The sequence below is a fragment of the Sunxiuqinia sp. A32 genome, from assembly GCF_052690465.1.
On record NZ_JBQYLI010000018.1, the window covers coordinates 57,672 to 115,342 of the forward strand.

Here is a 57,671-nt window from a genome sequence, read left to right on the forward strand (position 1 = left end):
TTCTTTTGGGTAGTAGTTATTGGTTCGAGTACCCAAATTTTTTACAAATCCCAATGAGATATTCTGAAAACTCACCAAATTCCATCCTTTTTTATTTGAGTTGAGGATAATATTTTCCTTACGTAAAAATGAAATCGCTTGCTCTAAGCTTAATTCAACTTTTGGAAATTGTGTGTTTTCAAAATCTACGTTGAATGCTAATTCCTGTGTGGGGATTATTTCCTTATTTTTAATTTGTCCAATAGTGGTACCGACTTTTGCCAGCCTAATTTTTTCTAATAATAGCAGCGTGGTTTTCTCCCAATATTTCGGAATGAATTTCAATTGATCCTGGTGTTGAAAATAGCTTAGCTGAATAGAATTTTGAATCCAGTTTGGAACAGAAATCGAAGGTCTGTTGAGTTTTTGTCTGAAATTTCTCGGAAGACGAATTTGGGATTGTTCTTCGGTTTTTCGAATCAAGCTTATGAAGAATCCTTCACCTTTTACTTTGTGAGGTAAAAATCGATATCCTCGTATTCCGTCAATTTCAATTTCATCAATATTCCATTCGTCGTTGATTGGAATTGGAATGGATTCATAATTGCCTTGACTTTTCAGCCATTTTAGGTTTTCTTCATTTTCGTCCGGATTGAATGTGCAGGTGCTGTAAATTAAGTAGCCTCCCGTTTTTAAAGCCGGCCAGCATTCAGCTATAATCCGACGCTGACGTGTTGCACAAAGCTGGGTATTATCAACAGACCATTCATTGGCGGCTTCCGGTTCTCTGCGAAAAAGCCCTTCACCTGAGCATGGAGCATCTACCACAATTACATCAAACAACCCGCTTAGTTCTCCAAAAGTAGAAGCATCAGAATTACTAACTATAAAATTACTGTGTCCCCATTTTGTCAGATTTTCTACTAAAACCGGCACACGGGATCGAATTACCTCGTTGGCGATTAATAAATCATTTTCATGTATGAGGGAATTAATATGAGTAGATTTTCCACCTGGGGCAGCACACAAATCCAAAACCAATTTTGGGTGATCAATCTCAATCTGCTTAAAGGCCTGCTCTAAAAACATAGAACTGGCTTCTTGTACATAGTATGCTCCTGCATGCCACAGCGGATCAAAAACATAGGAAGGACGTTTATTCAAAAAGAAACCAAAATCAGACCACGGAATTTTTGCTAAATGTTCAGCAAATTTGAATTTTTTATCATTAATTCGGATGCTGTTTTTCGTTTTATTATTCAACGATTGAATAAAAAGCTCCCATTCATCTGGAAATTGACCCTGAATTCGCTCAACAAAATGAGTTGGCCATTGGTTGTTATCTTGGTTCATGATTCAAAAATAAGGATTTTCAATTCAGGTGTAATAGAAAGAGCATTCAATTGAAGTTTTTTTATTTTTGTCATGAATTTGATGATGAATGAATTTTCAGGAGGACAAATAAATGAAAGAATTGGTTTCCAAATTAAATAATGAATTGAAGGAAGCTTCTGCTTTGGAAGTTTTGAAAAAAGTAGCTGATGAGTTTAAAGGTAAGGCCGTTTTTACTACCAGTTTTGGTATTGAAGACCAAGTGATCACCGATATGATTTTTGCCAATGACCTGCCTATTAATGTGGTGACTTTAGATACAGGCCGCTTGTTTGAGGAGACCTACAAAGTTTTTAACCGTACGATTGAAAAGTATGGGAAATCGATTCAAACTTATTTTCCAAAACATGAAGCAGTAGAAAGCATGTTGGAGAAGAAAGGACCTCTCAGTTTTTATTTATCTGTTGAAAATCGGAAAGAATGTTGCAATATTCGTAAAGTTGAGCCACTTGGACGCGCACTGGCTGGAAACGACTGTTGGATCACCGGTTTGAGAGCTTCACAATCGGCAAACCGTGAAGGACTTGAAAAGTTTGTTTGGGATGGAGGTTTTAAATTAATTAAATCCAATCCGCTATTGGATTGGAGTTTGGATGATTGCAGAACGTATGTGAAAGAGAATAATGTTCCGTATAATGTACTGCATGATAAAGGATTTGTCAGCATTGGTTGCGCCCCCTGTACGCGTGCTATTCAGCCAGGCGAAGATTTTCGTGCCGGTCGTTGGTGGTGGGAAAGCAATTCTAAAAAAGAATGCGGACTTCATAAACACTAAAAAAGTAATTGGTCTCAGTATTAAGAAACAGTTTTGGGTGATTTTAAATAATAGCTAAAAGCTTTTTGTTGAGACTGATTGCAAAGACTTCCTAGACGACTCTTCTTCCAAATGGCGTTAAGGCGAGACTCATCAATTTGAAGTGTTGTCTTGCAAGTGGAATACCAATAATGGTTATGGCGAAAAGTAGTCCGAATACCAGGTGTGTTAGTGCTATCCAGATTCCGCCAAAAATTAACCATAGAATATTCATAATGGTTGACAGGCATCCTGGAGCGTAGTCCATGTATTCAATGTTTTTCCCGAAAGGCCAAAGTGCCAATAATGCTAATTTAAAAGTCTGTATTCCGAATGGAATTCCAACGATGGTTAAGCATAAAACCAGTCCACCAATCAGATACTGTAGAAAAACAAGAAAGCCGCCAAATACAATCCAGATAATATTTCCAAGTGTGCTCATGTGTAGATTTTTAATTTTTAGCTAAGTTAAGAAACTGAGCTTGTATAATACGTTGTTTTCGGTGAACATGAGAAAGTTCTGGATTAACATTTTCTATCCGGGGTTTAACGTTTACGAAAAAAAGAAGAACTGCCGGAATTTATCGCAGCAGTCCTCTTTTAAAAATTTATACTTTTCGAAGTTTCCACTTTCCTTTTCTGAAAATGTATATCCCGATTAATGTTAATATCGATTCAGATAACACAATTGAAAAGCAGACTCCAGTTAAGCCAAGATCCCAGGTAATTGATAACAGATAAGCCAAAGGAATCTCGATCATCCAAAAGCAAATCAGGTTAATTTTGGTAGGAGTAAGTGTATCTCCACTGCCATTGAATCCTTGTACTACGACCATCCCAAATGCGTATGATAAAAATCCAACACCCAGCCATTGTAGCGTGACCACTCCACTGCTAACAACGGATGGTTCCTGAATAAACAAGTGAACCAATGCCTCCGGGATCAGTAGAATGATTAATCCCATTGTTCCCATCATAGCTAAGTTGACGTAGCCCGTAATCCATACGGAACGTTCAGCTCTTTCTGGCTGCTTCGCTCCTAAATTTTGACCAACCAAGGTTGCTGCAGCATTGGATAATCCCCACGATGGTAAAAGAGCAAATACGATAATTCGTATGGCGATTGTGTAACCAGCCAACACTTCAGCTCCAAGGTGAGAAATCATGCGCACCATGATAATCCAGCTGGAAGTTGCAATCAGGTATTGAAATATTCCGCCAATGGAAAGTTTCAATATTTTAAACATGACGTGCGGACGTATTCCAAGGTTTTTCCATCCCAAATGAATCCTTCCATTGCCTCTAAATAAAAGGTAGAATTGATAAACTACTGCAATTCCACGTCCGATTGTTGTTGCAATTGCTGCGCCTTTAATTCCGAGTTCAGGGAAGGGGCCCAACCCAAAAATCAGAACAGGATCGAGTATTAAATTAATAATATTGGCAATCCACAGTACTCGCATGGAAATTGCTGCATCACCTGCACTTCGAAAAACGGCATTGATAATGAACAGCAGCATAATTATGGCATTTCCCCCGAACATAATCTGAGGATACCAATAACCTTCATCAGCCATGCTTGCTGTGGCTCCCATAATTTTTAGGAACTCTTTTGAAAAGATAATTCCAGGAATTGCAATTAGTACTGAAAATGACAATCCAACCAAGATTGCTTGAAATGCGACATTCCCCGCTTTTCCTGCCTTTTTTTCCCCAATACGCCTGGCAACTAGGGCCGTAGTCGCAGTACTCAAGCCAATTCCAATTGCATAAACAATAGTCATAACCGATTCTGTAATTCCAACTGTTGCTACGGCATCGGCACCCAACCTGGAAACAAAAAAGATGTCAACGACAGCAAAAACAGATTCCATAACCATTTCCAAAATCATGGGAATTGACAATAGAAAAATAGCTTTTCCAACGCTGGTTGCAGTAAAATCTCGTTCACTTCCGGCTACGGATTCTTTGATATCTGACCAAAGTTCCTTCCAATTAATAGATGAAAGTTTACTTATCGACAAAATTTGTTTTTTGTCTGACATTATATAGAAATTAAAAAATGAATAAAATGATTAATTAAAACAAAATGGTATGCGCAAGAGTTCTGTGACCTTGACAGTTCTTAGCAGGTGGCCTGAGTAAAAGTGACCGGAAGGGAGATTGTATTCATGATTAGTCCTCCATTTGTTTGCGACAAAAGTAGTACATTTATACTTTATGAAGCAAGCTTTTTTTACATTATCTACTTATTAACAACTTAAACTTGCGTTATGCGATCGGTACCATATATTACTACCCAGCAAATGATTGAAGTTGATAAGTTAATGATGGAGTATTACCGGATTGGGTTGCTTCAGATGATGGAAATGGCTGGATTTAATTTGGCCACGCTTGCAAAAAGGCGGTTTAATCTGAAAGATGATGACAACATATTAGTATTGGCTGGTACAGGTGGTAATGGTGGTGGAGTATTGGTTGCGGCCCGACATCTTTCCAACTGGGGCATGGATGTAAGTGTTCAACTTAGCAATTCAATCGATCATTTCAAACAAGTTTCGTTGCACCAATTGGATATTCTGGAGAAGATGAACGTGCCGATTATAGAGAATACAAACGGGCGAAATTTTCATTTAATTATTGATGGATTAATCGGATATAGTTTGCGCGGAAATCCTCGGGAACGAGTTTCCAGAATGATTGTTGAAGCAAACGAGAACCTTGCACCAGTTTTAAGTCTGGATGTTCCTTCAGGAATGGATTCAACTTCTGGTAAAATAAATAATCCCTGCATCGTTGCCGAAGCGACAATGACATTAGCGTTACCAAAATCTGGATTTCTAAATAAAAAATCAAAGCCAAATGTTGGTGAATTATACTTATCCGATATTAGTGTTCCTCCTGAACTTTATCAACGAATGGGGCTGATAGAAGCGGCATTCCCCATTTTTAGTGAAGAAAATATTATCCAACTATTTTAAAATTTCAAAGATTTCGGATAACATGAAATACTTGTTCTTTTAAAAAACTAAACAAGCCTGAAATTATGCAATCAATTAGTGTTAAAGTTGTTTTAATGGCTTCCATACTTTTATTCTTATCGTGTCAAAAAAAGAATAATTCAGTTGAATTCAAGAAGCCAAATGTCCTTTTTATTTTGGCTGATGATCTGGGAGAATATGATTTAAGCTGCATTGGAAGCCAATACTATGAGACACCTAACATTGATCGCATCGCAAATGAGGGAATGGTTTTTACTCAAGGGTATGCTAATTGTCAGGTTTGTAGCCCTTCGCGAGCAAGTATTTTATCAGGTAAAACACCTGCAAGGCATGGTATTACTGACTGGATTGGAGCTGCAACTGGAGAAAATTGGAGAAAAACAGGGAGGCATAATCAATTATTACCCCCAAATTATTTACATCAACTGCCTTCTGAATATATTACGTTGCCTGAAGCAATGAAAGAGGCTGGGTACAAAACTTTTTTTGCAGGGAAGTGGCATTTAGGAGCAAAGGGGTCATGGCCGGAAGATCATGGTTTTGATATAAATATTGGTGGTTGGGACGCTGGTAGTCCTGCTGGTGGTTATTTTTCGCCATGGGAAAATCCAAATTTGGAGAATCAAAAAGATGGCGAGAATTTGTCATTGAGACTTGCTCGTGAAACAGTTGACTTCATTAAATCCCATAAGGATACTTCATTTTTTGCTTACTTGTCGTTTTATGCGGTTCATGGTCCTATACAAACATCAGAAGAAAAATGGGCAAAATATAGAGATAAAGCCGAAGCGATTGGAATTGCTGAAAGCGGCTATGAAATGGGGCATTTCCTTCCTATTCGTCAGGTTCAGGATAATCCTGTTTATGCTGGCTTGGTAGAAACGATGGATGATGCAGTTGGTATTGTTTTGAATGCGTTGAATGAGCTTGGTTTGGCGGAAAATACGATAATTATTTTTACTTCAGACAATGGCGGAGTTGCTGCGGGAGATTCGTTTTCTACTTCAAATAAACCTCTCAGGGCTGGTAAAGGGTACCAATATGAAGGTGGTATCAGGGAGCCTTATTTTATTAAGGTTCCGGGTGTAACAAAAGGAAATCAAACTTGTGAAATTCCTGTGACGGGTGCTGATTTTTATCCGACAATTCTAACCTTAGTTGGTGTCGAATTAAAACCAGAAGAACATTTGGATGGAGTAAGCCTTCTTCCATTGTTAAAAGGAGAAAGTATTGCCGAAAGGGCTTTGTATTGGCACTATCCGCATTATGGAAATCAAGGCGGTGAGCCATCATCAATAATTCGGGATGGTGATTGGAAACTGATTCATTATTATGAAGATGGGCGAGAGGAACTTTATAATTTAAAAGCAGATCTGGAAGAAACCACCGATATTGCATCTGAAAATCCGGATAAAGTGACGGAATTAAATGCGAAGCTTTTTGATTATTTGAATAAAGTTGGAGCAAAGTTTCCTGAGAAAGATCCGCTATATGATGCCCAAAAGGAAAAGAATTACCTGGATAATGTACGACATGAAAAATTGCCAGCTTTGGAAAAACAGCGTTTGCTTTATTTGTCAAAAGATTTTGATCCCGAAAATCATTGGTGGGGAAGTCAGGTTACAGAAGATTAAGTCAATCGGTTAATAACTGAGAGCTAAAGGATTTAAAATTCAATATAGATATAAAATTTGCAAACCATTTTGTGTACATCTATACTTGCAAGTCATTCATTTGAAAAATCTATGGCATGTGGTATGGTTCGTATCTGCTTTAGAATTAAACAGAAATAGGTTGTAAAGAAGGAAAAGAGGTGTAGCTGGACGGTACGGGATGGGAATGTAGTCGGTTTGTTTTTATTTAGCTAATTCCCGTTCTCTTAGATAAAAGTAATCGTGAAACTAACAAACCAACACCGATGAAATATAATTTATTTCCTGGCTTAATCGTGCTCTCATGGCTATTATGCAATGGATGCAATAGTTCCAATGATTTGAATGCCGAATCAGTTATTTCAATTGATGATATGAGAGAAGCTTTTATTTCACCTCCAGATTCGGCACGACCCGGAGTTTACTGGTATTTCATGGATGGCAACATGTCGAAAGAAGCCATGACAAAAGACCTGGAGTCGATGAAAGAAGTTGGTATCGGAAATCTCGTTTTCCTTGAAGTTAATGTAGGTGTACCTCGAGGCCCTGTTGATTTATTGAGCGATGAATGGCAGGACTTGTTCACGCATGCGGTTCGGGAATCTGAGCGGCTGGGTATTGCTATTACACTTGGTGTTGGCCCTGGCTGGTCGGGAAGCGGTGGCCCGTGGGTATCCGGAAATGAATCGATGCAACATTTGGTTTCAAGTAGTGTTCAAGTTTCAGGCAATAATACTACGCCTCTAATTCTTCCAAAACCAGCACCAAAACCTCCTTATTTCGGAGAGGGTAGTTTTACACCCGAACTGAAAAAACGGTGGGAAGACTATTATGAAGATGTTGCAGTGCTGGCATTCCCAACTCCATCTTCTGATTTTAAGATTGATGGCATCGATGAAAAAGCACTCTATTATCGGGAACCATACACTTCAAAACAAGGAGTCAAACAATTTTTTCCATCGTTGCCTATTTACAAAGAACCTGTGTCGGGGACGTCTATCCCACAAAATAAAATTATTGATGTCACCAGATTTCTGAAGCCTGACGGTACTATAGAATGGAATGTGCCTTCAGGAAACTGGACAATCATGCGGTTTGGAAGTAGAAATAATGGAGCAGTTACAAGGCCAGCTCCAATGCCGGGTATTGGTTTTGAAGCTGATAAAATGGATACGACAGCTATTAACGAACATTTGGCAAATTTTACGGGTAAGCTGTTTGAGAAAATAGGTCTTCCTGATAAAAATATTCCTGGTGGATTAAAAACGCTTCATATGGATAGCTGGGAAATGGGTGCACAGAATTGGACGCCTCATTTTCGAGAGGAATTCAAAAAAAGAAGAGCTTATGATCCACTTCCGTATTATCCCGTTTATTCGGGCTTAGTAGTTGAAAGTTTGGAGAAAAGTGAACGTTTTTTATGGGATCTACGGCAGACTTCAATGGAATTGGTAATTGAAAACCATGCCAGACATCTTAAAAAGTACGGACAAAAGTACAATCTTGGGTTTTCAATCGAACCATACGATATGAATCCAACTGCCGACATGGAATTGGGTGCAGTGGCCGATGTTCCGATGTGCGAATTCTGGAGCAAAGGATATGGATTTAATTCAACATTTAGCTGTATTCAGGCCGCTTCTATCGCACACGTTAACGGTCAGTCAGTAGTGGCCGCCGAAGCGTTCACCGCTGATCGTGATGCCTGGAAACAGTATCCCGGGTCGATGAAAAATCAGGGGGATTGGGCGTTTGCTACTGGAATAAACAGGTTTGTGTATCATACTTTTCAGCATCAATGTTTAAATGATAATTTGAAACCCGGAATGACCATGGGACCTTATGGTGTGCATTGGGACCGGAGCCAAACCTGGTGGCCGATGGCTAATGAATATCATCGATATATTACCCGTTGCCAGTATATTTTAAGACAAGGTCGTACTGTAGCTGATATTTTGTATTTAACCCCAGAAGGTGCGCCGCATGTATTTCGGGCTCCTTCTTCTGCAATGACCGAAGACGAAGTGCTTCCTGATCGGAAAGGCTATAATTTTGATGGATGTTCACCATCCCAATTGCTTACTGCTGCTGTTAAAGAAAAGCGGATTGTTTTTCCGGGAGGTGCAACTTATCAGTTACTCGTATTGCCAGCAATGAAAACGATGACTCCTGAATTATTGAATAAAATTGAAGCGCTTGTAAAAGCAGGTGCAGTAATTGTTGGAAATCCTCCTCTGAAATCACCCAGTTTGGTGAATTATCCAGCTTGCGATCAATTGGTTTCTGAACAAGCAAAATCAATGTGGGGCGGTTCTTTCATTCCTAATGAAGTTTCAGAAAATCAATATGGGAAAGGTAGCATATATTGGGGGGGAAGTCTGTCAAATATTACTTTGCCCGAACTTTATCCAAATTATGATACGACTGTTGAATTGATGAAAAAGATGAGTTTGCAACAGGATTTTGAAGCAGATGAATCGATCAGATATACTCATCGTGTTCTGGAAAATGGCGATATTTACTATGTTTCGAATAAGACAGGAGGCAAGGTGCGAACAGAGTGTACATTCCGCGTCAGCGAAGGTGCTCCTGAGTTATGGGATCCAATTACCGGAGAAATCAGATTGCTTCCTGAATTTGCGATTCAGAATGGACGCATTAATATTCCATTGCAATTTGATGCTTATCAAAGCTATTTTATTGTTTTTAATAGGGACAATAAAGTGGATAATAAAAAGGCGAATGGTGCAAAAAACTTTATTGCCGCTCAGGTTTTAATGGAAGTGGAAAGTCCGTGGAATGTTTCATTCGATCCGAAATGGGGAGGCCCTGAAAATATTATTTTCGATCAACTAGAAGATTGGACAAAAAATAAGAAGGATGGAATAAAGTATTATTCGGGAATTGCAAATTACCACAATACGATACAAATTCCGGATAGCATTGTGGCTAACAAGAATATGGAACTGCTTCTTGATCTTGGAGAAGTAAATAATCTCGCACGGGTTAGAATTAATGGGAAAGACGTTGGAGTGGTTTGGACTGCTCCTTATCAATTAAATATATCCGACCTAATTCTTCCAGGTATTAACCAGATTGACATAGAAGTGGCCAATCTTTGGCCGAATAGATTGATTGGTGATGAACAGCTCCCGGATGATGGAATAAAAAACGGGCAGTGGCCCGATTGGCTTGTCAATAATCAACCGAGAACATCAGGTAGGTATACATTTACTACCCACAAATTCTATACTAAGGATTCTCCATTGATAAAATCAGGGTTGATTGGACCAGTGAGGGTAGTTACTAAGCCACGAAACTAATTGATTGGAAATTTTTTTATTGAGAAGAATAGTTGATGGTGTAATGCAACGGATACCGTTACTTCACGGTTGGGTGTTGTAATTTTTAAGCGTTTTAGGAATATGATGTTGAACATAGTAAATTGAAATATATGCAATTGAAAACTTGATAGATTGTTTCTTTTGTTTTTTTTGTAGTTTTAACGGCTGTGGAGTTAATGGTTGATTCAGATAAATTTCCATCACAAATATATTACTTCCATCTAACTGTATTTATATCGTGGAGATTCTGTTATGTGGATTGCATAGTTGATATTGATGAAAGCTTTAAATTCAGCAGATATAGAAGTTTGGAAAAGATTTAAGAATGGCGAAAATGAGGCGCTATCGTTAATCTATTCAGAGAATTCAAGAAAACTATATTCTTTTGGTTTAAAAATTACGTCAAATCGATCCATAATCGAAGATTCAATTCAGGATCTTTTTTGTGACCTGGTAAAAAACCGAAGCAACCTTGGCGATCCAGATAACATTCTCAGTTATTTAATTCAATCATTCAAACGACGTTTATTAAGACAGCTCAATAAGGAGAATCGATATAGCTTGAATAATAATGATGAAGATTACATCTTCGATATTGCCTATTCAATTGAACATGACATTATTCTTGAAGAAAAGTCCAATAGGAAAGTTATATTGTTAGGCAGAGCTGTAACCAAATTAACACCCAGACAAAAAGAAGCAATTTACCTTAAATTTACTGAACGATTAGAGTATGGGCAGATTGCTGAAATTATGGATATGAGTATTGAAGGGTGTCGAAATCTTACTTATAGGGCAATTAAATCACTAAAAGACTCTATTCAATCGAATGGTTCACTCTTGTTTCTCGTATGGAGAAAGTTTAAATCAATCAAAAAATATTGACTTTTTTTGAATTGTTTACTTATTGCATGTTAGTGTTCTATCGTGTGTTTTTATTCTCACTTCTTTTCATCTGTGTCTTTTTTTCAAAAAAAAATAAAATAATTGATGATGTTTTAATTTTTGATGTCTCTATTAAAATATTGAGGAGATAAGACTATATGCAAAGAGATAAATATATTGTATTTAATACAACCGAGGAATTTATTCATGATAATGAATTTGTATTATGGGTGTTGAATCCAGATAGGGAGCTAGACGAATTTTGGAGTTCATTCATTCAAGATTATCCAGAGAAAATAAAATATATTAAAGATGCTGCCCTGATAATTAAATCGATACAACCTATTGAATCTGAAGTGTCAGAAAAGAGATTAAATGAAATATTTCAAAAGGTACTATTATCAGATAAACCAATAAAAAGACGGTATTATTTTGGATTAAAGTATGCTGCAGGAATCATTGTTTTATGTGCGATTGGCAGCTTAATATGGTTGTCTGTTAATTTAACGCATCAGTTCCCTATAGAAGCGGATAATGGATCTGTTCGAAAAGGGAAAATCATACTTGCTAACGGATCTACCAGAGAATTTGATACTGAGCAGACCACCATTCGACAAATATCAACTGGCAAGCTCACTATAAATAATGACACTCTGGAAGAAAAATCAAATAAGCCTTCAGCGGCAATGAATCAAATAATTATCCCATACGGGAAAAGAACAGATGTTGTTCTTGCTGATGGTACGCACATCTGGCTTAATTCTGGAAGTCAATTATCTTACCCCGAAGAATTCAAGCCAGATTCTCGCGAAGTGTATTTGTCGGGGGAAGCATTTTTCGAAGTAAAATCCAATCCGGACAAACCATTTTATGTAGTTACTCGAGATATAAAGATAAAGGTGTTTGGAACGAGTTTTAATGTAACATCTTATGAAGAAGATAAAACTATAGAAACGGTATTAGTTGAAGGTAAAATATCGGCTGGAAGAAATAAGTTGTTTGCAAAATCAATTAATCTGACGCCTGGAGAACGAATGACCTATGATAAAAAGAATGAAAATCTATCTACTGATAAAGTCGATGTCAGAATGTATTCATCTTGGGTAAATGGATACTTGATTTTTCAAAATGTACCACTAGTTGAGATTTTCAAAAAACTTGAACGCTTTTATAATAAGGAGATTCGTGTTGAGACTGATTTGGGTAGAATAACATTTTCAGGAAAACTTGATTTGAAAGATGATATTGAAGATGTACTTGATAATATATCATTTACTTCTGCAGTAAAAGTATTTAGAACAAATGGATTATATATAATAAAAAAGTAGTGCCAATGAGATAAATTACAACAACTGGAGTACTTAAAAATTTTAAAAAAAAACCGGGGAGAGCGTCGAAACAAACCCCGGATTAATGAGAATTAACTGACCTTAATTAGGTCAATTTTCAATCTATTAACGAACAAATCTATGAAAAAAAAATTAAAGGAGGGGGGCATATCTCGATGTCTCCTGAAAAACTTTTTGGTTATGCGTATAACTCTGTTTCTCATTCTTTTGAGTTCAGCTTTTTCGTTCAGCTCTAATAGTTATTCACAGAGCACTAGACTTTCGCTTCATATGAATAACGCAATTGTAAAAGAGGTGTTGATGGCAATTGAAAATAAGAGCGAGTTTATATTCTTCTATCAGGATCAGAATATTGATCTGGAAAGGAGAGTTGATATTCAGGTTGATAGTGAAGAAATTGGAGAAATACTTGATCAGTTATTTTATGGGTCATCAAATGTTTATACCATCAGGGATCGACAAATAATAATTGGGAAATCTACAAGAAGATTGAAACGAAGGAATTATTCTGTCGAAAGGATTTTCGAGGATTTAGAACAATTGCAAACGAGGGAAGTAACTGGTACTGTATATGACAATGATGGCATGCCAATTCCTGGTGCAAGTATTATTATAAAAGGAACAACGAAAGGAACAGTAACGAATAATGATGGTGCATTTAGTTTGGATGTAGAAGAAAATTCTACACTTCTTGTTTCCTTTATCGGATATGAATCAAAGGAGATAGAAATTGGAAGCAGGACAGCAATACACATTAATTTAAAAGAATCTGTTGAAGCGATTGAAGATGTTACCGTCGTTGCATTTGCAAAGCAGAAGAAAGAAAGTGTGATTGCATCGATTACCACAGTGAAACCGTCAGAATTAAAAGTTCCATCAAGCAATTTAACTACCGCTTTGGCAGGCCGCATGTCTGGTTTGATTTCATATCAGCGAAGCGGTGAGCCTGGGAAGGACAATGCGCAGTTTTTTATTCGCGGTGTAACCACGTTTGGCTATAAAAAAGATCCGCTTATTTTGATTGATAACAATGAAGTAACTACTCAAGAGTTGGCGCGTATTCAGACTGATGATATCGCTAGTTTCTCAATTATGAAAGATGCGACAGCAACTGCACTTTACGGATCACGCGGTGCAAATGGAGTTATCTTGGTTACTACAAAAGAGGGTGTTGAAGGAAAAGGGCAGATAAGCGTTCGATTTGAGAATGCCATATCCAAGCCAACGAGTATGGTCGATCTTGCCGATCCAATAACTTATATGTTATTGCATAATGAGGCAGTACGTACAAGGAATCCACTTGGTGTTACACCATACTCTCCCAATAAAATAGCAAATACAATTGCAGGTGGTAATCCATATATATATCCTGCGACTGATTGGTACAAAACCCTGTTTAAAGATCAGACACTTAATCGCCGATTGAACTTTAATGTAAGTGGTGGTGGAAGAATTGCACGTTATTATCTTGCAGGAAGTTTAGTTGATGATAGTGGGATACTTAAAGTTGATGAAAAGAACAACTTCAATAATAACATTAAGCTGAAACGCTATATGTTGCGCTCCAACGTAAACATCAATATAACCAAAACCACAGAAGCAATTGTCCGACTACACGGGGCATTTGATGATTATTCTGGCCCAATAGATGGAGGAGAAGAATTATATAAGAAAGTAATGAGAACAAATCCGGTTCTCTTTCCTGCATATTACGAACCAGATGCGGCCAATGAATTTACTCAGCACATCTTATTTGGTAATTTTGATAAGGGACAGTATAACAATCCGTATGCAGATATGACAAAAGGCTATAAGGATTATACTATATCACAGATGTCGGCTCAATTCGAATTGAAGCAACAACTTGATTTTATTACTGAAGGACTTTCTTTACGAGGTATGTTTAATACAAACCGGTATTCTTATTTTGATGTGTCACGTTATTATAATCCATTTTATTATAGTGTTTCTACTTATGACAAAGAGTCTGAAGTATACACTTTGAATTCACTAAATGAAACTAGTGGGACAGAATACCTGGATTATAGGGAAGGCAACAAGCAAGTAAATTCAACAACTTATTTTGAAACGGCTCTGAGTTGGAATCGCACATTCGAAGATAAGCATGCTTTAAGTGGGCTGATGGTTTATACAATGCGAGAACAATTATATGCCAATGCCGGAGACCTTCAGAGGTCATTGCCCTATAGGAATCTGGGGTTGGCAGGTCGTGCAACGTATGCATATGACTCTCGTTATTTTATTGAAGCTAACTTTGGTTACAATGGATCTGAGCGTTTTTCCAAGAAAGAGCGTTTTGGATTTTTCCCCTCTGCAGGTTTAGGATGGTATATATCCAATGAGGCATTTTGGCCAGAATCATTAGCCAAAACTGTCAACAAGCTTAAGTTAAAAGCAACCTATGGTTTGGTTGGTAATGATGCCATTGGTAATGAAAACGATAGATTTTTCTATCTTTCTAATGTAAACATGAATGATGGGAATTTAGCATCTTCATTCGGTACATATGGAAATGCCGGCGGTCGTACATTGAACGGTATTTCAATCTCTCGATATCCTAATGATAATATCACCTGGGAAACTGCTGAAAAGTTAAATATAGGTGTTGAGCTTGGTTTGTGGAATGAATTGGATATTCAGGCAGATATCTTCGCTGAAGATCGATCTAATATTCTGATGACTCGTTCTTCGATACCAACAACAATGGGATTGCAGTCTGATGTTCGCGCCAATGTAGGTAAAGCATCTAGTAAAGGGGTCGATATTTCATTAAACTACAATCACTCCTTTAATAAAGATTTGTGGATTACAGGAATGGCAAACTTCACTTATGCAAAAAGTGAATTTACGGTTTTTGAAGAGCCTAATTATTCTGACACTCCCTGGAAATCACACGTTGGTTATTCTTTAAATCAAAATTGGGGCTATGTTGCCGAACGTTTATTTGTAGATGAGGAGGAAATTCGTAATTCACCTACTCAGTTTGGCGACTATAAAGCCGGTGATATTAAGTATAAAGATATCAATGGTGATGGTAAAATTACTGAACTTGACCAGGTGCCGCTTGGATATCCGACCAGCCCTGAAATTGTTTACGGTTTCGGTTTTTCCGGAGGATGGAAAGGATTTGACCTGTCTTGTTTCTTTCAAGGACTGGCTCATGAGTCATTCTGGATTGATGCCAATGCAACTTCTCCATTTATTGATGGACAAAATGCCCTGCTGTAAGCTTACGCCAATGACCACTGGTCGGAGGACAATCGTAACATATATGCTTTATGGCCTCGTTTATCAGAAACGTTGATAGGAAACAATCTTCAAACGTCGAGCTGGTTTATGCGAGATGGCTCATTCCTTCGATTGAAATCAGTTGAATTTGGTTACACTTTGCCTTCGAGGATCATTTCAAAAGCAAAAATGACCAACCTGCGTGTTTATTTTAGCGGTACAAACCTGTTGACCATCAGTAAGTTTGATCTTTGGGATCCGGAAATGGGAGGTAACGGTTTAGGGTACCCAATTCAGAAAGTGTATAATTTTGGAATTCAACTTTCCTTTTAAAAATTGAATTGTTTATGAAAAAGATACATAAGATAATAATCGCATTTTCCTTCCTACTTGGTTTAGGTTCATGTAATTACCTTGATATTGTTCCAGACAATGTTGCTACAATAGATTATTCTTTTCGAAACAGGGCAGCTGCCGAAAAGTATTTATATACATGTTATAGTTATCGTCCGGCGATCGGTGCGGTCGATTGGGATCCTGCAATGAACGGTGGCGATGAAACATGGCAGCGTTATACAACTGGTGGATGGCCTACTTTTGCTAACTCAAATATTGCTCGTGGATTTCAATCATTAACAAATCCGATTATTAATTTTTGGGATGGAGAAAATGGAGGACGACCATTGTTTCGTGGTATCAGGGATTGTAATATTTTCCTTGAAAATATTGATAAGGTTCTGGATATTACTGAATACGAAAAAACAAGATGGACTGCGGAAGTTAAATTTCTGAAAGCTTATTACCATTATTCTCTTTTTAAAGCTTATGGCCCTATTCCGATAATTGATGCAAATATGCCTATTTCATCCGGAGTTGATGAGGTTCAGGTATATCGTGAGCCGGTAGATGCAGTGGTGGAATATATTTCTAGTCTGATGGCTGAGGCAGCTTTGGATCTTCCAAATGCGGCTGATGTAATTGAAGGTACTGAAGCAGGTAGGGTTGACAAACTTGCCGCATTGAGTATGCGTGCTGAACTTTTGCTTTTCGCAGCAAGTCCTTTGTTTAATGGAAATACCGATTATGCAAGTTTGATTGATAATAGGGGAGAGGCGTTATTCCCACAAACCTATGACGAAAACAAATGGAAAATTGCAGCTGAAGCTTGTAAACAAGCTATCGATTCGTGTCACATGCAAAACAAAGCGTTGTATGATTTAATCGATCCGATGGTTGCAGGAGCTCCTGAGCCGTTCCAGTTACAGACTACTTATCGTCAGGCTATTTGTGATCGCTGGAATAAAGAGTTGATTTGGGGAAGTACAAATTATGACTGTGGGTACCTGGCGAAAAATGCGACACCAAGACTTGTTCGGTTCACTCCTGAGAGACTAAATGATGCTACAAGTGAATGGGCTCCAACCATGAAGATGGTTGAAAATTATTATTCAACTAACGGAGTTCCAATCGATGAAGATATTGAATGGCAAAATGGCGGATGGTATAGTAATCGATTTAAAGTAAGAGATGAACCGTCAGAAGGAGAAGAAGTGTACTATGTAAAAGAAGGTGAGAAAACAGCTTATTTGCATTATAATCGTGAACCTCGTTTCTATGCAAGTTTAGGATTTGACAAGGGAATTTATTTTGGTAATGGCTATTATGAATTTCCTGCAACAGTCAAATATTGCGATTTCTTAAACTTCGGTTTCTCCGGATGGCAAGGTGGTAGTGGTTATTCTGCTACAGGATATGCTGTTAAAAAGATGCACAATTTTAAAAATGCACAAACTTCATCCTCTACAAGTGTAGAATACTTTCCATTCCCAATTATGCGTTTGGCGAATCTCTATTTAATGTATGCCGAAGCATTGAATGAGGCTAATGGACCAAGTGATGAAATTTTCACCTATCTGGATGCGATCAGGGCTCGTGTTGGACTTGACGGAGTTAAAGAGTCTTGGCAGAATTTTTCAAACAAGCCAAACAAGCCAGATACAAAAGAAGGATTGCGTCAGATTATTCGTCAGGAAAGGACAATTGAATTAGCCTTTGAAGGAAAACGTTTTTGGGATATTCGTCGCTGGAAGGAAATTGAAGTCCTGAACGATCAACCAATGGGATGGAATATCTTGGGTGAGACCAATGAGGACTTTTATAAAGTAATTCCATTAGCTCAAGTTCCTGTGAAATTTACTGTTAAAGATTATTTCTGGCCGATTAAAGAATCAAATTTGACGGTTAATAAAAATCTAATTCAGAATTATGGATGGTAATAATCATCGGTCAATTATTGAAAAATATAAATAGATGTAAAAATGAAGTATAATATTTTCATATATATAGTTCTTGGGTTCTTTGTATTTGCATGTAATGAAGAACCGATTGGTCAACAACCTCTCGATCAAATACCTCCTGGACCTGTATCGGATGTTAAAGTTGAAAATACTCCGGGTGGAGCAATTTTAACCTATACTTTGCCTACAGATGAAGATCTTCTGTATGTAAAGGCTGTCTATTCTTTAAGAGATGGAGTCGAGAGTGAAGTGAGATCTTCCCTGTATAAGGATACATTGAAAATTGCAGGATTCGGAGATATGCAAGAGAGACAGGTGAAACTTATTGCTGTTGATCGAAGTCGAAATGAATCACAAGAAACAGTTGCCACAATTAATCCACTTGAACCAACTGTAATTACGATGGGAAATACATTGAATTTGGTTGAAGATTTTGGAGGTGTGCATGGTTATTGGGAGAATCCAACCCGGGCTGAAGTATCAGTTGTAATTCTTAAGGAAGATAACAATAAAGAGTATGTTCCAATTGAGACTTTTTACAGCACAATGGTCGATGGCGAAGGTACTAGCAGAGGAATGGATACAATCCCTGCAAACTTTGGAATTTATGTTCAGGATCGTTGGGAAAACCAAAGTGAAACAAAATATTTCACGTTGACACCTATTTATGAGACCATGTTTGATCGGTTAAAATTTAAAGTGGTGGATCTTCCTGGTGATGCAGGGCATGTTGGCGGTTGGGAAAAATCAAGAATGTTTGATGGAGAGATGGGTAATAATGGATACAGTTCTCCTGGGGGAACCGGTGTCTGGCCTCATTCTGTAACGATTGACCTTGGTGTTACAGGAAAACTTAGTCGTTTGAAATTGTTCCAACGCTTAGGGCCATACATTTTCTCAGAGGGTAACTTGCGGAAATTTGAAGTTTGGGGATGCCAAACGCTTGATCCTTCAGGTGACTGGGATAGTTGGACCAAGATGATGGACTGTACTTCGATAAAACCATCAGGATTGCCAATATTGGAAAATTCGAATGAAGATATAGATCGGGCTGTTAATGGGGAGGATTTCATAAATTCTCCAATGAATCCAGCTGTTCGATACATTCGTATTTTGGTAAATAGAACCTGGCAAGGTGGAGATAATTTTCAAATATCAGAATTGCAATTCTTTGGTGATAACAGGTGATATTTTAATGGTTTATTTTAAAAAAAGTATATGAAACAATCATATTATAATAAATATCGAAGCTTGCTTGAAAATAAAGCCATGCAAGCCCCATCCGAAAAATTAAGAACATATTATTTACGGATGAAAATAAGCAATCTATATATTTTAGGTATTGTAATGTTGTTGATTTTTACTCAGTCATGTTCTAAAATGAATGATTTACATCAGCCATATTTAGACGAAGGAGAAATAATCTATGCAGCAAAAGTAGATAGTGTAACTCCTGGTACCGGAAAAAACCGGATTCAGCTTGAAATTTCAATTCTAACTCAAAGAATAGATTTCGTTCGTATTTTCTGGAATGATTATTTGGATTCAGTTGACGTTACAATTGGAAATACCCCTGGAGTTTATAAAACAGTCCTTACGGATATGGACGAACGGAGTTATATTTTTCAATTCGTAAGTTATGACGAGTTTGGAAATAAATCATTGCCCTTCGAAGTTACCGGAAAAGTATACGGAGATATTTATGAATCTAAACTTGTATCAAGGTCCGGTAAGATTGTGAGTTCGGTTAATGGTTTAGTAGTAAATTTCTCATCTGCACCTGAGGGTAATGTGGCAACAGAAATGAACTACACGAATACCTCCGAGGAATCAGTTGTGGTTAGCATCCCTGCAGCAGATAACACTTATATTATTACAGATAATAAATTGGATAGTGAATTTACATTTTCCTCAACGTATTCTGCTGAAAATGGGATTGATATGTTTTATAGTTCAAACTATTCTCTGAGTGGACCCTTTAAATTTGATGTTAGTGACTTGTCAATAATTGACTATTCAACTACCCATCCTGGAGGTGACAATAATGTAAGTAATATCATTTCCGGAGACGAAGGAGTTCGCTGGCATTCACTGGCCGGGGGATCATCCTATCCGCATTATGCCACCATCGATATGGGAGGCGAAAGAACGATCAGCAAATTGGGGATTTGGAGATCCATCTTTGACGGTGGTGGCGATAATCGGGCACCCGATCAAATCCAACTATTCGTAAGTATGGATAATGAAAATTGGTCAGATATTGGTTTGGGGTTAACTCCATTTAATCGATTTATTAATGGTGAGCAGTTTTTTGAATTTCCCAATACAGTCCAAGCTCGGTACTTGAAATTTGTAGCAGTATCCGGACCTGAAAATAATATGGTTTTAGGTGGTATCAATATCTATGGTTTTTAGAGTGTTGATATTACTTTTATAAGTACATATTTCTAATCGATATTATTAGGTGGAGTCATATGATTCCACCTAATTTATTCATTAAGATTGCAGGATGCCCAATAACTCGGATTCAGATTGGATTCTGTAATTCAAATTTATTTGTGAGCAATCCCAAATTTTGCTGGTTCTTCAGAAAGGTACGTCTTTGTTCAAGATGTTGATTTAACTAGTGTTAGCTATAGTTTCTGTAATTATATCCTATCAAAATGAAAATTTTAAAAAGATTAAATATACTATTGGGGATCGTCCTGATAATTACTCTTAATGGCGCATTTGCTTTTGCGCTGGAAGTGAAAAATCTGCGTACCGAATACTTAAAGAACCCAATCGGCATTGATGTGGTACAACCTCGGTTTAGCTGGGAAATAGAAGCAAGTGAGCGTGGCACAACTCAATCTGCATATGAAATTACGGTATCGAGGAGTAAAGATGGCTCAAATCCCATTTGGAATTCCGGTAAAATTGAATCAGACAGATCTGTGAATAACAAATATGAAGGAGAAGCATTGGCTCCTTCCACTCGGTACTATTGGCATGTTACTATTTGGGATAACACCAATAGAACATGTACTTCTACCGAAACAGCTCTATTTGAAACGGGATTATTCGGTTCGGGTTGGGGAGATGCCAAATGGATAAAATCGACCACTTTAAAACAAGGCGGCTTGAATGATCAATTGGATCGTACATCAATTGTTGATTATTCAATTTCAATGGACTTTGAAATTAATCAAATCGTAGCAGGGCCCTGTTTTTCAGTGACTGGTTCCGGCGATTTTTTTATGTGGCAGTTCAATCTTGCAACTGATGGTAAATCCGATAATACGGTGTATTTCCGGCCTCATCAGTGGAGAAATGGAGGAGTAAGCGTTATAAAAGAAGTTGAAATATCTGATAAAGTTAAAATTGAAAAGAATGTGATATATCATCTGAGGATTGATATCACTGGAAAAATTGCAACAACATATATCGATGATATTAAGATTGATGCAACTGAAAACCCCACTGGAGAAAGCTTTGTTTGTGCAAATCTTGGATTTCGTCAGGCAAGAAGCGGTGCTGGAATTGATGAACAGGCATACTTTGACAATGTTAAAGTTACTACACTAATTGAGGGATCAGAAACAAATTTGTTTGAAGAGGATTTTTCGAATTCCGATTTTTCGTTTTCCGGAGGCCAGCTTATTGACGGGCGCTTATTTGTGACCTCAAGTGACAATATCGTATTTCAGGGTACAAGTGGAATTCCAATGTTCCGTAAGGAATTTAGTTTTGGTAAGGAAATAGAATCGGCTAAAATATATTCCTCTGCTTTGGGTGTTTATGATCTTTTTATTAACGGGAACAGAGTTGGAACGGCACTGGATGATAACATGGTTATTTACGATGAATTAAAACCGGGTTGGACCGATTATTTTAAAACCGCTCAGTATACAACGTATGATGTAACCCATCTGTTACAACCGGGTGAAAATGCAATTGGCGCGCAGGTTGCATCCGGGTGGTGGAAGGGTGGTGTTTCTCATGGTGAATACGGAAATCCCGATCTGAGTTTTATTGCGAAGCTTGTTATTCAATACGCCGATGGATCAACTGAAAATGTTGTTACAGATAATTCATGGCTGACAACCAACACTGGTCCAATACGCATGGCGGATATTTATAATGGGGAAACTTATGATGCACGAAATGAGATGGATTGTTATAGTGCTGGGTACGATGATGCAGAATGGTTTCAAACGATGATTTATAATGGATTTCAAGGTGAATTAAGAGCTTTCGCCGGAACGCCGGTGCAAGTTCGCTCTGAACTCGAGCTCGATCCAGTCATAACAACTGTTTACAATGGTCGGAAAGCAAATGGTACAACCCACGGAGAAATTAATAAGATTAGCGAAATTGAAGGTGTTGGGATTATTCAACTAAAAAAAGGTGAAACAGCAATTTTCGACCTTGGACAGAACATGGTGGGGTGGGTTAAATTCAACTTAAAAGGTGAACGAGGAACCCAGATGAAACTTCGATTTGGTGAAATGCTTAATGATTCAGGATCAATATCCAGAGGAAACGACGGACCCAAAGGAAGCATATATACTGCTAATCTGCGAAGTGCAAAAGCAACACTAAATTACATCTTAAAAGGAAGTGTTGAAGGCGAGTCATATCATCCTTCATTAACCTTTATGGGTTTTCGATACTGTGAGATAACCGCAACCCAAAATATTGAAATTTTATCGCTGGTTGGAGAAGTTGTTGGTTCAGTAAACGAAGAGGGATCTTCATTTTCGACGAGTAATCCCGACGTGAATAAATTGTATAGCAATGTGATTTGGGGGCAACGAAGTAATTTTTTAAGTATTCCAACAGACTGCCCTCAACGAGATGAACGTTTGGGCTGGACTGGAGATACGCAGATTTTTTCAAGAGCAGCAGCTTACAATGCTGATGTTGCAGCCTTTTTTCATAAATGGATGAGAGATATGAGAGATAGCCAACGGGAAGATGGTGCTTATCCGGATGTTGCGCCACATGCATGGGTTGGATACGGACAGGGTGCGTGGGCTGAAGCTGCCATTATTGTTCCGTGGAATATCTATCTCATGTATGATGATTTGGAGATCATAAAAGAAAATTATGAATCGATGGAGAAATATTTTGGATTTCTTGCCGCACAATCAGGCAATGGATATCAATATAATGGAGCTGGAACAAATTATGGAGATTGGGTATCTTATGAACCGACAGATAGCCGATATATTAGCGTTTGTTATTACGCTTATGCAGCTCAATTGATGTCAAAAATGTCTAAAGCACTAAGTTTTGATGATGGAGATTTTTACAGCAGTAAGGCAGAAGAATATAATTCGTTGTATGAAAATATTAAAACTGAATTTCAACGCAGGTATATTGAACAATCAGGTGTTTTAAAGGAAGTTTCTCAAACTGCTTATTTACTTGCACTGAAACTTGATTTATTTCCAACTGATAAAGCGAAAAAAGATGGATTGGATTATTTGGAAACGAGAATAGCCAATAATGGAAACAAGCTAAGTACAGGATTTGTAGGTACCGGTATTTTGAACCAAACGTTGAGTGAATTTGGAGCAAATAATACGGCCTATAATTTATTACTCCAGCGGAATAATCCATCCTGGTTGTATAGCGTTGATCAGGGTGCAACAACAATTTGGGAGAGGTGGGATTCATACACCATCGAGAAAGGCTTCCAGGACGTAGGTATGAATTCTTTTAATCACTATGCTTACGGTGCAGTATCAGAATGGATGTTTCGGTTTGTAGCGGGCATTGAGCCGGATGAATCCAATCCCGGATTCAAACAGATCATCCTTCAGCCGGTACTGGATACGAGAAAGGAATTGCCGCAAGGTCAGGATCGTATAACTTCAGTGTCGGCAAAATTCCATTCTTACTATGGCGATATTTTGAGTGAATGGAAGATTACGGAGGATAATTCTCTAACTTATATTACAACAGTCCCTGCTAATACAAAAGCAACGCTTTATTTACCGCAATCTTCTGACGGTATAGTTTATGAAGGTTCTGTTCTTGCCGAAAACACTGAAGGTGTAACCTTTGTAAAAAAGGAGAACGGAAAATTGGTTTACAATCTTGAATCTGGAACTTATACTTTTAAGATGAATGTTTTAACAGTAAATGTTAATGAAAAAAAAGAACTTAGAGAAAACTTCAAAATTTATCCAAATCCTGTCCATTCGGCCCTGCACATTGCGAATGAACCGACAAATTACATGATATCAAGTATGATTGGTGCCTTTGTAGATTCCGGAACAAGTGAAATTGTAAATGTGGAATACCTGCCTGATGGACTATATTTTATTCGTGTTGGAGATAAAGATCATAAATTCATAAAACTATAAATCCATCTAACGAATGCATCACTTTTTACCATTTTTATTGATTAATAATATCCAAAGCGTACTAAGTGATATGAGTAATTTGAGTAATTTCTTCATAAAATAGAGCGAGAAATGAATTGTATTGTAATGAGAAGCCATTGATATCACGGGATAGAGCAGGATGGGAATTTCCATATATTGTAATTAATTCGTTTTAGTAATCCATTTAAGGATTAATTGAACGATACAAACCAATAAACCTAAGTTTTCATGAAAAAATCAAGTTTGATATTCTTCTTTTTTGCGGCACTTTTTTTTGTTGCATGTGAATCGGGACAGGTAAAATTATCAGAGGAAACTCTTGAAACAGGATTTATTACTCCACCTGGCTCTATTCAGACTAGTGTTTACTGGTATTGGATTTCCGACAATATTTCCAAAGAAGGGGTGATTAACGATCTTCACGCGATGAAAAAGGCTGGAATTAACCGGGCTTTTATTGGAAATATAGGACTTGCTGATATTCCTTATGGAAAAGTAAAAATGCTCAGTGACGAATGGTGGGATATCCTGCATGCAGCACTGAAAACAGCCACTGAGCTAAATATTGAAATTGGTATTTTCAACTCTCCGGGCTGGAGCCAGTCTGGTGGCCCGTGGGTTGGAGCCGATGCGGCAATGCGCTATCTGACCGCTTCGGAACTACGTGTGAAAGGTCCACAAAAGCTCAGCCAAAAACTGAATAAGCCAATTGATATTTTTCAGGATGTGAAGGTTATAGCCTATCCTGTTCCTAAAGATGATCAGTTAGCTTTGAATAGTCAAAACAGCTTGATTACCTCGGTACCACGTATTCCCGATCTGGCAAAAATTGTGGATGGTGATCATAAAACCGGAATTCGTTTTCCTGAAGGAAATGAATTTGTTGTTGATCTGGAATCACAAACTCCATTTACAACACGAAGCCTTTCGGTTCGTCTTTCCGAAAATCCATTAAATACAGCTGCGCTTCTTCAGGCAAAAGTGGCGGATGGAACCTTTCGTACTATTTCAGCGTTTCAAATCAACAGGTCTAACCCGGCGTTAAATGTAGGATTTGAACCTTTCGCTCCTGTGGTGGTATCGTTTCCTGCAACAACAGCAACCTGTTTTCGGTTAGTTCTAAAAAATACCAATCCAGGTAGCGGCCTTGCAGAAGTTGTTTTGGCTGCAGCTCCCCGTGTTGAGCGTTTTGCCGAGAAGACTTTGGCCAAGATGCATCCAACACCACTACCTTATTGGCACGATTACCAATGGTCGCCACAACCGGAACCCAACGATCAGGCAACGGTCATTGACGCTTCAAAAGTGATTGATATTTCAAAAAACTTATCTGCTGACGGCACACTTACCTGGGAGGTTCCTGAAGGTGAATGGGTCATTTTGCGAACGGGGATGACCCCAACTGGCACGACCAATGCTCCTGCATCGCCAGAAGCTACCGGTTACGAAGTGGATAAGATGAGCAAAGAACACGTTGCCATGCATTTTGACGGGCATATGGGTGAAATACTGAAACGTATTCCCGAGGCAGACCGGAAAAGTTTTAAAGTCGTGGTTCAGGACAGTTACGAAACGGGGGGACAGAATTTTACCGATGGTTTTATATCCGAATTCAAACAAAGATATGGTTATGATCCGGTGCCTTACCTTCCGGTATACCAAGGGAAAGTTGTAGGTAGCGAAATCGCTTCCGACCGTTTTCTGTGGGATGTGCGTCGCATGGTGGCAGACAAGGTTGCCTACGATTATGTTGGCGGTTTAAGAGATGTTAGTCATAAGTATGGCCTGCACACCTGGCTGGAGAATTACGGACACTGGGGGTTTCCGGGCGAGTTCCTGATGTATGGCGGCCAGTCTGACGAAATTGGAGGCGAGTTCTGGAGTGAAGGTGAACTTGGTGATATTGAGAATCGCGCAGCTACTTCGTGTGGTCACATCTATGGTAAAACAAAAATTTCTGCCGAATCAAACACTTGTGCGGGCAATCCATTTAGTCGCTATCCGGGAACAATTAAACAGCGGGGCGATCGCTTTTTTGCTGAAGGAATCAACAATACACTTTTGCATGTTTACATTACCCAACCCTATGAAGACAAAAATCCTGGGATGAACGCCTGGTTTGGTAATGAGTTTAACCGTAAAAATACCTGGTTTTCGCAGATGGATGTGTATACCCAATACCTTAAGCGGACTAATTACATGCTTCAGCAAGGATTGAATGTAGCCGATGTGGCTTATTTTATTGGTGAAGATGCCCCCAAGATGACGGGAGTGGCTGATCCTGCTCTTCCTGTTGGCTACCAGTTCGACTATATGAATGCTGAAGTGATTGAAAAATACATGACTGTGAAAGATGGGCTGGTTACATTGCCTCACGGAACCCAATACCGGATTTTGGTTTTGCCTAAGCTGGAAACGATGCGACCAGAGCTATTGGCTAAAATTAAACAGTTAGTGAATGATGGAGCTGTTGTAATGGGCCCTGCCCCAAATCGTTCTCCAAGTTTGCAAAATCAGCCGGAAGCAGATCAGCAGATCCAGAAAATGGCTGCTGAGTTGTGGGGAGATGTTGATGGCATAAGCGTAAAATCAAAGAAGTTTGGAGATGGAATGATTTTGAACGGAATGAGCATGGAAGAAGCTTTTGCGTTGATCAATTGTATTCCTGACTGTAAATTGCCCAATGACCGCACAATCCATTATGGTCACCGTAGCATTAAAAACGGTGAAATCTATTTTGTTTCGAACCAAACATCAGAAACCAAACTGGTTACACCCGAATTCCGGGTGACGGGTTTACAGCCTGAGCTTTGGGAAGCTACGACTGGGTATATCCGAGACTTGAAAGCATTTGTACCAAAAGAGAATGGGACTGCAGTTCCTTTGAAATTAGCCCCTTATGAGAGTGTGTTTGTCGTTTTCAGAAGACAGACCAAGCAGGCTTCAGAAAGCGGAGTGGAAGCCAATTATCCGAAACCGTCAATAATCGCAGAATTGAAAGGACCGTGGACTGTTCAGTTTGATGCGTTACAACGAGGACCGGAAGAACCGGTAGTTTTCGAGACTCTTCAGGATTGGACAGCATCAGCTGACGACCGGATCAAATACTATTCCGGAACAGCTGTTTATACCGGTAAATTCAATATGGATCAAATTGCTGATGAAAAACAGGTGATTATTGATCTGGGCAAATTTACCGCGATGGCCAAAGTTGCGGTAAACGGCACGTATGCAGGTGGTTTGTGGACAGCTCCTTATCAGCTTAATGTTACGAAATTAGTTAATGCAGGCGAAAATGAACTGACGATAGAAGTCGTTAATACCTGGGTGAATCGGTTGATTGGTGATCAAAAAATACCTGAGAATCAGCGGCAGACCTGGTGTCCGGTCAATCCATATAAGGCTGACAGCCAACTGCAACCTTCCGGTTTATTTGGGCCGGTTTCAATTTTATCTGTACAGTACTAATTTTTCAATCCAATTAAAGAAAATGAAATTATTACGATTATTAACTTTTATGTTTTTGATCCTGACGGCAGGTGTTGCAATGGCACAATTACCACCAGTATTCAATAAGCAGGAAACTACTAAAATACGTTCTACCGGTTTGACCCGGAAATACCTCACTGCAGAACGCATTGTCTGGCTTTCAGATTCGTCAGGCGAACAAGTTCAAAATGCGGAAAGTATCTTGAATCCGGGAATTGGACAGGCTGATTTAAACGGTGGTAATTACCTGACACTAATTAGTGATTCTATTTCAAAATCAGGTATCATTCTTGATTTTGGGCGTGAAATTCATGGGGGACTTGAAATTATCACCAGTATAAGTAATCAAAATCCAGCTGGTCGTGTTCGGATTCGCTTTGGCGAATCAGTTGGTGAAACGATGAGTGATGCAGGTGTTGAGGGTGCTACAAATGATCATGCGATGCGCGATTTTACGGTTACTTTACCCTGGTTAGGCCGCTTGGAAGTAGGAAATTCCGGGTTCCGTTTTGTTCGTATTGATTTGGTTGATCCTGATACAAAGATTGTGCTGAAAGAAGTAAGCGCCATTTTTACTTATCAGGATGTTCCTTACCTGGGCTCATTCAGTTGTAATGATGAGAGACTAAATCAGATTTGGATGACAGGTGCATATACTGTCCATTTAAACATGCAGGATTATCTCTGGGATGGAATTAAACGTGACCGTTTAGTCTGGGTAGGGGATATGCATCCTGAAGTGATGACTATCAATACTGTATTTGGGAACAATGGCGCAGTACCTAAAAGTCTTGACCTGGCGAGAGAGTTGACTCCGCTACCTAATTGGATGAATGGTATCAGTTCCTATTCAATGTGGTGGATTTTAATTCAGCGCGATTGGTATTTTTATCAAGGAGATTTTGAGTACCTCTCACAGCAGAAAAGTTACCTAACTGCATTGTTGCATCTTCTTGCAACAAAAATTGATTCTTCAGGAAAGGAAACCCTGGATGGTATGCGGTTTCTGGATTGGCCTTCCAGTGAGAATCAGGATGCTGTTCACGCCGGCCTGCAATCAATGATGGTGATGACTTTTCAGGCAGGAGAAGAACTCTGCACGCTATTGGATGATAAGGAAACAGCTAATATCTGTCGGTTGTCAGTTGAAAAACTTAAAAATCATATTCCGGAGATGGCGGGCTCGAAACAGGCAGCAGCTTTGCTCTCCTTGTCAGGTTTAGTTTCTGCAGAAAAGGCTAATGCTGAAGTTTTGGCGAAGGATGGAGTTCACAATATGTCAACTTTTTATGGTTATTATATGCTGAAGGCGCGTGCAATGGCGGGTGATTATCAAGGTGCGATTGAGAATATCCGCAACTATTGGGGATGCATGCTTGATCTTGGAGCGACAACATTCTGGGAAGATTTCAATATTGAATGGATGGATAATGCTGCTCGAATCGATGAAATAGTCCCTGAAGGGAAAGTTGATGTTCATGCAGCTTATGGCGATTATTGCTATAAAGGATACCGACATAGTTTTTGCCATGGCTGGGCTTCTGGTCCGACTTCCTGGCTAACTCAATATGTGTTAGGGGTAAGTGTAATGGAGCCTGGTTGCAAAAAAATTAAAATCGAACCGCACTTGGGCGATTTACAATGGGTAGAAGGTAGTTTCCCTACTCCGTACGGTGTTGTAAAAATAAGTCATGTGAAGCAGCCGGATGGTTCTATAAAATCAAAGATTGATGCGCCTCTTGGTGTTGAGGTAATTGATGTTAAGAATAAAATGTAGATATTTAAAATACGAATTCAATTCATAAAGTCTGAAAAATGAAAATTAAACTCCTCTATTTAGCATTGTTTGTATTTCAACTTATAGCTGTTCAAGCACAAGTTGCTAGTTTGCGTTGCGAATATTTAACGAATCCTTTGGGAATAGATGAACCTTCTCCACGTTTTACCTGGCAAATAGCTGATAGCCGCCCTGGTGCAAAACAAACTGTATATCAAATAGTGGTAGGTACTGATTCTGCAGATGTTGCAAATGGACACGGGAATTATTGGGATACTCAAAAAGTTAATTCAGACCAAATGCTTGTTCGTTATGAAGGGAAAAAGCTTGTCCCATTTACTAAATATTATTGGCGTGTTTTAAGTTGGGACAATGATCAAGCAATGACATCCTCTGCTATTGTTACTTTTGAAACTGGTATGATGGACGTGGAGAATTGGAAGGGAAGTTGGATTTCGGATACTTATAACTTTAATGCAAAAGCAGCTCCTTATTTTCGAAAAGAATTTTTTTTAGACAAAAAGGTGAAATCAGCCCGAGCCTATATAGCAGTGGCAGGTTTGTATGAGTTGACTTTGAATGGCAAGAAAGTAGGTAACCATCGTTTGGATCCGATGTATACGAGATTCGATCGTCGAAATTTATACGTGACATACGATATTACCAACCAATTAAATGAGCAGGAGAATGCTGTTGGTGTTTTACTGGGAAATGGTTGGTACAATCATCAGTCTACTGCTGTTTGGTATTTCGATAAAGCACCATGGAGAGCTCGGCCAAAGTTCTGTATGGATATCCGAATTACTTATGAAGATGGTTCTCAAGAGACCATTGGCAGTGGAGTAGATTGGAAAACAGCACTAAGTCCGGTTATTTTTAACAGCATTTACACAGCTGAACACTACGATGCCCGAAAAGAAATTGATGGATGGAATATGCCAGGTTTTGATGATTCAAAATGGAGAACTTCGATGGCAACGGGATCGCCCTCTAAAAACATCGTTTCTCAAACTATGGTTCCTGTTCGCAATGTAAAAGAACTGTCTGCAAAAAGTATGAAAAAATTAGATGAGAACACTTACTTGTTTGATTTTGGTCGAAATATTTCTGGCGTTACTAAAATTACAGCAAAAGGTGAAGAAGGAACTACGGTTCGTTTAAAGCATGCTGAGCGACTCGCCGAAAATGGTTATGTCGATCAGTCGAATATTGATGTTCACTATCGGCCAACTGACGATTCTGATCCCTTTCAAACGGATATCCTGATTTTAAGCGGGACCAAGGAAGATACTTTTATGCCACGTTTTAATTATAAAGGTTTTCAATACGTGGAAGTTACCTCTGATAACTCGATTGAGTTAACGAAGGAAAGTTTAAAAGCTTATTTTATGCACAGTGACGTTGACTCTGTTGGAAAAATACATTCATCAAATGAAACTTTAAACAAGACTTGGCAGGCTGCAAATAGCTCTTATTTATCCAATCTATTTGGCTATCCTACCGATTGTCCGCAAAGGGAAAAGAATGGCTGGACAGGAGATGCTCATATAAATATTGAAACAGGGCTGTATAATTTTGATGCCATAACTGTATATGAGAAGTGGATGGCAGATCATCGTGATGAGCAACAACCGAATGGAGTATTACCTTCGATTATTCCGACAGACGGTTGGGGGTATGAATGGGGCAATGGGCCTGACTGGACCAGTACAATTGCTATTATTCCCTGGAATGTTTACTTGTTTTATGGTGATCAGAAGATACTTGAAGATAATTACGACAACATCAAGAGATATGTGAATCACATTGATGAAAACTGGCCTTCCGGAATAACTGATTGGGGATTGGGCGACTGGGTGCCCGTTAAATCTAAAACACCAAAAGAGTTTACTTCTTCTGTTTATTATTATGTGGATGCACTGATTTTAGCAAAAACTGCAAGATTGTTGGAAAAAAATGAGGACAGTAAAAAATACTTTGCTTTGGCGGAGAAGATTAAAAATGCAATAAACAAAAAATACCTGGATAGGGAAGCCGGTATTTATGGTACAGGATTGCAAACCGAATTAAGTGTTGCTTTGCAATGGGGAATTGTGCCTGAAGAGTTTATTCAGAAAGTAGCAGGTAATCTTGCCAAACGTGTTAAAGCTGATAATAATCATATTGATGTGGGCTTGCTGGGAACAAAAGCAATATTAAATGCATTGAGCGAAAATGGGTATGCAGATTTGGCATACAATGTTGCTTCGCAAGAAGATTATCCGTCATGGGGTTGGTGGATTGTGAATGGTGCAACTACTTTTTATGAGAACTGGCCGTTAGATGCAAACAGTGATATTTCAATGAATCACATCATGTTTGGCGAAATAAATGCCTGGTATTACAAAGCCTTAGGTGGTATTTTCCCAGATGAGGATGATCCTGGGTTTAAAAATATTATACTGAAACCGAATTTCGTTTCTGGGTTGAGCCATTTTGAAGCCAGGCATGAAGGACCTTATGGAACTATTTTATCATCCTGGAAAAAACGTGGAGATAAAATAGAGTATAAGGTAACAGTTCCAGCAAATAGTAAAGCGACCCTTTATCTTAGTGGTAAGAAAATATCTAAGGATGGAGTTTCTTTGACAAAATTTTCAAAAGTAGAAGTTGAAGCGAAAGCAGATAATCAATTTTTAATAAAATTAGACTCAGGTAGTCATATATTTAATATTCGTTAAATAGAAATGGCAATGCTTATTCATGATAAATGTCATTATTTTTAGTAGACGTTTTGTATTATTCAGCATTTATTTTTGTAGAATAAATACTAAAAACAGCTCGATTTATTAAATGCTATAGCACTGTATAAGTGCTATTTCTATTAAAATATAGCTATTTAATGAGTTGTTTTTGTGGTATATATGGAGTTTTATTATTATTTGCTTATTTGTTTAATTTTGTGTAAATATGTTAAAATTTGTAAAATTTCATATTTGCTGTATATAATTTTGTTGGTAAATGTTGTGATCAATAATATGTTTTTGTCATATCTTTGTTCAATTCTTTAGAATTCTTAGTGCATGCAAATAACACAGGAAATTGATGATAATAAACTTGCAAAGTTGGTGAATAAAGGATCAAAAGATGCTTTTGCCCAACTTTACAATCGCTATAGCGGACGGATTAATCGATTTGCTTGTGGCTACTTAAAATCGGATCATGAAGCAGAAGAGCTTGTGCAAGACGTATTTCTCAAAATTTGGAATAAAAGGGAAAGTCTTGATGGTTCTCAAAACGTTAAAGCTTTTATATTTAAAATTGCTGTCAATACAATTTACGATTTTATACGCAGAAAGAATTTAGAATTGGCCTTTCATGAATTTACCGCTGGAAAATCATCTGCATCAGATGAGACGTGGGACGAGGTTGTTTATAACGATATGTTATCTCAAGTCCGTTCGCTTATGGCTCAAATGCCAGAGCAACGTCAAAAAATATTTAAGTTGAGTAGAGAAGTGGGGTTAACCAATGATGAAATTGCGGAAAAACTGGGGTTGTCAAAACGAACAATTGAAAACCAGTTATACCGTGCAACTGCTTTTTTGAAGAAGGAATTAACCCTTGATTCTGGTTTCGCATTTTTATTTTTTTACTTGTTTTGCTAGTACTCTTAATTTTTGTTAATTTTTTTTTGTTTAGGAGTGAGTAAAACATTTTTGCCACACGTATTACATCTAAAAAAACAAAGGATGATGAGTGAGGGCTTAAATAATAAACTGGAAAAATTACGCTCAGGAAAACTACAAGAGGCTGAGCGTAAAAAATTATTGGCAGTCTTCCATGTGGAGGGGATGGAATATGATTTAAAAAAAGAGCTATTCAGTCAACTTGAAAAAACGGAAGATGTTAACGAAGACTCGAAGCAGGTACAGAGAGATTTTGACAAGCTTTGGGGAAAAATCGAATCAACTAAAAAATCTGAGAAGAAAAATTTCACAATAAATCTGGCGAGTGCATTAAAATTAGCTGCTGTTTTAGTTATCGGGTTTATAGTTGGCAATATTTTGCAGTTAGATTTTAATGGTGAAGAAGATACTACATACTTTACTGCAATTGCGCCTAAAGGATCTATTTCTGAAACAATCTTGCCAGATGGTACTCTGATCTATTTGAATGCAGGATCAGAAATAAAGTATACAGTTGGAAAAGAAACAAACAAACGAGAAGTGTATTTAAAAGGGGAAGCTTGGTTTGATGTTGAGAAATCAAAGGAAGTTCCGTTTATTGTTCATACATCTTTTTACGACGTAAAGGTAATGGGAACAGAGTTTAATGTTCGTGCATATCCGGAAGATGTCAATGTGGTCACTACTTTGGAAGAAGGTGAAATTAGAATTCAATCTACGGAGCAATTCAAAATTGAGGATGAAATCACACTGGTTCCGGGAGAACAATTAATATATAGTAAAGAGAAAAAATCTCTTGCCGTAAATAAAGTTAGAACTGAAAATTATTCTTCATGGAAAAACAATAAATTAATATTTATTAACATGAGCCTCGAAGAATTAATAGTTCTTCTTGAAAGGAAATATGGAATTGAGATTGTTGTACCTGATAAAAGTATTTTGAATTATCACTACGATGGTACAATTAAGAATGAAACTATAATAGAAGTTTTAAATATTTTGCAGAAAACGCTTCCTCTTCACTATGTAGTTAGAGGACAGGAAGTTGTGATCTATAAGAATTAATAAAAATTAGGAGGATGCTTATGTGAAAAAATCCGTTCTGTCTAAAAGCCGGAAAATGCTGTCACATTCCCCGGCAATTAAGTTTAATAACTGGTGCTGTCACACCAATTAATTATTAATCAACAACACCCAAATTTATGAAAAAAATTGAATGTACCTTTCCTGAGAAGCGAAGGGGGAAACAAAATTTGTTATTAAAAATGAAGCTGACCCTACTCATTTTATTGGTTTGCATTATGCAGGTTTCGGCCTCGGTGTATTCGCAAACAACAAAACTTACTTTCGATTTTGAAGGTAAAAAGGTTTCTGAAGTTCTTATCGAAATTGAAGAAGCTACAGACTTCCGGTTTTTCTATCAGCGAGAACAAGTTAACGTTGATAGAGTCGTTGATTTCAAAGCTAACAATAAGAGTGTAGATGAGATTCTATCCTTGTTGTTTGATAATCAAGATGTAAAATATAGAATCATGGATGGAAATTTGATCTTATTAACTTCTGGTGATGCAGAAGCCCAGCAAGGTCAAACTGTTCGTGGTAAAGTAACAAATAATCAAGGCAGTCCAATTCCTGGAGCAACCGTAGCTATTAAAGGAACAACAAAAGGTAATATTACTGATGTTGATGGGGAATATGTAATTTCAGACATTCCCGATGGAGCTGTACTTATTGTTTCTTTTGTTGGTATGTTAACTCAAGAGATTCCAATTAACGGGCAAGCTGTTATTGACGTGATCCTTGAAGAAAGTGTGATTGGTTTGGAAGAAGTGGTAGCGGTAGGTTATGGTACCATGAAGAAAAAAGATTTAACAGGTGCTGTTAGTAGTGTTGATGAAGAAAGACTGCTTGACAGACCTGCATTTAACGTGGCTCAGGCCCTTAGTGGTAAAGTGGCTGGTGTTAAAATTATTGAACGTTCAGGTGCTCCTGGTAGTGAGCCTATGATTCGTATTCGTGGTACAAACTCCATTAATGCAGCTACTAACGAACCATTATTTGTTGTCGATGGAGTTGTTGGTGTTAAAAATGCACTTCGTATTTTGAATCCAAATGAAATTGAATCGATGGACGTATTGAAAGATGCATCCGCTACAGCAATTTATGGTGCTCGTGGTTCAAACGGTGTAATCATTATCACAACTAAAAAAGGTCTTCAAGGAGATACTCAGGTTGAATATAACGGTTACGTTACCAGAAATACAATGGATAGATATTTCTACGTATTGGACGCAGAACAAATGATGTATGTTGTTACTCAAGCATGGATGAATGTTAAAAAGTATGCTACATCTCCAAACTGGCCTGCCCAATTTGATTATTCAATTGACGCTTCTGCTGCCGGACACAGTTATGCTCAAATGCCTCACCTTTTTGAGAAAGGAAGTTATTCTGTTCCTTTGATTGGCGATGATGGGCAAACATACCGCCCAAGGTTCGATACTAACTGGGAGCGTGAAATATTCAAACCTTCTACATCTACAAGTCACCAGTTAAATGTTCGTGGTGGAACAAAAGATTCACAGTTTGGTGTATTCTTAAATTATGGTGATGAAAACGGATTGTTGAAAGATTCAAAAATTGGACGTTATTCAGGTCGTATCACTACTGATTTGAAAGTGAACGATTGGTTAAAAGTAAGTGCTAACCTTGGAGTTAATAAGAATAAAGAATTTTATAATGACGTATCTTACTTTAGCGGTGGTATAGCACGTGCTGCTGTAGAGGCGTATTCAATCCTTCCTATCCAGTATCCTGATGATGCTAGTATCTATGGCAACTATGCGGGACAATGGTCGTCAAACGCTGACTTCCCTGCTGGTGAGACTCCTCATAACCCAGTTCATATTACAGAGGAAACAGAACGTTACAGAGATCGTACTCAAGTGACTGGTGATGTGACATTTAACTTCCAGATTACGGATGATTTGACTTTTAGATCAAACTTTGCTGTTGATTTAAATGGTGAAAAATATAATGAATACACTGGACGCAAAATTAACAACCGTGGTTCAGCTTATATCCGCAATGATAATTGGGTATACTGGCAAAATGAGAACTACTTTAACTACAATAAAGTATTTGGTGATCATTCTGTTACTGGTATGTTAGGTTTCTCATGGTCTGAAGAAAAGTATGAACGTTCGAATATGAGCAATAGTTATTACTTTGATGACTTTTACGGATGGCATAATATTGGACTTGGAACCGCAACCAGACCAGGTGTTCATAGTGAAGATGCAAGAAGTGCTTTGAATTCTTACTTTGCACGTGCAACTTATGGATTTAAGAACAAATACCTGTTTACTGTTACTGGTCGTGTTGATGGTTCTTCTAAATTTGGAGCAAATACCAAATACGGTTTCTTCCCTTCAGGTTCATTTGCATGGAGAATTAGCGAAGAAGATTTTGCAAAAAGTATTCCTAACTTATCAAATCTAAAACTTAGATTAAGTGTAGGTCAAACAGGTAACCAGGAGATTGGTAGTTATGTAACCCAAACTTTCATCGGTTCTACTAATGTTTCTTTGGGAGATGCGGTTTATCCTGGTCTTTTCCCAAATTCTGTTGGAAACCCAGACTTGAAATGGGAAACTACTACTCAATATAATGGTGGTTTGGATATCGGTTTATTCAATAGCAGAATCAATGCTTCATTTGAATATTACTATAAGCTAACTACCGACATGCTTCTTGATGTGCCACTTCCATTGTCAACGACTACAGGACAGGTTAAGAAGAATTATGGTGAAATTGAAAATACAGGTTTTGAATTTACCCTCGGAACTCATAATATCAAAAGCCGTGATTTGAACTGGTTTACTGATGTTACTTTTGCAACAAACAAAAACAAGATTAAACAACTTGGACCAACAGGTGCCGATATCTTACGTAACTATTGGGTAGGTGGTGCAAATACTATATTAAGAGAAGGCGAATCAGTTGCTTCTTTCTTTGGATTACATAGATTAGGAACATATAGTACTGAAGAGGCTTCTTTGGCTGCTCGTTATGGATTCGTTCCTGGTGACGTGAAATATGAAGATGTAAATGGTGATGGTGTTATCAGTTTTGTTGCTGATGGTGATGTTCTTGGTAGTGCTTTCCCAATCTTTGATATGGATATTAATAATAGTGTGACCTATAAGAATTTTGACTTCAGCATTGATATTAGAATATCATACGGAGCTAAGAAAGAAAATAGGACTAATCACTCATCTGAAGACCGTCAGGCAATGGCCAATGGTAAGAATTCAATCTTAGATGCTTGGCGTCCAGATCACCAAGATACCTATATCGGTCAAGTTCGTCCTGGTAATGGTGGTGCTTATTATCAAACTTATCCAGATACTCACTGGATCGAAGATGCTTCTTTTGTTAGAGGTGATGGTGCAACTTTAGGATATTCTTTTAATAACTCTTTCCTTGATAAAGTAGGATTGGATAAATTAAGAGTTTATGCTTCAGCTCGTAACTTCTTTGTAATCACTAAATATAGTGGGTATGACCCAGAAGGAAGTGATAGTGATAATATGGATGGAATTACTCCTGGTATGGATTTCTTTATGTATCCACGTCCAACAAGTTATACGTTTGGGGTAAATCTTATTTTCTAAGAACTTTAAAAAATTGAAAAATGAAATACACATTAATAATATTGCTTGGACTTATTGTACTGCTTAGTTCGTGCGAAAAGTTTCTGGAAGAGACTCCGACAGGATCTCTGACTGATGAATCCCAAATTACGAGTGCTGCGGGTGCCGATGCATTGGCTGTCGGTGCATATCGTGCCCTTCCATCATGGACAAATGGTGCTGTTTGGTGGGGTGGTAACCTTGCAGGCGCATTGGAATATGCAACCGGTAAAGCTTATTCTCAATACCAAGGTGCTGAATTATGGAAATTTGAACAAAATAGTGAAAGTGGTGAAAGTGAATATTTTATTCACCCATGGAATAACTGGTATCAGGGTGTACGTGATTGTAACCTGGCTATCAAGATGATTCCTGGTGTAACTGAGCTTTCTGATGTAGAAAAAGATAAGTTACTAGGTGAAGTAAGAACGATGCGTGCATTCTATTATTTCTGCTTGGTTCGTCATTATGGTGATGTTGTAATGAATACTGATATCTTAACTGATGTGACTTTGGCACAGCAGCCAAGAACCAGTCTGGTGAAGATTTATGATGACATTATTGTTCCTGATCTGGAATTTGCAGTTAATCAAACCGAACTGCCAGATGAACAATCTTCTATTGGTCGTGTAACTAAGCATGTTGCCAGAGCTATCTTGGCTGATGTTTATTTAACAATGTCTGGATATCCATATCAGGAAGCAGCTACTGATACTACTAAAAATTGGTGTACCGAAGGACTATGGTCTATGACTGAATATCCTGTTAATACCAGTAGTGCAAAAGCTTTACTTGAAAAGGCAAAAACGCAATTGGACTTTTTATACGGTAAATATGAGTTAGGTGATTTTGCTGATATTAGAAATCCTGAAATGGACAATAAAGGAGGAGCGATTTTCCAGGTTCAGTATACTGCCGGTACTCGAAACAATGGTATGATTTCAACAACACTTCCATTGGCGAGCCAGATCTCTCAATTTGGTGATGAAAATGGTACGGTGATTCCTAGTGTTGAATATTATAACTCTTACAACGCAGCTGATAAGCGTATCGGTGAAAGAGTATATTTCTTCTCTAGCGATAACAAATCAACTAAGTATGATTCGAACGAAGGTCCTGCAGCAAAATTTCCTGTAAACTTCCTATATAAATATTACGATACAAAAGCTATTAAAGAAACTGGTGAATCTGGTTTGAACTTCAATTTGTACCGTTATGCAGACATTTTGTTGATGCGTACTGAAGTATATTGGGCTTTAGGTCAGCATAATCAAAATGAAGTAGCAGGTATTAATGAGGTTCGTGAAAGAGCTGGATTATCAACGTTCTTGCCAGGAGATTTAACCTTAAAGGATATTTTAGCTGAGCGTGCGTATGAATTAGTATTTGAAAACAAAATGCTTTTCGACATGAGACGTACTCGTACTGCATTGATTGATGGCGGTGGTGAATTTGCTGGTGTTGAGAGTTTTGTTGGTCACCAACCTTCACATTTTAACTTTGAATTTAGTGCAAAACATTTATTAGCTCCGGTTTCATCAACTGAAATTGATAATAACAGAGAGTGTTTGCAGAACTATGGTTGGAATCCACAACAAGTGGGCCAATAAACAGTAAGATATTAATTTGATAAACATGCAAAAAATGAAAAAAATTATATCAATATTATGTGTGCTGGTAATAGCCGTAAGTTGTATTGAGCAACCCTATTATGAAATTCCTACTGATGAAAACGGAAATGTTTTACTCACTGGTGTTTCTTCAACAGAAACAGAAGGAATTAGCACATTAGATGAAAGCTTTACCGTTACAGCTCAATTTGCAACAGCAAAATCAGGAGATGTAATGAACGTGGAACTGCTAAAATTGCAAACTCCACCTAATGGGGGTGCAACAAAGCAATTGTTACCTTTAACTGGTACTCAAAAAACAGTTACTGTTGGTAGTGATCTAAAAGCAAGTGTTACTTACACAAGACAAGAAGCTCAGATGACACAAGAAGGTGACTATGCTACTGTAATTTTTGCCGGAGAATCTGACTATGCAAAACAAAGGGTAACAATGGAATTTGCGACTACTGCAACAAAACCAAAAGTTGGTGAGGTAACAGTTGATGTTGCTCGTACTCCTGAAACCGCTTATTTTGAGATTAGCGTTGATCCTAAATCAGCAGCATATTCAGGAAATTTGGTTGCAAAGCGTAAAAATGGTTCAAGTGCTGCTTGGGTAGAAGTTGCCGGATCTCCTTTTACTGGTTCAATGCCATTTATGGTACCTATTTCTGGTGATGACTTTGCTGCTGATAATGATACAATGATTTATTCATTTGTATCAACAGTTGGAAGTTATTCTGATGAAATTACAACTACCATAATTGTTAGAGATCCTTACTTATACATTAAGCGTTCTGCAACTTTGAATATGGGTGGATCTTCTGCAGGAAGAAACCTATTGGTAAATGGAGCAGTTGCTGCTGATGATGCAATGGCAATGGTAGCTATCTCTGGTGGTTCACTTCTTATACAAGGTGGATCAGAATATCTTGCTGGTGGTAATACAATTGAGTTTGTACCTGGTACTGCAAATCTTTATGATTTGAACAATGCTACAAACATCAAAGCGACTTATGACGCTGGTACTCCAACAGCTTCTGCTGATCCTGTATCAGGTGATTATTTCATCTTTAAAGCTGTTACCGGACCTGATGCCGAAGATGTATTCTACGGTATGATGAAGTTAACTAATGTTACTCCAGGTGCTTCAGTTTCATTTGAATATAAGATTGGTGATCAATATGCTCACCTAGCTGTAATTGAATAGTATCTCTTTAAGAGCACTGTGACTTTGGTTGCAGTGCTCTTTTTTATTTTGTTATAAGTATTAATTCTAATATTTATAACTTGATTGTACCTGATCTCAAATTAAATGCACTTTGTATTATGAGAAAATTTAGGTTCATCACATCTTTCCTTCTTTTTTTTTCTTCCTTTTTAGTAATTAATCAGGGGTATTGCCAGGAGAAAATTCCGGAAGTGCAATTTAAAAATGCACCGGTTTTATTTGAAATTAATGGCAAACAATATCAGCAGGTAATTGCAACTTATGAGTCAGACCAAGTAGGTGAAATTGTAATCAAAAGTCAAAATGACGAGTTGGTTAAAGCTGAGCTTAAAGAAGGCAACAATACCTTTCTTATTGATCTTCCAGCAGTGAAGAAAAATAAAAATAGAAATTTTCAAGTAAAAATAAATCAAACCGCTCAAAAAGATTACTCTTTTGTAATTACCCCTCCCAAAGAGTGGAATATTTTTCTTGTACAACATTCACATACCGATATTGGGTATACCCGACCTCAGTCTGAAATACTCGCAGAACAAATGCGCTATATTGATTATGCGCTTGATTATTGTGACCAAACAGACAACCTACCGGATGATTCAAAATTCAGATGGACCTGTGAGTCTGCATGGGTAACCAAAGAATTTTTGAAATCCAGATCAAAAGATCAAATTAAAAGATTTAAACAACGCATAGCAGAAGGTAGAATAGAAGTTACCGGTATGTTTGCTAATATGGCTGAGATTGCTGACGAAAATGTCATGTATGATTTCTTTCAGCCTTTAAGAGATATTAAGGAATCTGATTTTCCTGTGCAGACTGTAATGCAAAACGATGTAAATGGAGTTGCCTGGTGCATTCCGGATTATTTAAAGAATACCGGAGTAAAGTATCTGGCCATGGGAATCAATGAGACTCGTTCAATACGTCCATTTGATAAACCTACCTGTTTTTGGTGGGAATCACCATCCGGTGAACGATTGTTGGCCTTTCGGCCAGATCATTATATGACTGGGAATTTCTTCGGATTTGAAACAAAAGCAGTAAAACCAGAGCGAGTTCTTGGGTACCTGGCAGATCTTGAAGCAAAAAATTATCCGTTTAACAAGATTGCAATTCAGTTCTCAGGTTATTTTACAGATAACGCACCCCCTTCAACTGCAGCTTGTGAAATTGTAAAAGAGTGGAATCAAAAATATATTTATCCCAAACTACGACTGGCAGTTGCCAGTGAATTTTTTGAATATGTTGAAGAAAATCATGCAACTTCACTACCTGTGTATCGAAATGCATGGTTGGATTGGTGGACTGATGGGTATGGATCGACTTCCAGAGAAACCGCAGAAGTAAGGCGAACACAAAACATGAAGCAAACAGATGAAGGAATGTTTGCAATGGTTTCAATGTTGGGAGGAGAGCTAAATCCTGATTTGCAAGCCGAAATTAATCATATTAGTGAAAACGCGATCTTTTTTGACGAGCATACTTGTGGTGCTGACGAAAGTATTAGCCATCCTTTTTCTGAGAATTCAACTCGACAATGGCTTCAAAAAGGAGCTTATGCCTGGGAAGCATTAAAGCAAGTAACGTTATTAAATGAAGAAGCTTTAGCTCGGTTGCAGAGCTTTATGAAAAAAGCTGATTTCCCGGTAATTTATGTGGTAAATTCTCTTGGATGGGAACGATCGGGGCTTGTTGAAGTATTCATTGATAAGGAACAATTGCCTATCAATAGAGAGTTTTCAATCATTGATTTGACTACACAAAAAAAGACGAGTGCACAGTTAATTCGAGATCGCAGAGAGGGAGCGTATTGGGCACTTGAGGTGGAGAATATTCCAGCTTTGGGATACAAAACCTATAGAATAGAACTTTCTGATAATGAGATCGCGGATAAAACTAAGGACAATGCCCCTCTTGAGACATTGGAAAATCAGTTTTATAAAATACGAGTTGATAAGAGTAGCGGTGCAATTATAAGTCTTTATGACAAGGAGCTTGATAAGGAACTTGTTGATTCTGAAAATGACTGGAAGTTAGGGCAATTGGTGCGAGAAACTCTACCTGCAAGAAACAAAATGATCCCAAGTCATTCCGCTGTTTCTAATGTGAAAATTGAAAAAGGATCAGAGGGAGATGTTTGGGAAAGTATTCGTATTCTTTCGGATTTGGATGGATTTACTAAGGGAGAAGAAAATGATCCTAAAGGTCTTGACGTAGAAATTCGATTATATAAGAATGTTAAAAAAGTAGAATTCCAATATCAGGCAGCAAAAGAGATTGTCACTTCACCGGAAGCATTGTATGTATCCTTTCCTTTTGCATTACCTGATTCACGGATTGTTTTTGAAACGATAGGTGGCGTCTTGTCTCAGGGGCAACAATTGCCAGGTTCTTCATCTGATTGGAATACTGCGCAAAATTTTGTTGCCGTTCGTGGTAATGATTGCCAGGTGATAGTTGTTAGCGACGAAATTCCATTGTGGCAATTTAGTGACTTCAACATGGGGAAATTTGAGCGCTACCCAAAACCAGGAAAACCATGGCTCTATTCATGGGTGATGAATAACTACTGGTTTACAAATTTCAGGGCATTTCAGGAAGGTGGATTCCACTGGAGTTATCAACTTACTTCAAGCAAGGATACTACAAATACGTTTGCCACAAAATTTTCATGGGGTGAACGAAACAGCTTCGCAACAAGAACATTCCCCGCAGGAAAGAATGAGTTTGATCAAACAAAATTTGAGTCTCTTAAAATCACTGGATCACCAAATGCAATGTTAGTCAACAGCAGGCCTGCTTTTAATGGTTCGAATGCAGTATTGCTCCATTTTAGAGAGTTGGAAGGCAACCAGGCTGATGTTGCTCTGGACTCAAATATTGATGGTCGGATCATCAAACGGATGGTCGAGGTGAACATTCTCGGTGATGAAATTGGCGAAGAGTTGCAGAAAATTCATTTGAACCCGTATGAAGTTAAGTTTATTGAACTTGAATTTTAGTCTTCAAAAATATAGATAGGGCAAGCTTAAAGCTTTGGTCTATTCAACTGAAAGAGAATATTTTTTCAATAAGAGTTTGGTTTTTTGTTGGTTACACTTTCAAATCAACCCGGTCTTGAGCGTTTGTAACATTTAAAAAGTATGAAAAGAAGAGCATTTATAAAAAATGGAAGTCTGGCTACATCTGGTGCTATAATCGCTCCGTCATTATTTGGATCAGTAGATCAGGATATTCTTGATAGTGAATCGATAAAAAAGGTGCATTTAATCTTTAAAACTCATCTTGATATTGGATTTACGGATCTTGCTGCTAATGTTATAAATACATATATGAGTGAGTTTATTCCAGCGGCACTGTCTCTGTCTGAGAATCTTCGTAGTCAGAGGGTCGAGGATCGGTTTGTTTGGACAACAGGCTCATGGCTTATCTATCAGTTTTTAGAAAAGTCGAATTCTGCAATGCGCCGTAGGATGGAAAAGGCGATTGAAGCCGGTGATATGGTTTGGCATGGCTTACCATTTACAACACACTCTGAAGTAGCTGATTCTTCTTTATTTGACCTAGGGATTCAGTTATCTGCAGAGTTAGATCAGCGATTTGGTCGAAAAACGATCGCTGCAAAAATGACTGATGTTCCGGGTCATACCATGGGAATTGTACCTGTTCTTGAAAAAAATGGAATTGAATTTTTACATATTGGAGTAAATCCGGCAAGCACGCCGCCAAGTGTTCCACCTTTATCTAAATGGCGGACACCTGAAGGGAGTGAGGTATTACTTATGTATCAGAAGAATTATGGTGATACAATGATCATTCCGGGTACCCAAACTGCTGTTTCAATTTCTTTTACTGGTGACAATCATGGTCCTCAAACTCCTGAGCAGATTGCTAATATTTATAAAAATTTGAGACTACAATTTCCAAATGCTGAGGTTATTGCCTCTGATTTGAATGCTGTTGCGCGGGATGTTATTAATATCAAAAATCAATTGCCAGTAATCGAACAGGAGCTTGGTGATACATGGATCCATGGCATCGCAAGTGATCCATTAAAAATTGCTCAATTTCGGGAGATTAGTCGCTTTCGAAATAACTTGTTAGAAAATAAGACAATCAATTTTGGTAGTAGAACCGACCTTTCTTTTGGTATTCCATTATTGATGGTTGCAGAGCATACCTGGGGATTGGATGTTAAAACCTGGCTGAAGGATTGGGATTTGTACAATCCAACGGACTTCTTGGCCGCAAAATCTCAATCAAAATATAGTTTAATGGAGAAATCCTGGAACGAGAAACGTGAGTATATCAGAGATGGCATTTCCGCACTTCCGAATGATATTGCTTTTAGCGCGCAAAAGAATCTGGAAAGTTTAATCCCAAAACAACCATCGAAAGATGGTTTTGTGAATGTTAGTGAGAATAGTCAAATTATCGATACTGAGTTTTACGAATTGGAAATTGATGAGGTAACCGGCGCAATTATAAAGTTGAAAGATAAATCCACTAATCTGGACTGGGCGACAAAAGACAAACCTCTATGTCTGTTTACCTATCAAACTTTTTCAGATAAAGATTACACACGTTTTCTTGATCAATATCTAACTCAAAAGACCAAGTGGGCATTTGGTGATTTTGGTAAGATTGGCTTGGACAAAACAAATGCAATTTCTAAAACCTGGTATCCGTTACTTCAGGAGCTATCAATGAAGGATGATGAACTGGGGAAACATATTTTAATTGAACTTGCAGTTTTGGATGAAGATCAGGAACCCGTTGGCGGTTGTGCAAGAAATATTAATGTGGAGATATTTTTTCCTTTTAATAAAAAAGAAGTTCAGGCAACTCTCCAATGGTTTAATAAACCTGCTTATCGTTTGCCGGAGGCTTCGTGGTTCTCATTTGTTCCTCCTGTTGCAAATGGAAATTGGATGGTTGACAAGATGGGGTTGCCTGTTGATATTATGAATGTAGTGGATAATGGCAACAGAAAATTACATTCAACACAAAAGGGAGCATGGTATAAAAGTGAAGAGCATAAATGTCAAATTGAATCCATAGATGCACCGTTAGTAGCTGTGGGAGAGCGGAACCTGCTCAATTTTGATAATAAAATACCGATGGCGGATGATGGAATTCACTTTTGCTTACATGATAATGTTTGGGGAACCAATTTTCGAATGTGGTTTGACGATGATATGAAATATCGTTTTGTATTTGCTGGATAAATGAATTAATAAACTAACAATGAACCTTAAACTTGCTATTCCTGCACTAATATTGGCCATATTATTTGGCTGTTCAAAAAATGATTACACTAAATATGTTGATCCAAACATTGGAAGTGTGTCAACATTATTAACAACTAAAAATCCAACTGTTCATCGTCCTCATAGCATGGTGAGGGTATTCCCAGTTACCGAGCCGGGCCTCAATGACAGATACCTGTCGGATAAAATCTATGGTTTTGCTATAAATATGCCTGCATATCGAATGGGAAAGGTATCGGAGATAATGCCTGTTCATGGTGAAGTTTATGCAGATAGGAAGCTGAATGCCGCAGTTTACGACCATGATTTGGAAGAAGTTCATCCATGGTATCATCAGGTAATATTAGAGGAACCTGAAATTCTTGCAGCTTGGACCACAACAGAACAGGCTGTTTTGTATCGCTTTGAGTTTTCAACGCCTGATTCCAATTCGATTGTACTTAGAACAAAGAACAATGCAAAGATTGAGATAAATCAGAATACGATAGCTGGATGGGAAGAATTTCAGGGATCCAAACAGTTCTTTCATGGAGAATTTGATCAATCAGTTCAAGGTACTGGAATCATTAAGAATGGAGTCATTAACCCAAATGAAACTTCAGTAAATGGAAACTCTGTGGCTGCATATGTGGAGTTTGAAAAGTTGGCAGCACCAGTAGAACTGCGTTTTGGTATATCATTTATAAGCGAGGAACAGGCAAAAGAAAACCTGATCTCCCAAGCAGCTAATAAATCTTTCGATGAGATAAAAGATATAAGTTGCCAGATATGGAAAGATAATATTGGACAAATAGAAGTAAAGGGAGGAACCGAAAGACAAAAACGAATTTTTTATACCAGTTTGTATCGAACGAAAGTAAGGATGGTTGATATTTCGGAAGATGGAAGGTATTACAGCGGTTATGACAAGGAATTACATCAATCGGCAAATCGACCATTTTTTGTGGATGATTGGTTATGGGATACCTTCAGAAGTTCTCACCCTTTGGGGATGATATTAGATCCGGAAAGAGAAGGGGACATGGTGCAATCCTATACCTCTATGTACGAGCAAGATGGCTGGATGCCCGGATTTCCGCAGTTTTATGGTGATTTTCCTGCAATGATTGGTTTTCATTCCGCGGCTTTAGTTTGGGATACATACCAAAAAGGAGAAAGAGAGTTCAACGTTGGAAAAGCATATGAAGGCTTGAAGAAAAATGCAATGAAAGCTACGATGCTTCCCTGGAGGGTTGGACCTATGTGTGTATTAGATACTTTTTATCTCGAGAATGGCTGGTATCCTGCTTTGGCTGAGAATGAGCCTGAACCGGTTGCGATGGTTCATGGTTTTGAAAAACGCCAGGCTGTTGCATTAACACTCGAGCATAGTTATGATGATTGGTGCTTAGCTCAATTGGCCAAGGCACTTAATAAAACTGAAGATTATAATTATTTTATGGGAAGGTCACAAAACTATCGAAATGTATTTAATGCCGAAACTGGTTTTATGTCTCCCAGGAAAGCAAATGGAGAGTGGGTTGCTGACTTTGATCCTCAACTTTCCGGTGGAATAGGAAGTCGCATGTATTTTGCCGAAAACAATGCCTGGCCATGGAGTTTCAATGTCATGCATGATATCTATGGACTGATTGATTTGATGGGGGGAAATAAAGCATTTGTCGAAAGGTTAGATCGCTTGTTTAATCAACCTACAAATATTTCAAAATGGCAATTTATGGGGCAATTTCCGGATGCAACAGGGCTAAATGGAATGTTTCCGGCTGGAAATGAACCATCTTTTCATATACCTTATCTCTACAATTATGCAGGGCAACCTTGGAAAACTCAGCGTCGCATTCGTGAAATCATGGATATGTGGTTTGATGATGCTCCTCTGGGGCTACCCGGTGATGAAGATGGCGGAGCGCTTTGTGCCTGGTATGTTTTCTCGGGAATGGGTTTTTACCCGGTTACTCCGGGAACTGGATTATATGCAATTGGAAGTCCATTTTTCGAAGAAGTAAAAATCCATCTTCCAGCAGATAAAACCTTTGTTGTAAAAGCTAATAAGTGCACAAAGGCAAATAAGTACATCCAATCTGCCCGTCTGAATGGGCAATCAATTAATCGCCCCTGGATAAAACATACTGAAATCATGAACGGTGGTGTGCTTGAATTGGAAATGGGAAATCGTCCAAACAAAAACTGGGGGACCGATACAAGTTGGTATAAGAAGGAAATTGCAAAATTGAACAGAAACTAACCTAGATAAAAGTAGATAAATGAAAATCGATCAACATAGCTTTGGAAAAACAATTGATGGAAAAGAAACAACATTGTTTGTTTTAAGTAACGGAAATGTCGAAGTTTCAATCACCAATTTTGGAGGAATTATTACTAGCTTAATAGTTCCTGATAAAGAAGGAAAATCAGAAAATATAGTCCTGGGATTTGATGACGTTAGCGAATATCAAAGTGATCAATATCTGGAGAATTGCCACTATTTTGGATGTATTGTTGGCAGGGTTTGTAACCGTATAACAAAAGGCAAATTTACTTTGAATGGAAAAGATTACCAGTTACCCATAAACAATGGGGATCGGCATATTCATGGTGGAATTGAAGGTTTTGATAAAAAAATATGGGATGCTAAAACGATAAACGAAGAAAATCGGGTTGGATTAGAACTACAATATTTTAGTAAAGATGGGGAAGAAGGCTATCCTGGAAATTTAACCACAATTGTTCACTATTGGCTCACCAAGGAAAATGAACTAATCATTGACTATGCTGCCAAAACAGATCGACCAACAATAATAAATCTTACGAACCATACCTACTTCAACTTAACAGGAGGCGCTGAGAATATTTTGCAACATTATTTACAAGTTCCGGCATCAACTTATACCGAATTGGATGACTTAATGCCTACAGGCAGAATATTGAATGTTGAAGGAACTCCTTTTGATTTTCGAAAAGAGTCAATGATTGGTTCCAGAATTGACCAGTTGCCTGATGGCTACGATCTGAATTTTCCGTTGGATGAAGCCGTAACTGGAGATACACGATTTGCAGGTGTTTTGAAAGAAACGAAAAGTGGACGTTTTATTGAAGTGTACACAACTCAGCCTGCATTACAAATCTATGCAGGATATTATATCCCGGAATTAATAATTGATGGTAAAAAGAAATTTGGAAAATATGCCGGTTTTGCACTGGAAACTCAGCATTATCCGGATGCAATAAATCATCCGAATTTTCCTTCCATCGTTTTAAATCCGGAGGATAATTTTCATGAAAAAACGATTTACAAATTTGGAGTAAAAAAGGATTAACAGCCTTTTCTGTCAGTTCAAGCGATTGCTGAAATAACCTAAACCAGCATTGAACAAATTATTAACCTAAACCAACCAATTATGAAACTGAAGTACGTGTCTCTAATTTTTGTTTTTATAGCTGCAATAACTATTAGTTGTCGTGTTTCAGAAGAAAAGAAAAATGCAGCTGATTGGGTCGATGTTTTTATCGGAACATCTAATTCCCGGTGGATGCTCGGACCATATGCATCTGTGCCATTTGGTATGATTCAGCTGGGGCCAGACAATCAGGGTAAGGTTTGGATGAGTGGATACGATTATGCTATAAATAGTATATCCGGATTTAGCCACATTCATGCATGGACAATGGCTGGATTACGGATGATGCCAACCACAACCGATTTGGTGTTCGCAGACAGGCCAGTAGATGCCGCTTATAAAGGTGGAGGCGCCGGATATCATTCCCGTATTTTGAAAGAAACTGAAAAAGCCATACCGGGCTATTATTCGGTTCGACTGTACGACCATGATGTTTTTGCAGAGATGACTGCAACCACTCGTTGTGGATTTCAAAAGTATACTTTCCCTGAAAAGAAGGAGTCCAGAGTATTAATTGATTTACTTTTTCCAGCCGAATATCAATTTTCTGTGGTGGATGCGAAAATTGATAAAGTCACTGATTCCGAGATTGAGGGGTATGCAAAATGCCAAATCGGAAGGGGTAGTTGGAATGAATATACGCTCAATTTTGTGTTAAATTTTAGCAAGCCATTTGACACGTTTAATGGATGGAATGAAGGGGAATTAACGAAAGATACTACCGGAATTTCAGGTGCGAATGATATCGGAGCTTATGTCACGTATCAAACAGAGGAAGGCGAAGTTATCATGGTAAAGTCAGGAATTTCGTTGGTGAGTATTGATCAGGCTCGTTTAAACCTGGAAACTGAAATGGCGGATTTTGGATGGGATTTTGAAGCTGTTAAGAATCAGGCTTACGACGATTGGAATGCTATCCTAAGTAAAGTTGAAGTTGAGGGAGGTTCTGATGTTGATAAAACGAAATTCTATACAAATCTATATCGATGTTTTGCTGCAAAACAAACTTGGAATGATGTAAACGGTAAATACATGGATCCTTGTGAACAAGTTCAGCAAATGCCGGAAGGACAACGAATGATTGGTGGCGATTCTTTTTGGAATTCTTATTGGAACCTGAACAGCTTATGGTCATTGGTGACCCCTGGGATCATGGAAGATTATTTGGAGACTCAATTGGAGCTATATCGAAAAAATGGATGGACAAGTGTGGGACCGACAGGATTAGAGTACACTGGAATTATGAATGTTTCCCATGAAACAGAAATGATCGTCGGAGCCTACCAGAAAGGAATTCGAAATTATGATGTAAATGAGGCATATCAGGCAGTGTTACATACTGTGACAGAGCAGGGAAAACGGTTATTGCCATGTTCTGGATTAGCGGGGAATGAATATCTGGATGTATACAATGAAAAAGGTTATGTGCCATACGAAATGAATCCCAGTAGCCTGACTTTTGATTATGCCTATGATGACTATTGTGTGGCTCAAATGGCAAAATCTCTCGGGAAAAATGAAGATTACAAGAGGTTAATGAAGAGATCGGCAAACTGGAAAAACCTATTTAATCCAGCGTTGAAATTCATGGTTCCAAAAGACTCGACCGGGAACTGGATGGCGGATTACAATCCTTTTTCAGGAGTACATTTCGTCGAAGGAAATGGTTGGCAATATACCTTGTACGTGCCACACGATATTCCCGGATTAATTGAGATGGTAGGAAAAGATCTTTTCAATGAAAGGCTGGAGGAAGGCTTTGAAGAATCTGTTTCTTCAAAATTTGCAGCTCATGCTTTTGACAGGTATCAGCCGGAGCCAATCGAATACTACATCAACATGGGTAATCAGGTAAACATGCAGGCTCCATATTTATTTAATTACTCAGGAAAACCATGGTTGACACAAAAATATTCAAGAGCTATTTTGGAATCATATTATGGATCAACTCCGTATCATGGATGGGAAGGTGATGAAGATGAAGGACAAATGGGCGCGTGGTTTGTGATGAGTGCGATGGGATTATTTGAAATGGAAGGTGGTTGTGAAGTCGAGCCGATGGTAAATATTACCAGTCCTCTTTTTGCTAAAATTACGGTAGAACTCGATCCAAAATATTACAGCGGGAAAGAGTTTACTGTGGAAGCAAAAAACAATTCGAAGGAGAATGTTTATATCCAGTCTGCAACGTGGAATGGCGAGCCGCTGAACAGTACCCGAATCAAGTTTAAAGATATCGTTGCTGGTGGCACATTAATCTTGAATATGGGGCCAGAGCCGAATGAAGATTGGGGCATTCAGTCAAACTAGTATTGCTCGCTTAAACAAATTGAATTTTGTCAGTTTGATTCACAGTAATAGTTTGGAGCTGATTAAAAAGCAGGAAGATTGTTATTTCAAATTTAGTTCGATGACAATATACAACCATTAAAACTTTAAGATGAATTCACGAGAACGAATATTAGCAGCGATTCAACATAAGCAACCCGATCGGGTTCCCCTTGATTTAGGAGCAACTCCAAGTTCGGGAATTTCAGTAGTTGCACATAAAAACTTGCTTCAACACATGGGAATGACTGATCTTAGAACAAACGTGTATGATGTTGTTCAGGAGGTTGCTCAACCAGAAATGAAGTTGCTCGATCATTTTGGAGTTGATGTGATTGATATTGGCCGGTATTTCAATCAGGCACCTGATTATTGGCATGAACTTGAATTAATTAAAGGTTATTCAGGATTTTATCCAAAATGGTTTAATCCAACTTTGCAAAAGGATGGTTCATGGTTGGCTGCTAACAATCTGGGAGAAGTGGTTGGCAGAATGCCATCTGGAGCCACCTTCTTTGATCAAACTGTTTTTCCTTATCAGGATGGTTACCCCACTGATTATTCCAAAATGGGAGATGATATGAATCGAACAGTTTGGGGGGCTTTTGGATTTACTCCATGGGATTGGATTTCACATGATGGGTTTTGGGAAAAACTCCGTGAAAAGACTATTGAAGTCAAATCAAAAACAAATAAAGCCATTCTTATAGGCGTTGGTTGTAATCTTTTTGAATGGGGGACTTTTCTTAGAAGGATGGATAACTTTCTAATGGATTTATATCTATCTCCGGAAGAAGTGCATCGTTTTCTGGATGCAATTATGGAACGGCATCTTGATTTTCTGGATCACGTTTGTTCTTCAGTTGGTGACCTCGTTGATATTATAAAATTTGGTGATGATTTAGGAACCAATAATGGTCCGTTTATTCCGGTTGAAACCTACGATGAATTTTTCTTTCCGAGACATAAACAAATGTGCGATTTTGTAAAAAATCATTCCTCTGCGGCAACTATGCTTCACTCTTGTGGCGGAATTTATGAATTAATCCCAAGGCTAATTGAAGCAAGGTTTGATATTTTGAACCCTGTGCAGATAAATGCCGTAAATATGGATCCAGGCAAATTGAAAAATGAGTTTGGACGAGAACTGACATTCTGGGGAGGAGGAGTAGACACAAAAAGTGTTCTCAATTTGGCCACTCCCCAAGAAGTAAAAGAACATGTAAAGAGAAATTTAGACGCTCTTTATGTTGATGGAGGTTTTGTATTTAACACAGTGCATAATATCATGCCGGATGTTCCTCCTCAAAATATTGTTGCTATGTACGAAGCAATTCGTGAAATCTGATTATAGAATCTATGATCTAAATTAAACCTTAACCGATAAAACTAATAACATGAGAAAACAAATTGAAATTTCACTTTTGGTGGCATTTATGCTTCTGTTTTTTACCGGATATGCAGGAAACCCGGAGAAAGAATCAAAGTCTGAGGTGAGTAAAGAATCCAGTTATTTGCAGGATACCATTCATGTGGTTGGACACGCCCATATGGATATGAACTGGTTATGGACCTATTCAGAAACCATGAAAATGTGTAATGACAACTTACGTCAGACAGTCGCATTTATGGATGAATTTCCTGATTTTACAATGTTACAAAGCCAGGCAGCCGTTTATAAATTTGTGGAAAAGGTTGATCCGGCGTTATTTAAAAGAGTGCAGGAATATGTGAAAAAAGGTCGATTGGAACTTGCCGGAGGAATGTGGACTGAAGGTGATACTAATATGTCTTCTGGGGAAGCATTGGCACGCACCTTCTTGATGGGACAGCGCTATTTTCAAAGTCGCTTTGGTCAAATGGCTCAAATTGGATGGCTTCCAGATAATTTCGGACATGTGTCACAGTTGCCTCAAATTTTACAATTGGCAAATTGTGACTACTTCTATTTCCACCGATGCAAGCCTTATATGGGAAGTTTTTGGTGGCAAGGTCCTGATGACTCAAAAGTATTGTGTTACGGAAATAATACTTATAACGGAAATATTACAGATAATTTGAAAGATGAATTGGAAAAGATCGTTCCTGACAAGCACCGACTTCTTCAAATTACCGGAGTGGGTGATCATGGTGGCGGTCCAACCCGTGCAAATATTGATAAGGTTCATGAGTTAGATAAATTAACAGACTATCCAGCTGTTAAATTTACAACTGCAGGTAATTTCTTCCACAAGTTGGAAAATGAAATGGATGGACGACCTACTCATGAAGGGGAAATGCAATTCATTTTTGAAGGATGTTACACAACTGTTGCAGATATTAAAGAAGGAAACAGAAATAGTGAGAACTCTTTATTTGCTACCGAATATTTTAATACACTTCGCTGGTTGAATGGAGATAAATATCCTGCAGATGAAATCAGAAATTTGTGGGAAACGGTGACTTTTAATCAGTTCCACGATATTCTTCCAGGATCTGCTATAAACGAAGCCAATAAGGAAGCGGTTGCTCGATATTCTGAAGTTTTACGTCAATCAAAAGAATTGAAGGACAAAGCTTTTTGGAAAATGGCAGATGAAGTTAATTTTCAAAAAGGATTGGGACAACCTGTGGTTGCATACAATTTGTTTCCAACAAAACGCAAAACAATTGTTGAAGCGACTGTATATTCTCATGAGGAGCCAGTATCCGTTAAGGTAGCAACCTGGGGTGCTAATTACTATGGTGAGGCTTTTTGGCCGGTTGACAAGAATGATCCAAATTCTGGAGGTCGAAAAGATGTAAATTTCCTGGCAACAGATTTCAGAAACAAAGAATATGATCCAGGTGACAATTTAGGAACCGTTTTGGTGCGTGATGGAAATGGAAATTCGTATCCTGCACAGATCGTATATTCAAAACCAACGCCTCCTGGTTATACTACAAAAGTTCAATTCATCGATGAGGATTTCCCTGCCGGAGGATATAAAACGTACTATGTTGATGTAACAGACAAAGGGGAATATAATACACCTATGAAAATGTCAGATAACACCTATGAAACTGATTTCTTTAAAGTGAAATTTGATATGAAAAAAGGTGCTATTGTAAGCTTGTTTGATAAGAGGACCAATACTGAGTATGTCAAGGATGGTGGAGAGCTTAACAAGTTGAAAATATATCTCGAAGACAAGAAAGGTGGGATGAAGTCGTGGACAATCAATCAAACCGTAAAAGAAGAAGATGTAACGAATGTGGAAAGTGTTCGTGTTGTTGAGAGCGGTCCGGTTCGAGTTTGTATTGAGACCGTAAAAACCTGGGGAAATTCAAGGTTTATAGAACGCACTTATTTGTACAAATCTTATCCGCGTATTGGATACGATATGGAGGTTCGTTGGTTGGAAACAGGAACAGATTCTACTGACTCACCCATGTTAAGAGCAATTTTCCCATTGGCATTGGAAAATACAAAGTTCTATTCTCAGGTTCCTTTTGATGTTGCAGAACGTCCGGTAGATGGTAAAATAAATGGGGAAGACGCTCCTTTATCACTTACTCATAGAGATGCCTATGGAGTTGACGCTGAGAAAGACCAGGGATTGGAAGTTCCAGCTCAAAAATGGGTAGATGTTACTGATGGTAATGTTGGTATTGCTTTGATGAATAAAACCAAGTATGGACATTCATATCACAATGGCGATCTGCGCTTGACCTTGATGCGTGCTGCAGGATCACCTGATATTTATCCGAATTTGGGTAAATTCCGAATTAGCTATGCATTGTTCCCTCACTCCGGAGACTGGACAAATGGTGTTTGGGCAGAAGGGGATGATTTTAATGTTCCTGTTGTTGCAAACGAACCACCATCACTGGCATTGGTAAAAGATCATGCCACTCGCCCCGAGCAAGAATCTTTCATCTCTTTAGATGCTCCTGGTGTTTATATGACAGGTTTGAAGCAAGCTGAAGAAGGCGAAGAAATGGTAATTCGTTTAGTCGAAGTGGAAGGAAACGAGAAGACAGTTACTCTTTCATTGCCAAAATCAGTGAAGACAACTCGTCGTTTAAATTTATTGGAGTTTCCATTAGCAGATGCGGCAACTGCCAGTTCTGATGGCAAAACTGTTTCAGTTAAAATAAAACCTCATGAAATTGTTACTCTTGGTGTAACATTTAAATAGGAATTGACACTCATTTTTGAGGGTGAATGAAATAGATTTTATTTATACGTGCTTAACGTCGTCAATTTAAATTAAGCTTTACTAAGTATTAAACTCGGATTTCATATTATATGAATTTCGGGTTTAATAATTTTTACAGACCATTGAGTAAATAGGCTATTCATATTCGTACTAGTTATTGTGTGGCATTCAATTTGCAAATTAATAATAGGCTTGAATTTTTTTTACTAGGGAAAATAGGTGTTCAGGCGTTAAAATATAACTATGAGATTCAAAAATGCAATTTATTATTTAGCGGGTATCGCTATGTTATTTTCCTGCGCTCAGGAGAAAAACGGTTCAGAGAAGTTAGTTGATTATGTTGATCCATATATTGGTTCAGGCGGACATGGGCATGTTTTTGTTGGTGCCAGTGTTCCTTTTGGTGCAGTTCAGCTCGGTCCAAACAACGAGACACAAGGATGGGACTGGTGTTCCGGTTATCATTATTCCGATTCAATATTAATAGGATTTGCTCACACTCAACTGAGTGGTACTGGAATTGGTGATCTCGGTGATATTTTAATGATGCCTGTTGCAGGTGACTATAAACCAAATGCCAATGCTGATAATCCTTTCGATTGGAAAGCGAAATATTCACATAGCGATGAGGTTTTAGCTCCGGGATACTACAGTATTCATGTAGATAGGCACAAAGTTGATGTTGAATTGACGGCATCTGAAAGAGTTGGGTTTCATAAATACAATTATCAGGGAGAGGGAAATTCACAGGTAATTATTGATTTGAACTATGGAACCGGATGGGATCGATTAACCGAAGGAATCATAGACCAAGTTGATGAAAAGACGATTAAAGGAAGTCGTTTTTCCAGTGGATGGGCAAACGATCAGCGGTTATATTTTGTTACTGAATTTTCAAAACCAATAACTAAGTTTGAAATAGTAGCTGATTCTGATGAAAAAGGAAGCAGCCGTGCAATTATTGAGTTTGAAGGGAATGGCGAATTGCTGGTGAAAACTGCAATTTCACCTGTTGGTACCGATGGTGCTGCTCAAAATATGCTTGCTGAAATTAATCATTGGGATTTTGAAAAAGTGAAAGATGAGGCGCAGAAAAGTTGGAATGACGAATTGGCAAAAGTTCGGATCTCGACTTCAAATAAGAAAAATAAGAAGATCTTTTATACGGCACTTTATCACAGCATGATTGCACCATCGCTATTTAATGATGCGAATGGTGACTATAGAGGCACTGATAAAGAGGTCCATAACAATCCTGGATTTAAGAACTACACTACCTTTTCTTTATGGGATACCTATCGTGCAGCTCACCCTTTATTTACGATTGTACAGCCAGAAAGAGTGAATGATTTTGTCAATACGATGTTGTCAATTTATCAGCAGCAGGGAAAATTACCGGTTTGGCATTTAATGGGATGTGAAACAAATACCATGGTGGGATATCATGCTGTTCCTGTGATTGTTGATGCCTACTTAAAAGGTTTTGATGGGTTTGATGCCGAACTGGCATTTGAAGCAATTAAAGCTTCTGCTATGAGAGATGAAAGAGGTTTAGACTACATTAAAGATATTCAGTACATCCCTGCAGATAGTCAGGTGGAATCAGTTGCACGGGCATTGGAGTACGCAATTGATGATTGGTGTATTGCGGCAATGGCTAAAAAACTGGGGAAAACTGAAGACTTTGAAGTATTCTCAAAAAGAGC

Annotated in this window: 31 protein-coding genes (2 of these 31 cut by a window edge); 28 read left to right on the forward strand and 3 right to left on the reverse strand. The window is 38.1% G+C overall.

Features of this window, described 5'->3' with window-relative positions; translation table 11 throughout:
* Positions 1–1,332, reverse strand: partial view of a methyltransferase RsmF C-terminal domain-like protein gene (locus ACUNWD_RS16790; protein WP_445589003.1) — the 5' portion only. It extends 54 nt beyond the left edge of the window; only the first 1,332 of its 1,386 coding nucleotides appear in the window; the start codon lies at positions 1,330–1,332; its stop codon lies off the left edge, out of view.
* Positions 1,333–1,444: 112 nt separating this feature from the next.
* On the opposite strand from ACUNWD_RS16790, the gene ACUNWD_RS16795 reads away from it, so the two are divergent.
* Positions 1,445–2,146: a phosphoadenylyl-sulfate reductase gene (locus ACUNWD_RS16795; RefSeq protein WP_445589004.1), complete on the forward strand. Its 702-nt coding sequence runs from the start codon at positions 1,445–1,447 to the stop codon at positions 2,144–2,146.
* Between the two features lie 91 nt (positions 2,147–2,237).
* On the opposite strand, the gene ACUNWD_RS16800 is transcribed toward ACUNWD_RS16795, so the two are convergent.
* Both ACUNWD_RS16800 and ACUNWD_RS16805 read right to left on the reverse strand, forming a co-directional pair.
* The gene (locus ACUNWD_RS16800; RefSeq protein ID WP_445589005.1) at positions 2,238–2,606 is read right to left on the reverse strand and encodes a YccF domain-containing protein; all 369 of its coding nucleotides are present in this window, start codon (positions 2,604–2,606) and stop codon (positions 2,238–2,240) included.
* 166 nt (positions 2,607–2,772) lie between these two features.
* Entirely contained in the window at positions 2,773–4,209 is a 1,437-nt protein-coding gene (locus tag ACUNWD_RS16805; protein WP_445589006.1) for an MATE family efflux transporter, read from the reverse strand.
* 228 nt (positions 4,210–4,437) lie between these two features.
* Between ACUNWD_RS16805 and ACUNWD_RS16810 the strand changes: the two genes are divergently transcribed.
* From ACUNWD_RS16810 to ACUNWD_RS16940, 27 genes are all read left to right on the forward strand, one after another.
* The gene (locus ACUNWD_RS16810) at positions 4,438–5,145 is read left to right on the forward strand and encodes an NAD(P)H-hydrate epimerase (protein ID WP_445589007.1); all 708 of its coding nucleotides are present in this window, start codon (positions 4,438–4,440) and stop codon (positions 5,143–5,145) included.
* 65 nt (positions 5,146–5,210) lie between these two features.
* Positions 5,211–6,800 (forward strand): sulfatase, encoded by a 1,590-nt coding sequence (locus tag ACUNWD_RS16815; protein ID WP_445589008.1) that lies wholly within the window; start codon positions 5,211–5,213, stop codon positions 6,798–6,800.
* A gap of 284 nt (positions 6,801–7,084) precedes the next feature.
* Positions 7,085–10,141, forward strand: coding sequence for a glycosyl hydrolase (locus ACUNWD_RS16820; protein WP_445589009.1), 3,057 nt, complete (start codon positions 7,085–7,087; stop codon positions 10,139–10,141).
* 297 nt (positions 10,142–10,438) lie between these two features.
* Positions 10,439–11,047, forward strand: a complete 609-nt coding sequence (locus tag ACUNWD_RS16825; protein ID WP_445589010.1) for an RNA polymerase sigma factor — start codon at positions 10,439–10,441, stop codon at positions 11,045–11,047.
* Positions 11,048–11,205: 158 nt separating this feature from the next.
* The gene (locus ACUNWD_RS16830; protein WP_445589011.1) at positions 11,206–12,375 is read left to right on the forward strand and encodes a FecR family protein; all 1,170 of its coding nucleotides are present in this window, start codon (positions 11,206–11,208) and stop codon (positions 12,373–12,375) included.
* Positions 12,376–12,666: 291 nt separating this feature from the next.
* Positions 12,667–15,645 carry a TonB-dependent receptor gene (locus ACUNWD_RS16835; RefSeq protein ID WP_445589012.1) on the forward strand — a complete coding sequence of 993 codons (2,979 nt, stop codon included), beginning with the start codon at positions 12,667–12,669 and terminating at the stop codon, positions 15,643–15,645.
* Between the two features lie 72 nt (positions 15,646–15,717).
* Positions 15,718–15,978 carry a hypothetical protein gene (locus tag ACUNWD_RS16840; RefSeq protein ID WP_445589013.1) on the forward strand — a complete coding sequence of 87 codons (261 nt, stop codon included), beginning with the start codon at positions 15,718–15,720 and terminating at the stop codon, positions 15,976–15,978.
* 14 nt (positions 15,979–15,992) lie between these two features.
* Complete coding sequence (locus tag ACUNWD_RS16845; protein ID WP_445589014.1) at positions 15,993–17,921, forward strand: RagB/SusD family nutrient uptake outer membrane protein; 1,929 nt, start codon at positions 15,993–15,995, stop codon at positions 17,919–17,921.
* Positions 17,922–17,963: 42 nt separating this feature from the next.
* Positions 17,964–19,130 carry a DUF5000 domain-containing lipoprotein gene (locus tag ACUNWD_RS16850; protein WP_445589015.1) on the forward strand — a complete coding sequence of 389 codons (1,167 nt, stop codon included), beginning with the start codon at positions 17,964–17,966 and terminating at the stop codon, positions 19,128–19,130.
* Between the two features lie 30 nt (positions 19,131–19,160).
* Positions 19,161–20,357, forward strand: a complete 1,197-nt coding sequence (locus ACUNWD_RS16855; RefSeq protein WP_445589016.1) for a DUF4998 domain-containing protein — start codon at positions 19,161–19,163, stop codon at positions 20,355–20,357.
* A 248-nt stretch (positions 20,358–20,605) separates the two neighbouring features.
* Entirely contained in the window at positions 20,606–24,298 is a 3,693-nt protein-coding gene (locus ACUNWD_RS16860; RefSeq protein ID WP_445589017.1) for a family 78 glycoside hydrolase catalytic domain, read from the forward strand.
* A gap of 249 nt (positions 24,299–24,547) precedes the next feature.
* Positions 24,548–27,787, forward strand: coding sequence for a glycosyl hydrolase (locus ACUNWD_RS16865; RefSeq protein ID WP_445589018.1), 3,240 nt, complete (start codon positions 24,548–24,550; stop codon positions 27,785–27,787).
* Positions 27,788–27,809: 22 nt separating this feature from the next.
* A complete protein-coding gene (locus ACUNWD_RS16870; protein ID WP_445589019.1) occupies positions 27,810–29,585 on the forward strand; it encodes an alpha-L-rhamnosidase-related protein in 1,776 nt (591 codons plus the stop codon).
* 38 nt (positions 29,586–29,623) lie between these two features.
* Complete coding sequence (locus ACUNWD_RS16875; RefSeq protein WP_445589020.1) at positions 29,624–32,305, forward strand: glycoside hydrolase family 78 protein; 2,682 nt, start codon at positions 29,624–29,626, stop codon at positions 32,303–32,305.
* A gap of 342 nt (positions 32,306–32,647) precedes the next feature.
* The gene (locus ACUNWD_RS16880) at positions 32,648–33,232 is read left to right on the forward strand and encodes an RNA polymerase sigma-70 factor (protein ID WP_445589021.1); all 585 of its coding nucleotides are present in this window, start codon (positions 32,648–32,650) and stop codon (positions 33,230–33,232) included.
* Between the two features lie 84 nt (positions 33,233–33,316).
* Positions 33,317–34,318: a FecR family protein gene (locus tag ACUNWD_RS16885; RefSeq protein WP_445589022.1), complete on the forward strand. Its 1,002-nt coding sequence runs from the start codon at positions 33,317–33,319 to the stop codon at positions 34,316–34,318.
* Between the two features lie 137 nt (positions 34,319–34,455).
* Entirely contained in the window at positions 34,456–37,929 is a 3,474-nt protein-coding gene (locus ACUNWD_RS16890; RefSeq protein ID WP_445589023.1) for a TonB-dependent receptor, read from the forward strand.
* 20 nt (positions 37,930–37,949) lie between these two features.
* Positions 37,950–39,557 carry a RagB/SusD family nutrient uptake outer membrane protein gene (locus ACUNWD_RS16895; protein WP_445589024.1) on the forward strand — a complete coding sequence of 536 codons (1,608 nt, stop codon included), beginning with the start codon at positions 37,950–37,952 and terminating at the stop codon, positions 39,555–39,557.
* Positions 39,558–39,591: 34 nt separating this feature from the next.
* Complete coding sequence (locus tag ACUNWD_RS16900) at positions 39,592–40,767, forward strand: hypothetical protein (RefSeq protein WP_445589025.1); 1,176 nt, start codon at positions 39,592–39,594, stop codon at positions 40,765–40,767.
* A gap of 119 nt (positions 40,768–40,886) precedes the next feature.
* On the forward strand, positions 40,887–43,790 hold the full coding sequence (locus ACUNWD_RS16905; protein WP_445589026.1) for a glycoside hydrolase family 38 N-terminal domain-containing protein: 2,904 nt from the start codon (positions 40,887–40,889) through the stop codon (positions 43,788–43,790).
* A gap of 141 nt (positions 43,791–43,931) precedes the next feature.
* Complete coding sequence (locus ACUNWD_RS16910; RefSeq protein WP_445589027.1) at positions 43,932–46,016, forward strand: DUF5054 domain-containing protein; 2,085 nt, start codon at positions 43,932–43,934, stop codon at positions 46,014–46,016.
* Positions 46,017–46,035: 19 nt separating this feature from the next.
* Complete coding sequence (locus tag ACUNWD_RS16915; RefSeq protein WP_445589028.1) at positions 46,036–48,303, forward strand: GH92 family glycosyl hydrolase; 2,268 nt, start codon at positions 46,036–46,038, stop codon at positions 48,301–48,303.
* Between the two features lie 19 nt (positions 48,304–48,322).
* Positions 48,323–49,375 carry an aldose epimerase family protein gene (locus tag ACUNWD_RS16920; protein ID WP_445589029.1) on the forward strand — a complete coding sequence of 351 codons (1,053 nt, stop codon included), beginning with the start codon at positions 48,323–48,325 and terminating at the stop codon, positions 49,373–49,375.
* A gap of 81 nt (positions 49,376–49,456) precedes the next feature.
* The gene (locus ACUNWD_RS16925) at positions 49,457–51,766 is read left to right on the forward strand and encodes a GH92 family glycosyl hydrolase (protein ID WP_445589030.1); all 2,310 of its coding nucleotides are present in this window, start codon (positions 49,457–49,459) and stop codon (positions 51,764–51,766) included.
* 130 nt (positions 51,767–51,896) lie between these two features.
* On the forward strand, positions 51,897–53,132 hold the full coding sequence (locus ACUNWD_RS16930; RefSeq protein WP_445589031.1) for a uroporphyrinogen decarboxylase family protein: 1,236 nt from the start codon (positions 51,897–51,899) through the stop codon (positions 53,130–53,132).
* A gap of 49 nt (positions 53,133–53,181) precedes the next feature.
* Positions 53,182–55,944 carry an alpha-mannosidase gene (locus ACUNWD_RS16935; RefSeq protein ID WP_445589032.1) on the forward strand — a complete coding sequence of 921 codons (2,763 nt, stop codon included), beginning with the start codon at positions 53,182–53,184 and terminating at the stop codon, positions 55,942–55,944.
* A 264-nt stretch (positions 55,945–56,208) separates the two neighbouring features.
* Positions 56,209–57,671 carry the 5' portion of a GH92 family glycosyl hydrolase gene (locus ACUNWD_RS16940; RefSeq protein ID WP_445589033.1) on the forward strand. It continues 763 nt past the right edge of the window, so 1,463 of the gene's 2,226 nt are visible here — the first part of the coding sequence; the start codon lies at positions 56,209–56,211; its stop codon lies off the right edge, out of view.

Coding starts and splice junctions, on each gene's coding strand:
- ACUNWD_RS16930 (WP_445589031.1), top strand. CDS start 51,897: ATGAATTCACGAGAACGAATATTAGCAGCGATTCAACATAAGCAACCC.
- ACUNWD_RS16845 (WP_445589014.1), top strand. CDS start 15,993: ATGAAAAAGATACATAAGATAATAATCGCATTTTCCTTCCTACTTGGT.
- ACUNWD_RS16795 (WP_445589004.1), top strand. CDS start 1,445: ATGAAAGAATTGGTTTCCAAATTAAATAATGAATTGAAGGAAGCTTCT.
- ACUNWD_RS16835 (WP_445589012.1), top strand. CDS start 12,667: ATGAATAACGCAATTGTAAAAGAGGTGTTGATGGCAATTGAAAATAAG.
- ACUNWD_RS16850 (WP_445589015.1), top strand. CDS start 17,964: ATGAAGTATAATATTTTCATATATATAGTTCTTGGGTTCTTTGTATTT.
- ACUNWD_RS16900 (WP_445589025.1), top strand. CDS start 39,592: ATGAAAAAAATTATATCAATATTATGTGTGCTGGTAATAGCCGTAAGT.
- ACUNWD_RS16935 (WP_445589032.1), top strand. CDS start 53,182: ATGAGAAAACAAATTGAAATTTCACTTTTGGTGGCATTTATGCTTCTG.
- ACUNWD_RS16890 (WP_445589023.1), top strand. CDS start 34,456: ATGAAAAAAATTGAATGTACCTTTCCTGAGAAGCGAAGGGGGAAACAA.
- ACUNWD_RS16825 (WP_445589010.1), top strand. CDS start 10,439: ATGAAAGCTTTAAATTCAGCAGATATAGAAGTTTGGAAAAGATTTAAG.
- ACUNWD_RS16800 (WP_445589005.1), bottom strand. CDS start 2,606: ATGAGCACACTTGGAAATATTATCTGGATTGTATTTGGCGGCTTTCTT.
- ACUNWD_RS16830 (WP_445589011.1), top strand. CDS start 11,206: ATGCAAAGAGATAAATATATTGTATTTAATACAACCGAGGAATTTATT.
- ACUNWD_RS16925 (WP_445589030.1), top strand. CDS start 49,457: ATGAAACTGAAGTACGTGTCTCTAATTTTTGTTTTTATAGCTGCAATA.
- ACUNWD_RS16865 (WP_445589018.1), top strand. CDS start 24,548: ATGAAAAAATCAAGTTTGATATTCTTCTTTTTTGCGGCACTTTTTTTT.
- ACUNWD_RS16895 (WP_445589024.1), top strand. CDS start 37,950: ATGAAATACACATTAATAATATTGCTTGGACTTATTGTACTGCTTAGT.
- ACUNWD_RS16870 (WP_445589019.1), top strand. CDS start 27,810: ATGAAATTATTACGATTATTAACTTTTATGTTTTTGATCCTGACGGCA.
- ACUNWD_RS16905 (WP_445589026.1), top strand. CDS start 40,887: ATGAGAAAATTTAGGTTCATCACATCTTTCCTTCTTTTTTTTTCTTCC.
- ACUNWD_RS16815 (WP_445589008.1), top strand. CDS start 5,211: ATGCAATCAATTAGTGTTAAAGTTGTTTTAATGGCTTCCATACTTTTA.
- ACUNWD_RS16875 (WP_445589020.1), top strand. CDS start 29,624: ATGAAAATTAAACTCCTCTATTTAGCATTGTTTGTATTTCAACTTATA.
- ACUNWD_RS16910 (WP_445589027.1), top strand. CDS start 43,932: ATGAAAAGAAGAGCATTTATAAAAAATGGAAGTCTGGCTACATCTGGT.
- ACUNWD_RS16885 (WP_445589022.1), top strand. CDS start 33,317: ATGATGAGTGAGGGCTTAAATAATAAACTGGAAAAATTACGCTCAGGA.
- ACUNWD_RS16920 (WP_445589029.1), top strand. CDS start 48,323: ATGAAAATCGATCAACATAGCTTTGGAAAAACAATTGATGGAAAAGAA.
- ACUNWD_RS16805 (WP_445589006.1), bottom strand. CDS start 4,209: ATGTCAGACAAAAAACAAATTTTGTCGATAAGTAAACTTTCATCTATT.
- ACUNWD_RS16820 (WP_445589009.1), top strand. CDS start 7,085: ATGAAATATAATTTATTTCCTGGCTTAATCGTGCTCTCATGGCTATTA.
- ACUNWD_RS16855 (WP_445589016.1), top strand. CDS start 19,161: ATGAAACAATCATATTATAATAAATATCGAAGCTTGCTTGAAAATAAA.
- ACUNWD_RS16915 (WP_445589028.1), top strand. CDS start 46,036: ATGAACCTTAAACTTGCTATTCCTGCACTAATATTGGCCATATTATTT.
- ACUNWD_RS16880 (WP_445589021.1), top strand. CDS start 32,648: ATGCAAATAACACAGGAAATTGATGATAATAAACTTGCAAAGTTGGTG.
- ACUNWD_RS16860 (WP_445589017.1), top strand. CDS start 20,606: ATGAAAATTTTAAAAAGATTAAATATACTATTGGGGATCGTCCTGATA.
- ACUNWD_RS16810 (WP_445589007.1), top strand. CDS start 4,438: ATGCGATCGGTACCATATATTACTACCCAGCAAATGATTGAAGTTGAT.